This is a genomic window from Planococcus circulans (assembly GCF_020023385.1).
GTDB lineage: Bacteria > Bacillota > Bacilli > Bacillales_A > Planococcaceae > Planococcus.
The window spans coordinates 115,343-173,013 of sequence record NZ_JAIQCL010000002.1 but is presented as its reverse complement, the minus strand read 5'-3'; the positions used below and the strand labels follow the sequence as shown (position 1 = coordinate 173,013).

Below are 57,671 nucleotides of genomic sequence, written 5' to 3'. Positions count from 1 at the left end.
CTCTGTTTCATTTAGTTCGTAATTAAAACTTACATTGATATCTTCCATATGATATTTCTCCTACCCTTCAACCTCGAATCTCTTTAGTATTTCGCCCCTGTCTACCACTCAATTATGAATAATTACCGAGCGTCATTTAAATGCAATAGGAATTCTTTCTACTATTGATTTTGTCTTTTTCTTATACAGTATTGTTGTATATCTTAAATTATGTCATATATAAGGTCGTAATTTATTACTCTACTTTGATATTTATAAATCTAATCAAAGATATCATCAATCTTATAATTGCTCAGGCTTATAAAATGGCACAAACCCTGTTTTATTAGTGGTCACTAGATTTTCAGAATAATCTACCTTTAACCCTAAATCCTCATGTTCTTTATCATCGAAAATAAATACTTGCAAGTTACTTTTTCCGATATCTTCATAAGCCTTCGATATAATTTTACCAATTGCTTTACTATTTTCATTATCGAATGGTTTGGATATATGGTCTATTACGAGCAAAGGTATTAATGGATATCTACCTTCTGACAACATCATTTTCAAAAACGCTAAATACCCGCTCAGTTGTATTAAAGTATGTCTCGCCATACTCCCAACGTAGTAGTTGACAACTTCTTCTTCCGCTTTTTTATTTAAAACGGTTTTAACGGGTTGCATTACATTACCTTTTTTAGAATATGAAATTTTAAAACCATTTTGTTTTGAATCTTCTTTAACTACATTTGATATTCCTTCCGCAGACGTATATAGAATAGTAATATATTTCGATAAATCTTTAATTTTTTTTGGATCATCTGCATTTTGCAACGCTTTTAATTCGCTCTTTATTTCCTTAATACTTTTTTTCTTTTCCACTAATTCTGGTCCACTTGATTTGATATTAGCTGATAAATATTCCTCAATTAAAGTGATAGCTTTCACTTTTTCTTCTATAGTGAAGATTTTAAATCTATTATCGTTATCTTTTATATCATTTTTTAGTAGTTCCCTCTGCGCTTTAAGTTCTTGAATGGTATTATCATTAATTAAATACTTAGAAAAAGATATTGAAGAGTCTATATCATTAATTAACTTTTCAAGAGGCTCTATTAAATACATAAAATTTTCATTTCTCTCTAACAAATTATCTAGTTTCCCTAATAGCTCTTTTCTATTACGATTTTCTTTTTGAATTTGCCTAGTATCAATTATCCGGTTTTCATATACTTTTATTTGCTCATCTACCATATTAAACATTACTTCTAACTCCACAATATTCTTACCCTTATTCTTTTTATCAATATAGTTCAATTTTTTGTATTCGTTAATAAATTCGAATATCTCCTCGGTATTTTTGCCATTAAAATTTTTAGTGGTATCTAATTTCTTTAAATTTAGATTTATTTGTTCAATAATAAAATTATATTTAATTGAATCGGTTTCTAACTGATTTATTTGTTTTTGAAGTTTAGACAATTCCAATTGAAGTTCATTTATTTTTTCCAGATTATTGTTAAACAAGTAATTTAATATCGGCATTAATTTTGTATAATATTTCACGTCGCTACATTTGTCAAAAAAATTATAAGTTAACCCCTGCCTTTTTTCCCCGAGGAAATTAAACATCGTAAATGTTCTGAATGTTAGATTTTCATTTGTGAATTCTTTAATATTTTTTAGATATGTATAATCGCCGTTTGAAAAAACTGTATTTAAGCGTTCTTTGTACTCAACTAAATTTATATAATTATGTTCATCATGCGTTTCCGAGGCATAAGAGAAAAAATTCACTTGCGGGTCTCTTGTTCTAATTAAGCGATATTTTATACTGTTTATTTCGAAATCCATTATAGCCTTATTAAATACATCAGCATACCATGGTTTATTGATAAGATTCTCTGAAGATCCAAACATGTAATCTATAAAGTTATAGAATTCTGTCTTCCCAGAACTATTCACTCCTTTGAAATAATTTATTCCTGGTTCAAGATTGTAGGTGAATTCTTCTTCAGTTATAGAATATATTGTAAGTGTTGAGATATTAAACACTTGCTAAAACCTCCTTAAGAAATTGCTTATCCGTTAGTTTCTTACTTTCCCTTATAGCTCTGTTCAAAAAGATATTATCTCCAGTAATTTTTTTTGTATTCTCAACCTCAGGATTAATCTTTAAAATATTGTCTTCAATAAAAATCAAATTTTCATTATTTAATATATCTATAGATTTGATAATAAATTCTATACTATCGCAATATCCTTCGAAGTCACCTGATAATAATGACAAGCTTTTATATACGGTATCACTAGTATGACGACCATCGTATACTCGATGACTGTTTAATTTATATTTCTTTATCAAGTAGGCATAAACAGCAGTTTTTATTAAACTAAGTTCTTTATGGTCAGATAGAGTATTTAAGACAATCTCACAATATATACTTAGTTGTAGTGATTCTGCTTGTAACTTTAAATATTTCATTATTCTTCATCCTTCCACGAAATTTGTTTATCACCCATGCCTTCTTTTGTCAAATGTACTATAGCACCGTACTTTATTTGTTCATTACTTGCATATGAATTATCTCTTTTTTTAGTATTGTCCAACCTATTTTGAGGTGTATCATTTCCCTTTGTCATCAAATCTAGTAGTGCGTCTTCATAATTTTCATAAGCAGTTTCTTCTATATTTTCGATTTTTGTGATTTTATTCATTTCTGTATAGGTAATTTGAAAATGATTATAATAAAAAGAGTAAATTAAGTGTCTTTGAATTAACTTATTAGGCAATCCGCATAGATTTAATTGTTTGAATTCACGTAATTTATTTATAGCAGCATCTTTAGTATCAATTGCACAACTTTTTTTAAAACTTATATAATCCATTATTGGATCATCATCAGTTATTTCTATTGAAATACGCTCAGTTAACTTCATGAACTTATTATAATCCATAATGTATGGCTCTTTATTACCCATGCATACCATAATTTCATAAGTCACTCGTTCTAATAAGGCTTTAATTCTTTGATAATATACAATTTTGTCATTAACTCCATCTCTTTTAAATAAAATTTTGTATCCTTCTGCAATCTCTTCATCTATATCTTTTTTTTCCTCAAAAGAATATTTGCTTTTTATAGACTCATAAACTTTTTCAAAACACTCGTAATCACCATCATATAAATCTTTCACTTTTCTAATTATAGAGTTCTTAGACCCCTCAGTTTCTTCTACCTTATTAAACAAGTCTCTACAACTTAAACTGAAAATAATATCTTTATTGCCGTATGATTCCTCAGTAAACAAAATATACCTCGAAATTTTTGTAACTTTTCCCTCTAATAAAATCCAATTTAGAAGTATTTTTTGAGCTACATCTTTACTTATAGCAGTTCTTTTAACCTGTATTGCAGTTGTTCCATTCGAATTGTTTAGAATACTTTTAAATTTTTCTTCACTAGCGTCTAAGTCTTTCTCGTCTACTTTAGACAGACTAACATCTTCATAAATCTCAAATTCGAGTTGCATATTATTTTCTAACTTAATAAGGTGGTAAGCAAAGACTCTTATTTGGTAAGAGAATCCTCCTAAGCTATTAATACCGCTTTTATCTGGCTCAAATATTGAAGACATTTTTTCACCTCATTATTAATGTTTTTTTAAGCTCTCATAAAATTAATTATTCTATGAAAATTTAAACCTTCTAAAAAATTTATAATTCATCTTTTTGAACTTCCTGGTATTATTGCTGTTCTTAGTATGTGTTTTTCTAAAAAAATTTTACCTCTTTTACCTATATTTTGTTGAATAGTTTTACTTCCTCCTAATTTTGTTTTAATGGTACTAGCACGTCCTTCTATAAGAGGTTCGCCACTTGCTTCTTTTTAGTTAAACCCTAATAAATTGTATTGTTTCCAAAGTACTTTTACTCAATTAAATGAACTATCGTTTTATTGTCAAAACTTTCTTCTTCACAAGCTTAACTAAACCCTAACACCAGCACAGGTTATTAAGTGGTTCACAATATAATAATATATTTCTAGATACTCTCTTAAATTTTTTTGATTTTGATAATACATTAAACGTCTTGTTTAATTCTCATTTTTATAACGAATAATTTTTAATTCGATTATCCACACAATAAACATAACAACCCTTCATCCCTCGAGTCATCAATGTCTTATGCGTATTCCTCATCAACTGATTAAGCGGATCAAGCTCTAGAAGGACGATTTCTGTCCCTTTCCCTTCTGAGACCGCATCATTGATTCGCTTCCGCAACAGCAAGTCATCAAATTGGAAAAAAACCGGCGACTGTTCGACATAGCTTGTATAACGTTCATTGAGCAAAAGCTCTGCCAGTTTGTTCGGGATGTAATTATGCAGATAGGCACAGGAGCTCAAGCTGATGGATGTATCTTCATATAGGGCTTCGTTGAAATTCTCCAGATAGCGTTTATAGGACAACGATTGATAGGATGGATGAACGGTTTCGCGTTCCCGGCCTCCCAGGTATGTTCTGACAATGCCATCCCTTCAGCCAGTTGCGATTTCTGCCATTGTTTCAGTTCGATGATGACCGCGTTTTGCCGGCCAGCTTTGAGTTCACCGGTAATCAGGAAATCAATGCGCTTTTCAGTTGAAGGCAGCTTGTATTCCAGCAGCACATGGGTACCTTCCTTCAAATCGGCGTCGCGCAAGATCTTGGCCATTTGCGGCAAGGAATTGGTTCATGAACGGATTTCGCTTGGCGACACGGAGTGGTTCATCTTTTCCTGCACCTTCTCAAGAAGCACAGATTCGATGCGCTGTTCCAGCACATGGTTGATGAATTTTGAAGAGCTTTCGTTGTAGATGATCATGAGGGCGCTCCTCTCCATATATGGATATTCAATACAAATATATTAACATTATTTAACTGTTTTAGGTTGAATATACGAAATATTTTTACAATTTTATCATTTTTCTCTTTTAATTCTACTTTTTATTGATTCAAAATTTCTATGTAACCTTATTTCCCCTATGCCCGTCTACCTAACAAGAGGTGAACGACATGAAAAAAACTAGTATTGGCATCTTCCTTACCTTCCTTCTCCTCTTCAGCGGCTGCTCCAACGCCGAGCCGGAGATTACAGAATCAGAGGCAGAAGCGATTGTCGAGCAACGCCATACGAATTCGTTTGGAACAGTAGAAATCATTTCGATCAGCTATGAGCGCGGCCGGTATGTGGTTGAGTGGGAAAACGAAGGGAATTGCGAATGGGGCGTTGATTACTTGGATGGGCAGAGTGGCGAGATTGAAATGGGCGAGAGGACGATTTGCTGAGGCTGAATCATAGATTTTTGCCTTCAAGCTAAAGAAACCTCCAAGCATGAATACTGCTTGGAGGTTTCTTTAGCGTAAGACCTTATCCAGATTTAGAATAGCTTAGAGTGGGAATGTTTTTGATTTTTTTATAGCAGCGGCTGGATTTCAAAATCACTAATTCAAAGTATCGAAAAGACCGCTGACAACAATGTTAGCGGTCCCTTAAACTTATTTAAAATTAATTTTTAGCTGCTGATTTAAACGGAGTAGCTGAAAAACAGCAGCTCCTTACTCCAAAGTTTTGCTCCTTTTTATCAAAGCCCTATCGTATCCACTGCATGAGTAGCATCCGCATTACTGTATCCTTCAAACTCCAATTGTTCAATCAATCCAGATCTTGAAAAGGAAGTATACTCGATATAATCTTCGGCTGCCAATACGGCTTGTTCGCTCCAGTCCACAGTTATTTCTCCTACCGCGTTAGTTGCATCCGCGTTACTATGACCTTCAAATTCCAATTGTTCGACTAATCCACTTTGTGAAAACGGCGTATACGAGATATAATCTTCAGCCGATTTCACTGCCTGTGCGCTCCAGTTTACATCGATTTGTTCTACAGCGTAAGATGCATCCGCGTTACTAAAACCTTCGAATTCCAATTGCTCGACGAGTCCGCTTTTCGAAAACGCAGTATACGCGATATAATCTTGGGCCATTCCGACCGCTTGTTGCTGTGAAGCTGACCCAGCATTTTCCGCTGCTTGACGCTCTGCTTCTTCAGCTTCGGCTTTCGCTTGTTCTTCTGCTTTTGCCTCTGCTTCTGCAAGTGCCTTCGCTTCTGCTTCCGCTTTTTCTACTGCTTCCGCTTCAGCCTTTGCGTCAGCTTCAGCTTTTGCTTGTGCTTCTTTCTCAGCTTTTGCTTCTGCCTCAGCTTTTTCTTTCTCTTCTACTTCAGCCTCTGCCTTTTCTTCTGTTGCAGCTTTTTCTGTCTCTGCAGCGTCGACTTCTGCCACTTCAAGCACAGGTTCGTCTGTCTCAAGCGTCTCCTGACTGCAACCGCTTAAAAGAATCATTAGTCCAGCAGCCGATAAAATCTTTTTGTTTTTCCACATAAGTACCCGCTCCTTTCAGATAGTGAAGATATGATAATGATGATTGTATGAACCGTAAGTTAAACAAACCACTTACAGATGCAGATAGGTCTTTTTATTCATATCAAATAATCAATTAGAACTACTTAATTGCTAATATACCACAATACTCGGGAGGTTTATATAGCACGTGGGTAGTTAATTTCCACCAAATTTGGTCGCCTTTATTTCTTCTCGTTCTCTCTACACAGATTTATGTTATTTCCAGAACACAAAAACGGCCTTGCCCCAAAACAGGTAAAGCCGAAATCATCGGTTTCATTTACAAGAACAGCAATCCAAGCCCTATCACAACCCCACTGACAAACAGCACAATGAGGCAAAAGCCCATGATGTCTTTGGATTTGAGGCCAGCAATTGCCAGTGCCGGCAATGCCCAGAAAGGCTGGATCATGTTTGTCCAAGCGTCTCCCTAGGCAACAGCCATGGTTACTTTCGTGGTATCGGTGCCGAGCATAGTTAGAGCTTGATTTTTTCTTTATTCGTTCCGTAAGGATTCAGATGCCTGGTCACCTCCCATATAATTTTCTCCAAGACAAAAAAGCTTTTGAAGAGCCAGCCTGCTCTTCAGAAGCTTCCCGCTATTCATATGTAGGATAGGACTCAATCAGCTCGCATCTTGCTGCTTCCTGCGCTTTCTCCAGACGGTGCTGATGACTTTGAGAAGAAACACGGCCAGAAAGGCGAATGGAACAATCCGCACGATGTATTCCCAATAAGACATATCGCTATTTTGATAGATGGCCGTCCCGATGGTCGCACCCAAAAAAGCCAAGAAAAAATTCAAGATTGGATCGGCTTTCTTTGAAATGATCGGCTCTTTCAGCCAGGATGCCAGCTTACTTTTCTTCTTTTCCATATAAACCTCCTTTGTTGTGCTTATTTCTTTTTTCCATGGCGGGCAATATTAAGGCGTACAGCAGGAATCCAGCAATGGCTTGGCCGATAATGTGAGTCCATACCGGTGAACCATTTAATAAAGAGGTCACGACAAATCCAATGATGCCAAAGACCAAAGTTCCTAAAATCGTGTTTTTAACGCGCTTATTCATCAAATCCCACTTTCATCTGGTTGTCTGAAAAAAGCTCTCTTTACTGATACCCTTCTATAATTACTGGAAACCAATGGGTAATAAAAGCTGAATTCTCTTTGTTTTACTGATTGATTTCTTTGCGGAATTACTTCTAAAAGTAATGCCTACCTTTCCTCTACTTCCAATTTACGCCATATTAAAAACAGATTAGAGAAGAAGGCATTTTTTATGGCAGAGTTAAATGCAATGTTGGCATGGACGTTTACACAAGAAATCGATGTGCCGACGTCGGCTAATGAGTTGTTAGTTCCAGGTGAAGTGGCGCAAATCGCCTATAAGATGGTCCACGATACAGCAGTCGTGACGGACAAGCGCTTCATCATTTCCGACAAGCAGGGATTGACGGGCAAGAAAGTCGAGGTCTACAGCATTCCTTTCAAATCGATCATCATGTACTCATCAGAAAACGCTGGCACGTTTGATTTTAATACGGAGCTGGAACTATGGACGAGTATCGGCAAGTTTAAATTGAATTTAGCGAAGAAAGTGGATATCCGTAAACTTGATAAGGTGATTGCGGAAGCGATTTTGTAAGAATGGACAAATGGCCATTTCCTTGAGGGAAATGGCTTTTTTAAATACCTTTTTAACTTCGACAGAAATTTTACCTTCCGGCGAAAGACACGTTTTCTTTAAGACTTATAAAAATGAATAAAATGGAAAAACGCACCCGGCATGCTGAAACATCGGGTGCGTCAACCTATGGAAAATAAATTGTCACATACTATCCAGAAATTTCTATAACCGTTTTTTACTTAAGGATGCGTTTTTTCACTTTCTGCACTTCATACTGTTCATTTACTAGTTGCAGAAGAACGCTTGAGCCAAGCACTAATCATTTGACGGTAATAGGGAGTCGAAACAGCTAAAGCCGGCAGCACCTCAAGTTCCAGAGCCGGAATAAACGATGGATTAATTTCCGAGATGTCATCTTTTTTTTCTGCAATCCACTGCTTGATCAATTGTTCGTTGACTTCGGGATGAAATTGAATGGCGTATATATTGTCTTTGATCCGGAACGCCTGATTCGGATAGAGCACACTGGATGCCAACAATGTGGCTGAATCTGGTAAATCGAAGCGGTCTTCATGCCATTCCATGAAACGGAAATGCAGAGGCAACACATTGAAAACCGGATCATTCTCTGCTTCAGCGGTTTGGGTTAGTTCTGTGATTCCAAATTCAGTAGTCCCCATTTTTTCTACTTTTCCACCGAAGGCGGAGGCGATCAATTGAGCACCGAGACAGATTCCAAAAATCGGTTTATTTTGCTCATGAAATAGTCGAATTGTCTCTTTGATAGCTTTCAAAAAAGGAAATGCATCCTCATCATTTGCTCCCATTACCCCGCCCAAGATCACCATGGCCTCGAATTGTGGCGCCCTTTGCAAAAGGTCTGTCTCACTCTCCATTTCCATAAGCTCATAACCAATCCCTTGTTGTTCTAATGCTGCAATGGTTTCTCCAGGAGAAGCCACTTGGTCGGGCTGAACGATAAGTATTTTCATCAGCTTTCACTCTTTCCAACATTTAAATGCCTATTCTCTTTTTTAATAAATAGTAGAATACAATTTGCGTTCCCATTCTTCTACTCGGTAAAAATGCAAATTCCATTCTTCTTGTTTAACTTTAATGAATTCCTGCCAGATATCACGTCCAATGGTTTCGGCCAAAATTGTATCTTCCTTCAAATGATCTAATGCCTCTTTAAGGTCACGGGGCACCCATTCGATGCCGAGCGCTTCCAGTTCTTGACCGGATAAGCTTCCCGCATCTTTTTCGAGCGGCATTCCCGGATTCATTTTTTGACGGACACCATGAAGGCCCGCAGCGATTAGGGAAGCAGACAGTAAATACGGGTTGCATGTTCCATCTGCGCCGCGATATTCAAAACGTCTTTCACGCCGAGGCTCGAGTACACGCACCAGGCTCGACCGGTTACCGGCACCGTAACAGATATGTGCAGGTGCCCATGAACCAGGCACCATCCGTTTATAGGAATTGACCGTCGGAGCTCCGATGGCCGACAAAGCTTTTCCGTGATGAAGAATACCGCCGATAAAGTGATAGGCGGTTTCAGACAGGTCCAACCCCCGGCTGTCATTGCTGTCTTTAAACAAGTTTTTTCCCTCATCAAACAAGCTGATATGAACATGCAGACCGCTGCCCGCCAAATCGTTGAACGGCTTCGGTGCCAAGGTCCCCACCATTCCCATTTCTCTCGCCAAATGTTTGAACAATTGCTTGAACGTCACCTGATCGTCGGTGGCCTTCAGGCAGTTATCGTATTTCAAATTGATTTCTACTTGTCCCGGGCCATATTCACTGGAGACCTGTTCGGTTTCCACGCCCATTTCCGACATGGTTTCGATGAATCTTTGGATGAATTCATCCTGGATATCCAGTCCGTCAGTCGAAAAACAAGGACTACTGTCCGCCGGCACCAATCGACCTTCTTCTTCTTTCAATAAATACGCTTCCTGTTCATAGACCATCTTGATTTGTCCGCCTAAAACGTCTTCTGCCTCTTTCAATAACTTTTTCAAGGCGCTGCGGGGACACCCTGCCCATGGATTGCCATTTTCATCAACCAGGTCACAAAACATCCGGGCAGTCTTCCGTCGATGTGGTAAGACGACGAATGTCCAAGGGTCCGGCATAGCGAAAAAGTCTCCAGCATCTGAGCCGTATAAGGGGTTTGGAATATACGTATCGAACATTGTGAAATCCATGATTGCTGCACTGAAGTTGACTCCTTTTTCCATGGCGTCTACAATCTGCTCACGTCGGATCGTCCGAGCCCGCGTGGATCCAGTGTAATCTAGGAATTCGATCCGGATGTAATCAATGTCCTCTTTTTCGATTCTACCGAGGATGTTGTTGATTTCCATCTGCTTTTCTGAAGTTTGTTGAGTCATTTTCAGGACCTCGCCTTCTGCAATAATTTCATTGCGTAATTTACGTATAAACTGACTCCTGTCAAAAGGACCGAGTCATCAAAATTGAATTTCGGATGATGCAAGTCATAAGTAATCGGGTCTTCTTTTTTAATCCCCAGCCGGAAATAGATGCTGGGTACCCTTTCAGAAAAATAACCGAAATCGTCCGCACCAAGAGAAGGCTCTGCCAATTCGTATACATGGCTAGACCCCAGCAAATCGCGAGCTGTTTCAATGAACAGCTCCGTCATGGCCGAATCGTTATCGATAGGAGGAGCGCCGAGCGTAAATTCCGCTTCCACTTTCGCGTTCCATTGAATTTCTGCAACTTGGCAAACGCGTTCAATCTCTTTTTGTATTTGTTGCCGGATCCCTGCGTTCATAGAACGGTAAGTTCCTTCCATCACCAAGCTGGAAGCGATGATATTGCTCGCTTCTCCCCCATTGATCTTTCCGACATGAATGACCTTCGGATGAACGGGATCGATTTTTTTAGCGGCTACAAGCTGCAGGGAATGAAGAATTTGTGAAGACACGGTAATGGCGTCGACTGCTTGATGCGGTCTGGCGCTATGGCCGCCTTTTCCCATAACAGTTATTTTGAAGTCATCACAAGAAGCTGTCATGCTTCCTTTTTTGATGCCCACGGTTTCGTGCGGCAAGTATGGCCAGACATGCAAAGCGGTCACCGATTCAATTTTCGGGTTTTCCAGAATCCCTTGGTCGATCAATGCCAGTGCAGCGCCGTCGGCTTCTTCGCCAGGTTGAAAAATACAGCGGACAGTTCCTGTTAGTGTATCTTTGTTGCGATTTAATTCGTAAACAGTGCCCAGTAAAATTGCAGTATGGCCATCATGGCCGCATGCATGCATGACGTTCTCTTTTTTTGAACGGAAATCGACTTCCGCTTCTTCTTGGATTGGCAGCGCATCGATATCCGCCCGCAGGCCGATTGCTGGACCTTCGATGTCACCCGTGATGTCTACATAGACACCCGTCTCTCCGATGGTTTGATAAGGAATTTCCCATTCATTCAATACGGAGCAGATATAATTGACCGTTTCGTATTCCTGAAAGGATAACTCCGGATATTGATGCAAATGCCTTCTAATTCCAATGACACGGTCAGCCATCTCTGAAGAGATTCTGTAAAGGGTATCAGTCATTTGTCATTTTCTCCACTTCCACTGGTCCTTCCGTCTGCCGGGAACCGGGTTTATTGAAAATCATAAATAAAATAAGTAGTACGGCAAGCCAAATTCCCCCGCGAACCAATGTCATGATGGAACTGACGAATGACCCGTATAAAATCACGGCGATGCCGATAAAGCTCAAAATTGGAAATAGCGGAAACAACGGCTGTCTCCAAGACAATTGCGCCACTTCTTCTTTATGCTTAATACGGAACAAAACACCAGCGATTAATGCAAGGCTCCAGGAGAACAACCACGCAATTACCAATTGGTTTGATAGTTCAACATAAAGGAAGTCAGGGTTTATCTGACCCACAAGGATCAATACAATGGTGATTGCCCAAATGACGATAATAGCGTTGACAGGTGTATACGTCTTCGTATGAATCGATCCTAAAAATTTTGGCAGCATGCCATCACGTGCCTGTTGATAAAAAATACGGGAAGCGGCGTACATAGTACCCATCAAAATACATGTAGCTGCAGCAATCCAAGCGGCGATGTTCATAATGAATGCACCTGCCACTCCAAACACTTGACCGGCAGCCACTGTGAATGGTGAACTGTCCATCGTGACTTCGTTCCATGGAATAATACCTTGCAGCACAAAATGTGCGAATGAATACAACACAATGAATGTCACACTTGCCCAGATTAACGCCCGGGGCATATCACGCTGTGGATTGATGGCTTCCGCTCCAGCTGTTACCAATGTCAATGCGCCAAGATATGCGTAAGTTCCAAGCGGGATGGCACCGAAAAATCCTTCAAGACCATAAGGCATCATCGGTGAGAAGTTTGCTAAATCAACATCCTTCAACCCAATCACCGCAAACACCACCATCACTCCAACAAGCGCCACTACCATATATAATTGGAAGCGGGCGGTGAAAACCGTCCCTAGAATATTGACCAGTGCAAAAAGCGTAATGAAGAATATCGCGAAAAACGCTGGCCACCAGCTGCCTGTCAAGCCAGGGAAGAACCACATTGTGATGGTTCCGAGTGCTAAACCGACACTTCCTCCTGCAATGATCCAACCGATCGCAAAGGTGAAACCTGCTAAAAAGCCCCAGGATTTCCCCATCATTCTTTCCACCCATAGCGACATCCCACCGGCATTCGGCATGGCAATCGCCAATTCGATCAAAGCCATAATCAAAAACAATTGGGACAATCCAGCAACCAGATAGGAGATGATTGAGCTCGGGCCGGCTGTAGCAATTCCTTGCCCCATTAAAAGGAAAATACCATCTCCGACCACCGCACCTACTCCCAATGCCCAGATATGCCAAAACTTTAACGTTCTTTTTGGCTCTAAATCAAGACTTAAATGATGACTCATATCGCTTCCCCATTTCGTTTAAATTTTTGTCTGATAGATTTCTTCAAAATTGCGATATAAAATCATTTCCCCTATATAACGTGCTTTTTCCGCATTCATATAATCTTTTTCCACCCAGTCATTCAAGACCCGTTCAAAACAGTCAATGAAAATCTTCACCCCCATCCAATTCATTTCAGGTATAGTAAAAGCATCTGAGCCATACATCACTTTATTGAAAGGCGCTAATTCGAGTACTTGTGAAATGATGCGCTCGACGCCGTGGCCAGCAAATGGATTCTGCAAGGAGATATCCATGTAGACATTCGGCAAGATGCTGACAATGAACGCCGCCTCTTCCATCCATGGATAACCGCCGTGCACTAAATGGACTTTGGTGTCCTGGTACTTTTCTTTCCTCAAGGTATCTAGAAGAAAACTTGGACTTGCTTTGGTCATGACTACATCTCCGTCACCGATGCCGGTATGGATATGCATGAATTTGCCGCTCGCTGTGCATGCCTCCATCGCCAAATGGAAGCAATAATCACGGAATGCTTTCGCGGGCAGCCGGTCATTCCGGGTAAATTCGGCGTAAGCTTGGACCGCTGCATCCTCATCCATTTCCAAGACTTCCAAACCGCTTCGGTAAGCGATGATGGTCTTCAGTCCTACGATTCCTTCCTTAGACAAATCTTCTTCGAGCTGTTTTTTATAACGGGACACGAATTCATCGAAATTCAGTCCCTGTTTGCCCAGTTCAACCATAATCGGTTCGATGCGGCTGATTTCCCAGACGCGGGCTCCGCTCAACTCTTCAAATTCGCTTCGATCAAGCGGCGGCTGCGGATAGCCAAAATCCATTATCAACCCTTTCAGTTGTACATCTTGGAACAATTCCTTTGTATATTCCCCATAATCTGCTGCTTTTTTATTGCGGGCTTTCACGATCTCTTCCAAGCTTTCCTCACATGAATAATATTGCGCCATGTTTCTCAGCAAAATCTGGATCCACATATTTGAATTGGGCACTGGCCGGTGTTTTTCAGTACTTTCTTCTTTGCTGAACATATTCGGATTGACGGACAACGATAACTTTTTCAAAAAACTGATAGCGTCTTCTTCCCCTTTTGCTGCTACAAAAGGATGTGCGTGGACATCCACGACCTTCACACCGTTTAAATTCACTTTTTGCATCTTCTGACATCCCCTTTAACATTTTTCATACGCAAAATTCTTTACGCAAAAATTCTTTCTTCCACTTAAAACCGATTAAAAAGATAAAAAATCCATCATAAAAATTCTAATCACTGTGTTAATATGTATTATATGTTTTTTAAAAATATTCTTACAATTAACCGAAAAATATTTTTACGGGGGTGATGTATTTTGAAACATAAACAAGAAGTGTCTTTGTTGGGAGAGATAGCGGATTATTTATTTGAGGGTCTTGTGTTAACTGATGAAGAAGGATATATCCGGTCGTTGAACCAGTCATTCAGCAACTTTTTTCCAAAACTTTTACGAAGCGATCTCCTCAACAAACGAATAGGTGACACGATTCTTTCGAAAGATTTGAATCATTTTTACCGACACAAACAAGACATGCGCAACATCCACTTGTCCATTGGTCTTTTTCAGTTATTGGCCAATTTCCATGTATTAAACAATGGATTATTTCTGTTGAATTTCAAGAACATCACTAAAATCCAGCAGTTGGGCGATGAGTTAAAGAGTACCCAACAACATATCCGTTCTTTTCAATACATACTCAATACGTTGGATGAAGGAATTTGTGCTATCGACAATAACCAGAAAATTATCTTCTATAATCGAAAGATGGGCGAATTGGATTCAAGAGAGCCTGCCGGCGTCATTGGGAAACTATATTCTTCCATTTTTGAAGACAGCAGTTACGCGGAAACACCGATACTGCATTCCTTGAGCGCCGAAAGGAAACTGACTCAGAACGAAGCTTTTTTCTCCAACACGGGAAAACGATATATTGTAAAGAGAAGCAGCGAGCCCCTTTATTTGGGAAGCTTGAAGACAGGTGCCCTGTCAACTGTCAAAGACTTTTCCGATACCGCCGCCATGGCGGAAACCATCTTCCAGTTTAAAAACAAGAAGCATACAACCGGCGCTCCAATCAAAAAAGCCGACATTCCACCACCAATCGTGCACGTGAGTAAAACCATGCAAAAAGTGCTGCAGCAAGCTCGGCTTGCAGCTGATTCTACTTCCAACCTGCTGATTTGCGGAGCTCATGGAGTCGGTAAACGGTTGATTTACAAACATATCGTTAATCAGTCCCAGCAACGCTTGGATGATGTACACGAAATTAATTGTGCGGCGGTTTCTGAGCTATTGTTGGAAGAAATATTATTTGGCAGTAACGGATCTGCCGGTTTGTTGGAGCAGCACAGTAAAGGCATTATTCTGCTCGGCAATATCGACCACATGTCCATTTCTTTGCAGAAAAAAGTCTTGGAGGTCATCAAGGAACAGAAACTCCGTGTTACAGCGAAGGGCAAAGAAGTCCCGGTGACTGTGCAATTTATCACCTTATTGTCTGACAAGCCACATCTGGCGCTGCAAAAAGGGGCACTCCTGGAAGACCTTTTTTATGCACTGAGTTCCATCACGCTGAATATACCGGCGCTCCATGAGAGAAAAGAAGATATTGCGCCTTTAATCGAACATTTGCTGAAGAATGAGGACGAATCCCAAAAGATGAAGAATTATACTGTTTCATCTGAAGCCATGAAAATTTTAACGAACTACCACTATCCAGGGAATGTGCTGCAATTGAAATACATTATCGAAGGAGCCCGAGCGTTGGTTAAAGAGGACAATGGCCTTATCACGCCTGATCATTTACCTACTTATCTTGTCCAGCACATCGAGCTCGAAAGTAATTTGCCATTTCTGAGTAGTTGCAACTCCCTAACTGAACAAGTAGAAACGTTTGAGAAAGAATTGATTTTAAGAATGTTGAATAAAACCAATATGCATATTACCCATACTGCTGAAAATCTGAGCATCTCCAGACAAAGCCTAAACTACAAAATTCGCAAATACGCCATTAAAATTACTAGAGAAGTTGATTGAATACGAAGTAAATACAGAGCCGGAGCTATGGACGAGTATCGGCAAGTTTAAATTGAATTTGGTGAAGAAAGTGGATATCCGTAAACTTGATAAGGTGATTGCGGAAGCGATTTTATAAGTATCAGTTAACAACCCTATTACTACGAATAAGCCATTCAGGTTTGATTTATAAAATCGCAGTCAAAACAATAGATAGACCCCTAATCAGCAATACAATTAGAGGTCTATTTTTATTGATATATAAGTATTGGAACTCCCATACTTTTACCATATGGTAAGGTATAGTAAGAAGTAAATTCAATACGGAGACAGTACAAGTTGAGGAGTGGAGACAATGAGAAAAGGGTGGATTTCAATCATCGGCGGATTCGTTTTAGGGATAGTCATTTCCTTCTTTACACTTGAATACAACGGTTGGCAAATTATAAGACACGGTAGAGATGGGATGGCTTACCAAAAAATTAACGACCTTGATATTGATCTTCTGCATAATTCTTTCTTAATTATCGTTGTATCTTGTATTGGAATTTATTTCGTTTTAACTTTGCTTGAAAAACGAAGAAATAGAGTCGATTAGAAAAACAAGGTGATACGACCCTATAAGAACCAGTCACCTTTTCTATCAATTTAAAAATCCTAAGATTTTTACAAAAAGAAATCTCCTCCACCTTAGTAGTTTAATATTGTCGTTATAGAATTCCTCGCCCTTCTGTCTCTTCCAGCATTCCTAATTTCATTGTCCCCTCCCGTAAAATTGATATAATGGCAAAAGAGAGTTTGAAATGAGGAGGCTGCCGGAATGAGAAAGATTCACATCGGGGTGATTTCACCATATGAGGCGATGTTGCCGCTTATCGATGAATTAAAGGAAGAGCAGTCTGATTTACTGATTGTTGCGGAAGTTGGCGATTTGGAACGAGGCGTAGAGCTGGCGCGCAGGATGGAACAGAATGGAGCCGATATTCTGATCAGCCGCGGCGGAACTTCCAAGATGATCAGAGAAGCTGTATCGTTGCCGGTTGTCGATATCCATATCTCCGGTTATGACCTGCTGCGCTCCATCATGTTGGCGACTGGCCATTCGGACGAGAAGAAAGCATTGGTCGGTTTTCCGAATATCACGTTAGGAGCCGCTTCCATTATCAGTCTGCTGGAGATTGACATGAAAGTCGTAACGATCTCTGGTGCATCTGAAGTGGAATCGATTTTACTTGAATTGAAGAACGAGGGATATTCGACAGTCCTGGGGGACGTTGTCACAAGCAACTCCGCAGCACAGCTCGGGATGAACGGCTTACTGATCCAGTCGGGCCAGGAATCCATATTGGAATCTTTGGAGGAGTCACGCCAATCGTTCAAATCCCAGCAAAAAAGCCAGCAAGTTCTCCGGGTTCTGCGGGAATTGCTGAATGACTCAAAACAGGATTTGCTTCTGTTAACTGACGATGGACAGATCCTATTTGAGAATTGGACTGCCTTTAAAAAGCTGCCTGTTACGGAAGAAGAGCTGGCAACCATAAAACAGCAGGTACTCGAAACAAACGAACAGACCATTAAGATCATCGAAGACGCGAAAATTCCGTTCCGGATAAACGCAAAAATCATAGAGGACAGGGATGGCAAGATTGTTTCATTCAATTTCAAGCGCCTTTCAAAGGCATCGGCCAAATCAACTGTTGTGAGGATTGAACACCTCAATCAGCTGCATTCTCTTGTGGCAGCAAGCGCGGAAATGACAGGGATTAAGAATTTGATCGAAGAACCTGCCGTTGCCGGTGACACGCTTGTGTTAATCGGGCAACCTGGGACAGGCAAAACATCGGTGGCGCGCTATCTGCATACCTTCCACCAAAAGAACGGGTTGTTTGTCCACGTGAAAATGGATGCTTCCCCTCTGTCTTTGGAAGACATTGAATTTTTACCGAACTCCACTTTGCTGCTGGAGTTCAGCAAATCACCGAACTTAACTCATACCCATAAAATCCAGGACTTGATGGAGCATCTTGGGAAAAATACGGTACAGCTTATTTATTCGCTGCCGGCTTTTCCGAGTTCCTTTGAAGAAGAACTGGAGTTGCAGGAGGCACTTAAAATCCAGCTCCCTTCTTTGGTTAACCGGCAGGAAGATATCGAATACCTGGTGCGCCAATTCCTGACTGAGTTTCACCAGACGCTTGGGACACGTCCGATCAAAGTCCGGGATGATGCGATGCAGGAATTGAAACGTTATAACTGGCCAGGAAATCTTAACGAATTGAAAGCGTATGTTAAGAAGTTGGCGATTTTGGAAAAAGACTACGTGATTGAAAAAGAGACCTTGGATCAAGTGCCGTTTACAGCTGATTTCCAACAAGGAAATCCGTTATCTCTGGACAAAAATGATACATTAAAAGAAATCGAGAAAAAGATTATCGAACAGGTGCTGAGAGAAGAAGATTTCAACCAAACAAAAGCAGCAAACCGATTAGGGATTAATAGAGCTACTCTTTGGCGCAAACTCAAAAACTGAGTTTGCGTTTTTATTTAGCTAAAATCGTTGCATTTTTAAACTACTTTTCATTTTTCAGATAAAAAAAAACTCTTATAAGTGTTGCATTTTATTCAATAAGTTTTATAGTGGGTAATGAAAGCGTTTACTGATGTCAGATTCTTGCAACTACAAAAAATAGAAAAGAGGGTTCAAAATGAAAATTAAAGCTACATTAGATCGTATTCCTGGAGGTATGATGGTTGTTCCGTTGTTATTGGCAGCTGTCATCAACACGGTGGCACCAGACTTATTGCGGATTGGCGGATTTACAGAAGCACTTTTCGTAGACAGTGCCAGTGCATTGATCGCTTTGTTCCTCCTCTGTACCGGAGCTCAGATTAACGTTCGAAATGTCGGTGTGTCTCTTGCCAAAGGCGCTACCTTACTGACGACCAAATGGATTGTCGGTGCTTTGTTCGGCTTGATTGCTTATATGTTTGCTGGTGACAACGGATTGTGGCTGGGGCTTGCACCGATTGCCATTATCGCTGCGATGACGAACAGCAACGGCGGACTTTTTGTCGCACTTGTTGGACAGTATGGCAATAAAGAAGACCGCGCTGCCTATTCATTATTGGCATTGAATGACGGACCCTTTTTAACGATGGTGGCACTGGCAATTTTCGGAGCCATGGGCTTTGTTGATGGTCTCTTCTCTCCTATTTCGTTTATCGCCGTCTTGTTGCCGATCGTCATCGGGATGATTCTTGGGAATTTGGATGAAGATATGCGTTCATTCCTGGATAACGGCAGTTCGATGCTGATTCCATTCTTCGCCTTCGCACTTGGGATGGGGATTGACTTCAATGCCATCATCCAAGGTGGACTTGGCGGAATCATACTTGGCCTCATGACCGTATTCATCACAGGTACTGCTGGATACTTCATCTTTAAAGCATTGAAATGGAACCCGATTGTCGGAGCTGCCGAAGGTTCAACGGCCGGTAATGCCGTCGCTACCCCAGCTGCCATCGCAGCGGCCAGTGCCAGCTTTGCTTCCGTCGTTGATATTGCCACGGTGCAGGTGGCTGCTTCCACTGTGACAACGGCGATTTTGCTGCCATTGTATATCGGCTTCCTGGTGAAGCGTCTTGAACGTAAAGGATTTATATTCGAAAATGGAGAAATGCTGAAAAAACAAGCTTAGAGGAGTGACAGATAGTGGGAACTCGAATTGGCATCATTGCCGATGATTTTACAGGAGCAAATGATTCCGGAGTCAGGCTAGCTCAAAAAGGCTTGAAATCCCGAGTGATTTTAACCGATTCATATAAACAGACCGACCAGGACGACACAGCTATTGATGTTTGGATCGTCGATACCAACAGCCGTTCCATGAATGGCGAAGATGCTTACCGGGCCGTTTTCAAGGAAATTGAAGCCCTGAAAAAAAGAGGTGTCGATGCCTTCTATAAAAAAATCGACTCCACTTTGCGCGGCAGTGTTGCCGCCGAATTGAAAGCGATGCAAGATGCAACGGCTTTAGACGCTATTCTTGTGGCACCTGCCTTTCCAAGCATGGGCCGAACCGTTGAAGGCGGAAAACTTTACATCAACGGACTGCCTGTTACGGAAACGGAATTTTCACGTGATCCCAAGACACCGGTTTTGCACGATTTCCTTCCTGATTTATTGGCAATGGAAGGTGTTAAGATTACGGTTCTGGACCGCACTATTCTATACGGCGAGACGCCCGAAAAATGGGTAGCGGAACAAATCCAGGCCGGCGTCAACTGGATCGTCTGTGACGTCACGGAAGAAGCCGATTTTCCATTGCTTGCCGCTCTTGAAGCAAAATTGGACTTCAGCATCGGCTGGGCTGGCTCTGCTGGCATGATCAACCATTTGTATGCGCCGAAGCAAAACACAGACCCAAAGAGATCTTTTGACGGTCCGATCGGGAAAATCCTGATTGTCTCCGGCAGTTTGTCCGGAAAAACACAGGATCAATTAGCCGCTTTGGAGAAGCGCTCCGCAACCCGGATGATTGAAATCGATCCACTGGAGTTATTGACGGCCCCGGCACGTACCTTGAGCAAAGTCGAAGAACTCGGGCAGCCGGCAGACTGGGACAGCGCAGCCCTTTATGTGGGCGGTTCACAGGAAAACCGTGATAAAGTTAGTGAATGGGCCGCTGCCAATGCGTTGACGGCTCATCAGACCAGCAAAGGCATATCGGAAGGATTGGGGCACCTTGTAGAGAAGGCTCTCGCGGTCTCAGACTTCGATGCCATTATCATGACTGGCGGAGATACGGCTAAAGACATTTGCGCCGTGCTCGGCATCCACGACATGGAGCTGTTGTTTGAAGTTGAAGCCGGCCTTCCGCTCGGTATCGCCAAATGGAATAAAAAAGACATTGTTGTCATCACGAAAGCTGGCGGATTTGGAACACCCGAATCCATCAGCCATTCAGTAGATTATTTGAAGGGAGCAGGATTACATGGAAACGACTAGACCAATTATCGGAATCACCATGGGTGACGCAGCTGGAGTTGGACCGGAAATCATCTTAAAGAGCTTTGAACATGACGTGGTTCATGAAACCAGCCGCTCGTTTGTTATTGGAGATGCTTCGATTTTAGAACGCGCCAAGAAATTTACAAACAGCACAAAAACGATTCACCGCATTGAAAATCCTTCCCAGGCAAAGTTTGAAAAAGACACGATTGATTGTCTGGATTTGGGCTTGTTGACGGATGACTTGCCAATCGGTGAAGTGTCGCCGGAAGCCGGAAATGCAGCTTTTCAATATTTAGCGAAAGCCATCGAATTAGCGAACGAAAACGAAATCGATGCTATCTGCACCGCTCCTTTAAACAAAGAAGCCCTGCAAAAAGGCGGCCATATGTATCCAGGCCACACAGAAATTCTAGCGGAATTGACAGGAACCAAGGACTATTCCATGATGCTGTCAGCGCCGAACCTGAAAGTCATTCATGTAACGACGCACGTAGGGATCATTGATGCCATTAACATGATTACGCCGGAACGTGTTTTGCACGTCATCCAGCTGGCTCACAATACGCTGACAAAAGCAGGCATTCAGAATCCAAAGATTGCTGTTTGCGGAATCAACCCGCATGCCGGCGAAAACGGCTTGTTCGGGTATGGCGAAGAAGAGGAAAAAGTGATACCTGCTATTGAAAAAGCCGTGGCAGAAGGAATCGATGTGCAAGGACCACTCCCTGCCGATACGCTGTTCTTCAGAACCGTTCGAGGAGATTTTGATATTGTTGTTGCGATGTATCATGACCAGGGCCACGCACCGGTCAAAGTGCTCGGTCTTGAAGCAGGCGTCAACATTACCGTCGGTTTGCCGATCATCCGCACGAGCGTAGACCACGGAACGGCTTTCGACATTGCCGGTACAGGTATTGCGGATGAAAACAGTTTAATTGAAGCCTTGCGGCAAGCGGTGGAACTGGCTCCAAAAAGATAAGTATTAATTTCCACCTAAGTAAATTTAAGAAGAAGATTTCTATTGAAAGAGTCAGGACCCTATAAATCGGTCCTGACTCTTTTAGTTTGGATTTTCATTGTTGAAATAACAATTTTATCTCCTACATCATATCTCAACCATCTGCAATCTTTTCATTTGTTAGATGGCTGAATACAATTCCATTCCTTCACATTGCACTGCCCTTCCTCATTCCGGCCTGTTGCCATCATCGTGCCATCCGCTTTCAATCCAATCGTATGCGCACAGCCTGCTGCAATGGCTACAATATTAGAGCAGCCGACTACTTCGCATTGCCCTTCTGTATTACGACCCATTGCCACTACACTTCCATCCCTTTTAAGCCCGACGGTATGGTTGCTGCCTGCTGTTACCTCGACAATTCCTCGCCAGTTTTCTACATCGCATTGTCCATCTTTGTTCAACCCAGTAGATTTGACTGTTCCATCCGATTGAAGTCCGACACTGTGAAGATACCCCGCTCCTGCCTCAACGATGTCATACCAGTCGTTCACTTTGCATTGTCCATAACGGTTGTTTCCAGTAGCGACCACTGTACCATCGCTTTGGAGACCAAGCGTATGCCAGTCGCCTGCTGAAACTGAGACAATATCGCGCCAACTGCTGACATTGCACTGACCTTCATTGTTCCGACCAACTGCAATTACGTTGCCGTCTGCCTTTAAACCAACCGTTCGACGCCATCCAGCCGTTATTGCCGCAATGCCTTTCCAGTCGTTTACCTCGCATTGATTGTACTTATTCCAGCCAACCGCGACTGCCTTACCGTCTCTTTGCAGTCCGACCGTATGAGAGCTTCCGGTATGAGAACTTCCCGCTGCCACTGCTACGATGTCCCGCCAATCGTTGACATCACATTGGCCATGTTTATTGTCCCCCACAGCTAAAACTTGGCCAGTTGATTGGAGTCCGACGGTATGGCGATATCCAGCTGCAATGGTCTTCTTCGGCCATCGTCTTATCTCTAAAGCCATATTGGCCCTCCTTAAAACAAGCTTACTTAGGAAAGATTTTTCACGGCTAATCTTCAATCAGCTCAATCAGCCGAATCACTTCTTCATCCTCCCCTGGCTCTATCTCGACCACCTCCGTATTTTCAATCATGTCGTTATAAAACTCTTCACCCGCAGGATACTCGCCATCCCAACGCAGCGGCACATTGTACACATTGATCGTCCCATCTCCATTGCTGCTGTAGGTCACGGAACCGTCCACCAAACGCGATCCGGCGAGCTGGATGACAGGTTCCGGATAAGCGGCGCTTGTGTCATCGTCCGGATTCAGCGGCGTGCCTTCCGGGATTTGCTGGACGTACAAGCCGTCTATCTCCTGGTTCGGCCCGAGCTGCCGCCACACTCTGGCGTACTCGATCTGCTCGCTGGAATACTCCGATAAGGCATCTTCGCCTGAACCGGAAGCAGCTTCATCTGTAATCGCTTCATCTGTTGCGTCTTCTTTTCCTCCCTCTTCCAATGGCATTTCCTCCGGTTCGCCCCGCGCTTTTGAAGCATCCATGATCGGTGCATCTTCTTCACCACAGCCAGCCAACAGCAATAAAGCAGCACTCACGTAAATGAGCTTCCCTACCTTCTTCATCTGTCCGCCTCTCCTTTCTTTTATTCCAAATAGATAAGTTAGCACTCTATTCGATAATTATGGTTGGTTTTCCTGCTCCAAACTTATGAATTCCTCGAAATCTATTCGTTAAAAAACCCATATGGACCGCTCCTCCAACGTCAGATTAATCTCCAACGATTTCAGTGCAGTCCACATGGGCTCTTCATCTATTCACTTATCTTACTTACACTTTTGCCAAAATCAACACGCCTTTTTCTTTCAGGACCAGATTTCCGCTCACTTGTTCATCCGTCAGCACTTCCTTATAAGCGCTGTCCTGCAGCTCGATCGTGACTTCTTCGTTGTTGTGGTTCAACACGAATAGGTAGCTCTGGTCGTCTTTCACACGTTCGGTTGTTTCGACGCCGTCCGGTACAGCAAGCAATGGCTCGACGCCTGCTTCTTCGCAGACTGTCTGCAGGAAGTCGACGAGGAATTCCGCGTCCGGGCTTGACGCGACATACCACGCTTTCCCTTTTCCGTATTTGTTGACGGTCAGCACTGGCATGCCTTTATAGAAGTCGGAACCGTATTCCGCGACCGCTTCTGCGCCTTCTGTGTGGATCAAATCAAACAGCAGGTTGCATGAATACTTGCCGCTCATTTTCCCGCGGACTTCATTCATGACGATTTGGTTGGTTTCGTCCGGGTGAAGCGCATCGATTTCTTCCGCCCAAATGCCAAGGACGTTGCGCAGTTCACCAGGGTATCCGCCAAGTGTGACGATATCGGTTTCATTGACGATGCCGCTGAAGAAAGTCGTCAGGAAGGTTCCGCCGTTTTCGACGAACTTCTCGACTTTCGCTGCGTAGCCTTCTTTGACCATATACAGAACCGGTGCGATGACGACATCGTATTTGGTCAAATCTTCTTCAACACCGATCATGTCGACTTGGACATTCAATTTATAGAGCGCGTCGTAGTATTTATGGACTTCATTGACATAATCGAGCGACACGGAAGGCCCGCTCGACAGTTCGGTCGCCCAGCGGTTTTCCCAGTCGAAGACGATCGCCACTTTGGCGTTGACCCGTGCATCAAGCAAGGTATCGGATAGTTGATTTAGTTCTTTCCCCAGTTGCGCAACTTCGTTGAAGACGCGCGTGTTTTCGTGTCCAACGTGTTCAATGACCGCTCCGTGGTATTTCTCGCAGGCACCGACTGAACGGCGCAGCTGGAAGTAGAGAATCGTATCTGCCCCGCGGCCGATTGCCTGGTAGCTCCATAAACGCATGACGCCTGGACGCTTCAAGGAGTTGTACGGCTGCCAGTTTTGCTGGCTCGGCGTCTGCTCCATCAGCATGAACGGTTGACCGCCTTTTAAGCCGCGCATTAAATCATGTGTCATGGCCGTGTAGCTGTATGGCGTATCGATCGCCGGGTAGTTATCCCACGACACGACATCCATTTCTTTCGCCCATTTGAAGTAATCCAGCATTGGGTAAGTGCCCATTAAGTTGGTGGTGATCGGAATATTGGTCGGCACGTGCTTGCGGATGGCCTTGTATTCCAGCTTGTAGCAATCCAACAGACTGTCAGACTGGAACCGGCGGTAATCGAGTGAGATGCCTTGGAAATCGGAGACATTGTCTTCACGTTCTTCGCTCAGCATATTCGGTGCGACGATTTCGTCCCATTCGTAGAACGTATGCCCCCAAAATCCGGTATTCCAGGCTTTGTTGAGCTTTTCGATTGTGCCGTATTTGTCGCTCAGCCAGCCGCGGAAAGCATCCTGGCAGTTGTCACAATAGCAGTAGCCGCCGTATTCGTTGGATACGTGCCAAATCAAAACGGCCGGATGGTCTTTGTAGCGCTCCGCTAATTTCTCAGCAATTTTCTCTGAATACTCGCGGTAGGTCGGGCTGTTCGGGCATGAGTTATGCCGGCTGCCGAATTTGCGTTTTCTGCCGTAGAAGTCCACACGTAAAACGTCCGGATATTTCTTGGCCATCCATGCCGGATGGGCTGCCGTGCTTGTTGCCAGGCATGTGTAGATGCCGTTTTCGTATAGGCGGTTGATTTTGTCATCGAGCCAGTCAAAATTGTACGTGTCTTCATTCGGCTGATTCAATGCCCATGAAAAGACATTTAACGTGGCCACATCAATCCCTGCCAGTTTGAACATCCGGACATCTTCGTCCCAGATTTCTTTCGAATCCCATTGTTCGGGGTTATAATCCCCACCGTGCCAAATCTTCGGCAATTTATCGTTAATCATTCCATTCCATCCCTTCTATTTTAAGCTCGGTCAGCTCAGTTTCGGCTGATCCAATAATTGGATTTGGTCGGTCGTGGAGTTCTCCAGTTCCAGCACGACGATTTCATTGTTTTCCTTTTTCAGCAACGGGCCTGGCAAGTAAAGCCGTTGCTGCGGTCCCGCTGTGTTCCAGTAGCGCCCCAGATTAAAGCCGTTGATGAAGACATTGCCTTTCGTAAAACCGTGCGTATCGATATAAGTATCCAGTCCTTCCGCCGCATCGAAGAAACCACGGAAGAATTTCGGGAATCGCTCTTCCCCGCTCAGTTCATAAGCCTCAGGCAGCCGGTCCATCTCGATTTTGAACATTTCCCAGTGGAAGAAATACTGTTCGCCGAGCCAGAGGTTTTTGATCAAGCCTTTCGGGTCGGTCAAATGTTCCCCGTAATTGGCCCGTCCCATGTTCTCCACCAGAATCTCCAGTGTGTTTACGGTGTCCGGGAAATCCACTGTCACCATTTTTTCGGTATCGTTGATATAGGTGGTGGTGATGTAACGGCCGTTGACGTAAATAAACCCACGGTCCCGGATATTGCTTGAATCGAACTTCATTTCGCCTTGGCGATTGACGGTCGTGCGGTAAAGGGTGTAGCCGTATGCCTGGTCAATGTCTTCCATCGCCAGCGGCACAATGTGCTCGACTTTTCCGCTGATATCATCCAGGACATCGAACAAACTGACCACCTCTGAAAGTTCGACGTTTCCGTAAGTTTTCGCCGATGGGCTCTCTTCAAAATCCGCAGGCACTTCCCTAAACTCGCTCAAGACTTTCTTGACCGCCTTGTATTTCCCGGTGATTGCGCCGCCCTCCGTCAGCAAGCTGTCGTAATCATAGCTGGTGATCGTCGGGTAATAGATGTCGTAATGGTTGGCGCCGTTCATGAAGCCGAAGTTCGTGCCGCCGTGGAACATGTAGAAATTCACGGAAATGTTCTTGTCCATGATTTCCTTAAAGACCGCAGCCACATCGTCCCCGCTCCGCACCGTATGTTCTCCGGTCCAATAATCAAACCAGCCAATCCAGAACTCCGCCACCATTTTCGGTGAGCCCGGCTTGAAGGCTTCCAGCGCATCAAACGACTCGTCCACACGCGAACCAAAGTTCAGCGTCGTCGTGACATCCGGCAACGAGCCTTGCTTGATGAAGTCCGGACCGTCTGAAGTGAACAGGAAAGTATCGAGTTCGTGCATTTTGTATTGTTCTCGATAGAAGTCAAGGTAAGCCAAATCGTTGCCATACGCACCATATTCATTTTCGATCTGCATGGCGATGACCGGACCGCCGTTTTGATACAGGTGCTTTTTGAACTTCGGCAGCAACTCCGCAAAATAATCTTCCACGTGCTTCAGGAAAGACCGGTGGCTGCTTCGCATGACCAGGCTTTTGTGTTTCAACAGCCAGGACGGCAATCCGCCCATTTCCCATTCCGCACATATATACGGCGATGGACGCAGGATCACATAGAGTCCTACAGCATGCGCCAGCTCGATAAAGCGTTCGATATCCGCCATTCCGGAAAAGTGGAACTGGCCTTTTTTCGGCTCATGGAAATTCCATGGGATGTAGGTTTCGACCGTATTCAGCCCCAAAGCCTTCAATTTCAGCAAGCGGTCTTCCCAATGCTCCGGCACTGTACGGAAGTAATGCATCCCACCCGACAAGATCTGGAAAGGCTCGCCCTCAAAATAAAACGAATCGTTTTTAGCAGTCAGCACGTCGACGCCTCCTATGTAAGTTGAGATGATGGATTTTCGCTACTGATATTCCGTAAACAGTTCCGCTTTCCTGCGGGCTTGCGCCGAACTAACTCGTGCTTGCGCCCGAGTGGATTTCGGCACTTCGCTATCCCGCTGGAGTCTCCACTGTTTACTCCATATCTTTAGGTAGAATCAACAGAAACAAAGTTGCTACTTATTTTTTACAGTTATCCAGCGCCGGCGCGTCCACGGGCTAAGCGAAGCACGAAGACAGATGGTTTTCCTGGCTTCTTGCGGAAGCTATGCCCAAAGCGTCCGGCGCGGCATTAGAACTCAACACCACTACACTCGCTTTAATTTATAAACAACAGAAGAAAAGTCTGCCGGATGTTCATTCCTGCGGTAACGGTTCAGCTGCAGGCCTGCGCCCATCAGTTCGTCGCCGTAGAAGGTGGCGTCGATTCCATCGATTCCGTATTCGAATTCCGGATTCAAGCCTTTGAAGAATATCCGGGTAAACCCTGGATTTGGCTTCGCCAGCACTTGGTAATGACCAAGTATCGCCTCGTTCTGGTCTTCTGAAACCACCATCCAACTGGTTTGATTGCCATCTTCCGCGAACGGGCTTTCGATTCGGTAAAATTGCCCTTGCTGAATCAGGGAGCGGTTTTCTTTGTAAAAAGCGATTTGCTCCTTCACGTCTTCTTTTTCTTCATTCGTCATCATCGTCACATCGAGTTCGTAGCCAAAAGCGCCAAAGTACGCGACGTTTGCCCGTGTTTCGAGGCTCGTGATCCGTCCCACTTGGTGGTTTGGTACGGCGGATACGTGCGCGCCCATCGAGCTGATGGGATACACCAGCGAAGTGCCGTATTGGATCTTCAGGCGTTCAACCGCATCGGTGTCATCGCTCGTCCACCCTTGCGGCGCATAATGCAGCAAGCCCGGATCGAACCGGCTGCCGCCTCCCGCACAGGACTCGAACAAGACATGTGGAAATTCCGCCGTCAGCCGTTCATATAAGGAATAAACGCCCAGGATGTAACGGTGCGCCACTTCCCGCTGGCGGTTTGCCGGCAATTCCAAAGAACCGATTTCCGTCATGTAGCGGTTCATGTCCCATTTCACATATGAAATCGGTGCATCCCGCAACACGTCTGCCATTAAGCTGTGAATAAAATCCACAACTTCCTGTCTCGAGAAATCGAGAACGAACTGGTTTCGGCCATGCGACATCTTGCGGTTTGGAACGTGGATCACCCAATCGGGATGGGTTTTGTACAGCTCACTTGCTTTTGAAACCATCTCCGGTTCAAACCATAAACCGAACTCCATCCCCAAACCGGTAATATCTTTTGCCAATTGGGTGATGCCGTTCGGAAGTTTGCGCTTGTCTTCAAACCAATCGCCTAAGGATGTGGTGTCATCATCGCGTTTGCCGAACCAGCCATCGTCCAGAACAAAAAGCTCTACACCGAGCTCTTTGGATGATTTGGCGAGCTCAAAAATTTTCGTCTCATCAAAATCGAAATACGTCGCTTCCCAGTTGTTGATCAGCACCGGACGTTCCTGATCGCGCCATTTTCCACGCGCCAAGCGGGTCCGATACAATTTATGGAAAGTCTGGCTCATGTCATTCAGGCCATCCGCTGAATACACCATGACCACTTCCGGCGTTTGGAACGCCTCGCCGCTTTCCAATAGCCAATTAAAATCAAACGGGTTGATGCCGATCATCATGCGCGTTACGTCAAAATGATCCACTTCCACCTGCGCCAGGAAATTGCCGCTGTAGACCAAACTTACGCCGTACACTTCGCCTTGGTGTTCTGTCGTCGCTGGACGTTTCAGCGCAAGAAACGGATTGTGCTGGGCACTGCTCGTTCCTCTTGTACTGGCGATACTTTGGATGCCGGGAACCAGTTTGCGGTTTTTAACATGCCGCTCCCTTGCCCACGATCCCGACAGCTGCACCATCTCAAAATCCGAATCCGGCAAATCGATGCTGACGCTCATCACCCGCGTCAAATTCACATCCGCCTGCCCGTGATTGATAAACTGGACAGATCGGGCAATCGCATTCAATTCTTCAAAAATCGTATATGAAAGCCGGACTTCCACATCAATTTCTCGATCGTATAAAAAAATCTCCAAAGTGGTTGCCTCATTTTCATCCTCCACATAAGTGGCCGGCAACCCTTTCAGCTTCTTTTTCCCTTTAAAGATCTGGTGGTCCTGGTACACAAAATTGGTGATGCGGCTGCCGCCTTGCTGCAGCACCTGATACGCCGGCTCCCGGAAATCCGACGTACCATACGCCGGGTATTCCTGTTTGATCACATCCAGCGAAAAAACCAGATCGCCTTCATTGACGCAAGCGGTATTCGGGGTAGCCTCGATATGAAACAAGCGCTGGAACGACTCACGATGACGCAGCTTCTTTCCATAATAAAGCTGGCCCAACTGACTGTTTTCCAAAACGCTGAAGATATAACTCGTTTTCTCGGTTTGCAGATGAAACTCACGTGTGGACTCGTTATATAAAATCGGCACAATTTACCTCCTACTTAAAGTTATAGAAGTTGATGTTTGCAATTTTGCATGACGATATTCCGCAAAACAGCTGCGCTTGCCGCGGGCGAGCGCCAAGCCTCCTCAGGCGCTTCGCTCCTTGCGGGGTCTCGGCTGTCTCGCTACCCCGCAGGCGTCTCCGCTGTTTTGCTCCATATCTAAATATTTAGTAGTAGAAAAGTATTGTTGCTTTTATTACATAAACTAATTAGCGCCGGCGCGTCCCAGGGCTGAGCGAAGCAAGAAGACAGGTGCTCTTCCTGGCTTCTTGCGGGAGCTGTGCCCAAAGCGACCGAAGCGGCGTATAAAAGCAATACCCAGCTACTAATTGGAGACAACTGACTACTATTTAACCCTTAACCGACCCCATCATTCCCGCAACAAAATGCTTCTGCATGAGGAAGAATACGAGAGCAGTCGGCAATGTTGCGATGACGATCGCTGACATGATCACGCCGTAATCTGGTGAATAGCTCGACCCTAAATTTGAAATCAGCAACGGAATCGTTCTTTTTTCAGGTGATTGCAGAATGACCAACGGCCACAAATAGTTGTTCCAGCTGTTCATGAACGAAATGATCGCCGCTGCTGCATATGTCGTTTTCATCGTCGGCATATAAATGCGGAAGAAAACGCCGATCTCACTCAAACCATCAATCCGGCCCGCTTCCACCAGATCTTTCGGGAACATCTTCGTGTTCTGCCGGAAGAAAAAGATAAAGAACGCGGTGGTCGCGGTCGGCAAAATGACGGCACCGAGTGAGTCAATTCCAATGAACGGTGCGGTGTCGCTGATGCTGCCGAACATGCGGTACAAGGGAACCATGATCGCCGCAAACGGAATCATCATCGACAACAGCAAGATGGTGAAGACGATGTCTTTTCCTCGGCTGCGGTGAATCTCAAAACCGTAGCCCGCAAGCGATGCCAACAACAGCGTCAAAATTGTCGTGATGATCGCAATGATGGCTGAGTTGATTAAAGCCGGAACAATATCCACGGTCGCAAATAAAGTCTTCATGTTTTCGATCAAATGCGTCCCCGGCAACAAGCGTCCTTGCGTCACATCGACCGATTTATTGGTGATGCTGACAAGCATCCAAAGGAAAGGGAAAATGGAAACAATGGCTGCGAGGCTTAGAAACGTGTAAATGAAGATTCGTTGTAGTTTTTTCATTTTTTCTCACCCGCCACTCTGAATTGAATAATCGAAAGGATTACCACTAAAATTACGATGACGTAGGAAACGGTTGACGCATAACCGAAGTCAGGCGTGTATTCGAAAGAAAGGTTGTAGATGTATTGCGAAATCGAAATCGTTGCATTTCCGGGTCCGCCGTTGGTGATGTTGACGATTTCATCAAAGATCTGCAAGGTACCGATCGTGGATGTGATCGACGTGAACAAAATAATCGGCTTCAGCATCGGAACGGTGATTTGGAAAAACTGCTGGATGGAGTTGGCTCCGTCGATTCTTGCCGCTTCGTAAATCGACTTATCGACGTTCTGCAAAGCCGCCAGATAGAAAATCATGTTATAGCCCGTCCATCTCCATGTAATCGCCAGGATGATGACGACTTTCGCCCAAAACGGATCGGCTAAAAAGTTAATCGTCTGCGAGATGAAACCGAAATTGAGCAGGAATTGGTTGATGATGCCATCGATGCCGAACAAGTATTTAAAGACGACCGAATAGGCAACCAATGAAGTGACACAAGGCAAGAAAATCGCGATTCTGAAAAACCCTTTGAATTTCAATTTCGGGTCATTCAGCAATACGGAGAAGAATAATGCCAATACAATCATCAATGGCACTTGGATAAGCAGGTAAATGGATGTATTGGTCAGTGCTGCGATAAATGTCGGATCGCCGAACAACCGCTGCCAGTTATCAAAGCCCACATATTCCAGGTTCGCGCCCATCCCCGATTGAAAAGATAGGAGAAAGGCTTGAACCATCGGATAGAAGTTAAAGATGCTGATGGCGATGATTGAGATAATGACAAATAGCCAACCAACTTTCCTTCTGAAAAAGACACCGGTTTTCTGGCGTTTGGTCTCTTTATAGCGCAAGCTCACTGGAAGATCCAATTCACCTTTTTTCGTTGATTGCTCCCTCATGTTTCTCATTCCTCCTATAAAAAAGCCTTGAGTTGTGCCGGGCTGGTGAGCGATAAAGCACTTCTACCAGTTATTCGGCGGCAACTCAAGGCTTCATTAATTTCCACTCAATTATTTGAGTTGTGCTTCAGCTTGTCCCTGGACATTTTCAAGTACTGTCGTAAGCTCTGCGCCGTTCAAATAATCTTGCATTCCCGTTACCAGGATGTCTTCAATTGCATAGGTGTGCAGGCCATAGTTAACGCCTGGAATTTCGTCTGTCCATGTAGAAAGGTCGGTGATGAGCTGCTGTCCACCGAAGAATTCATCTTCTACTGCATAGGCATCCCCTTCAGCTGCTGGTGAGTATGTCCCAAGAGCACCGATGTCTTTTACAAGTGTTTGGTACAGGTCAGGATTTGAACCGAATGTGTTAAGCAAGAAGTCTGCCGCTTGTTCTTTGCCGTCCACGTTCAAGACGTACCATGAGCTGCCGCCCAAGTTGGAAGCATTGACTGCTCCGTCCATATCCAATCGTGGCATTGGCACTACTGCCCAGTTGCCGGATTGGTCTGCTGCCTGCTTGACGCTTGGCGTGATCCAGTTTCCTGTTGGGACACTGGCAACATCTCCGCTGTTGAATGCGCCGACAAACTGGCTCCAGTCAGAAACGATTTTTGCGATGTCCGCATCCATCATCTCTTTGTACGTTTCAAATGCTTTCTCCAGTGTTTCGTTGCCTGCCAGGTTCGGTGTTGAACCGTCTTCATCCACATACCACGAACCGTTTGTTTGGATCATCATGCGGACCTGCGCCAAATCGTTCGGGTCCAATGTCAGCATGTTCTTGCCTGTTGCTTCTTTTACGTCTTTACCGATTTCAATATATTCCTGCCATGTGATGTTCGTTACGTCTTCTACTGTGTAGCCCGCTTCTTCAAGGTAATCCGTACGCACATACAATGCCGCTACACCTGAATCGAACGGCAATCCGTATTGTTCACCGTCATAGCTTGTCGTCGCAATTTTGTAATCTGCAAAGTCATCTGAACTGATGACATCCGTCAGTGGATGGAATGCATCCGGGTAAGCTTGCAGGAAGCTTTGTGCACGGTAATCCTCGATCAGCACAATATTCGGCATTCCGTTTGTCGTACCAGAGCTAAGCCCCGTGTTCAGTTTTTGAATGATATCATCCTGTGCATTTTCAATGACATTCACTTCGTACTCACCGTCACCGTCGTAAGCTTCTTTTGCTTTTTCAAGAGCTGCAATGTTGAATGCCGGGTCCCAAGCCCAAGCCGTTATCGTGTCCAAGTCTGATGAACCTTCTGAACCGCTGCCTCCACTTGCTTCTTCATCCCCGGAAGAACAAGCTGCTAAAACGACCATGCCGACTACCAGCAATAACATAAGATAAAACTTCTTCATCAAAAATCCCCCTTTTTGTAAGCGCTTAACTTTTCGCCTTACATACAGTATAGCGACACAAAAAAAAAGATTGTTAGCACAATCTTTAGGTATTTTATTTGAAAATTATTAGATATTTCAAATTTCTCCGTCATTCAATTGGACTATTCTTAGATGCTGGTAATTTTATTGGAATTCGCCGGAATATCCGTCTTTTGAAAAGGCAATTCCACTTTTACTTTGGTGCCTTTGCCTATTTCGCTGGTGATTTCCACACCGTATTGTTCCCCGTACAGCAATTGGATGCGTTCATGGACATTGCGGATGCCGATTCCGCTGAACAGATGGCGTTTCTCTTTGATATCTTCTTTCGTATGGTCGCCTTTCATCTCCATGCCATCGCCCGTATCCACGATTTCACACAAGAGGTTATCCCCTTTTTGGGACACCAGGATTTGGACAAAGCCTTCTTTTTTCTCATTGAACGCATGGAAAAAGGCGTTTTCGATAAACGGCTGAAGAATCAGCTTCGGCAGCTGGCAGTCCAGACAGTCCGGTGAAATGAAGAAATTCACTTTGATTCCATCGCCATACCGTGATTGGTTGATGAGGACATAGTTTTTCAAATCCGTAATTTCCTGTTCCACGGTGATGGTTTGCTCGACATTGCTGAGAGCATTTTGCAAAAGCGAAATGAGCGCGTGGATCATATCGGTCGCTTTTTCTTTCTTGCCTTGCTGGATCATGAACTTGATTGAAGCCAGTGTATTATAGATGAAATGCGGATTGATTTGATGCTGCAGCGCCATCAGTTCCGCACTGCGCTGCTTTTGCTGGGCCAGCACGACAAGGTCGACGTATTCCTGCAATTCGCTGAGCATGGAATTGAAGGCGTTGGCGATTTTCTTGGCTTCGTAGCCTCCGGTTTCGGCCACGGGCATGTTGAAATCGTGTTTAGCCATTGTTGAGATCTGCTTGACCAAGCGGCTGATGGAGTTGGTCATGCGGCGGGAAATGATGAACACCACGATGACGGCGAGCAAGACAATGCCGAGACTGATCAGCAGAATTTCTTTCGTATTGATCAAGTTATCCAGAACCGCGTCTTTATCCACCAGATTCACCAAATACATATTATAGGTCGGAAGGTATTGCGACATCAGCAAATAATCGGTATCAAAGACGTGCGCATCTTTGAATTCCAATTGCTCTTCGTCCACTTCTTTTGCCATTGCCAGGATATCAGTCGCTTCCTCGCCGATCAGTTCCTGTTTATTGCTGGAAACGATTTTTCCTGTTGCATCGACCAGCAGCACTTCGTTTTCCGCGCTCGTGTAGCCTTCGTAAAATTGTTTCAGCTGCGCTTCCCGGATCGGGAAATACAGGACACCGTAGATTTCGCCGGTCGACCTTTCCATAAGCGCTTTCGTTGCGACAATCATCGGTTCATCTGTAAACGAAGTGGATGGCAAATATTGATAAAGCAGCGTGTTCGGGCGATTGACCGTGTATTCGGTAATCGGGTGGTTCCGCAGCACTTCCCACGAGACGGGCCAATTCGAATAATTCACATTGTACAACCGTTCGTTGTTCCCGAGCACAATCATATTGGCATCATACGACTCGACTGTCCGGTAAATGCGTTCAATCTGCTGGCTGATGTCGTGATAGGATCTGTACGTTTCCAAGGTGCTGGCATTGGTTTGGGTCAACACCCGTTTAACGGTGCCGTTGTTTTGCACCTCATGTGTTGCACCGACGATGGCATAGCTATAGTCTTCGAATTGGGTTTCGATCTGTTCCAAAGCTTTCGTGTTCGAAATGCTGAAGGTATCCATAAACAAGTTCGAGGACATCCGGATCGAGCTGAAGGTGATCAATAAAGAGACCGCCACGATGCTGATCACCATGATCAGGAACATTTTGATGAACAGACTGTTATTTCTTAAGATGAGAAACGCCTTTTTCTTCATTTTCATGGCGGGCTTGGAGCTCCTTTCGGTAATTGCCTGGAGACATCCCGGTTATGCGTTTGAACACTTTGCAGAAATAGCTGTGCTCCGAATAGCCGACCATTCCGCTGATGTTCGAAATGGAGACATTGCTGCTTTCCAGCAGGTCCATCGACTTTTTGATCCGCACACGGTTCAAGTATTCGCTGAACCCTTCTTTATGGTGCGTACTGAAATAAGAAGACAGGTAAGAAGCGTTAAAATGGAAGTGGTCGGCGATTTCAGACAAGCGCAGCGGTTCCGTGTAATGCTGCTCGATATACGCAAGAATCTTGTCGAGATTGTTGTACGGATCGCTTGCCTTGTCTCCTGAGAGAATGATTGCCTCCACTTCTGTGAGGAATCCGTTGAACAAATCCCGCGCTTCGTTGATATGGACAGCCTCATTGATACTCGAGAAATAGCTGTATTTTTTTTGCTCAAGTTCTTCGGTTTCGTATTTCATGGCATCCACCAACACGATGATATTGAAGACGATATTGCCTAAAAACGATTTGAATTCGAAGCTGTCGTTATTGTATCGCCCCGCCAAATAGTCGATGTGGTTTTCCAGATAGTCAAACGCCTTCTTGAACAGGCGGTCTTTGAATAACTCGATAAACCGGTTCAAATCGAAACTGTCTTGCTTTTCATTTTCCTCCGGCAGCTTGTCGTAGATGAACGAGCTCGTTTCCGGCAAATAAAACATATATTTTTTCATCTGGAGGCGGCCTTCATCGTGAACCTTTTTCAAGCCATCGATGGCATCAAACGGTTTAGACATCATCCAGCTTGTGTCCGGAGTGTCGCCTGCCAGGTGTTCGACGGTCTTTTTGATCGCTTCCAGCTGAGCCGGATTGAAATTGAGCAAAAGCATGGCTTCAGCTTCCCCGGAACCCAGGGAGAAAACCGGCAGCTCTTCAAGAATGGACTGTTTCAGCCTTACTTTCAGTTGAACCGGATCCAGCTGGTTTCCGTTTATGTCCACCAACGCAAAATGGCTGTTGGGAAACGCATCGGCTGAGACCGCTTGATCCATCGAAAGGTCAAAACCCGAAATCATATTTTCCAGCAGTTCTTCCGTGGAGCGTTCCGGTTTGACGGCCGAGACACAATGCTGCAAATCCGGGATTCGGCTGACGACCCGGTTTAAGATTTTCAACAATTCGGGCCCATTCAACTTGGGCTTCAGTATATAATCGGCCACGCCGTTCTGGAACGTCGACCGCACATAGTCGAAGTTTTCAAAACTGCTGAGTACGATGAATTCAATATCCGGGAATGCGTTCTTCCCTTCTCTGACCAGATCGATGCCGTCCATGATCGGCATGACGATATCCGTAATGACGATATGCGGAGAAAATTCCGCAATCATCCCCATCGCTTCTTTGCCGTTTGCAGCTTCCCCGACGATTTGAAATCCTTGCTGCTCCCAATCGATATAATTAATGATCCCTTGCCGAATCAACATTTCATCATCGACAATAAGGACTCTGCACACTTCTCCCATGAACTTCCCCCCTTAAAATACAACTCATAAGAAAAATTCCATTGCTTTCAGAAACAGGATTTCCATCGGAACCTTTTGTTCCGACTGTAGAGTTGGCAGCTCTCTAAAGTCTCTATCGTGCCATTCTACAGATATAGTACCATCTTTTTATTGGACCATGTCGATTAATCGGAACAATTGGACTTTCAGCTTTCTTAATTAATCCAGGATTTATGGCGATCAATTGCTGATTGGAAAGGGTGCAGACAAAAGAAAAACCCATCACCCACTCGCTGGTTGCAGCAAGGAGATGACGGGTTTTCTTTCGCTTTAGCGGTCTTCTTCGGTTTCAGTTGCATTAGTGAATTCTTCTTCTGTTGAAGAATCCTGCTCTTTTAGAACGGCTGGCAAGGTCGCGACAGCTGCTTGCTCGGCTGGCCGATTGTTGCGGTCCACATAGGATTTCAGCAATTCGCCGATGTCGATGCCGGTCATTTCCTTGAGCGGCTCCTGCATGTCGACCATCGTTTTGGTGACGCTTTTGCCGAAGGACGGAATGCCTTGGCCGTTGCCGGAATCAATGATTTTCACAGATTCGATATTGCTGAGCGGCAAGGCGACTTTCTCTGCGAAGACAGGCAGCATCTCAATCAGTTTCTCGGTGATGATGACGTCGCCATGTTCTTCCATCGCTTCCGCCAACAGTTTGCGGGATTCAGCTTCCGCTTTTCCTCGCTCGCGGATGACTTCGGCTTCTGCAGCCCCTTCGTCCCGTTTGATCTTGGCTTTCGCTTCCCCGTCGATTACGGCACGGCGGGCATCGGCTTCAGCTGAACGGGTGGTTTCGTAATAGGTCGCATCGGCTTTGGTCTTACGCACTTTGCTTTCCTCTTCCTCGAGCTTCACGGCGCGTTCCCGCGCTGCAAACTGCATGCTTAACTCTTCTTCCTGGATTTCCATCGCCAGCTTGGCTTTTTCCAGTTCATAGGATTGCTCGGACTTGGCACGCGCACGCTCTGTTTCTTCTTTGAAGGCGGCGTCTTTCAAGTCTTTTTGTTTTTTTGATTCCGCTGTCGAAATTTGGCGCAGGTATTCTTCTTCTTTCGCTTCCTGGTCAGTCTGCGCGCGGTGAATCCGTGTTTCGCGCTCGGTGTTGGCTTCCGCGATTTCAGCCAGCTTGCGGACTTCCGCAATCCGCGGCCGCCCGAGGTTTTCCAGATAGCCATTGTCTTCGTCGGCATCGCGCAAATCGGTCAAGCCCAGTGACGTGATCTTGAAGCCCATCAAATCGAGCTGCTTCTGGGCCACTTCCTGGACGTCCGTGTTAAATTTTTCGCGGTCGCTGTTGATGTCTTCGACCGTCATTTTCGACAAAATGGCGCGCAGGTTACTGCCCAGCACCTCGATGATTTCCGTCTCGATTTCTTCCTGTTCCTTGCCCAGAAACTGCTCGGCGTAATTGGCGATGCCGTTCAGCGTGTCGGCGACTTTGACCATCGCTACGGCGTCGGCGACAATCGGCACACCGGCGTTCGTGTAGACGCGCGGGGTCGCCAGTTTCAATTGGAATGACGTCAGGCTGACAGGCGTCGAAGTCTGAAAGCGTCTCAACAAATACCCGCCGCCCCGGATGATTTTCATCGAACGCCCTTCGTCGTCCGTGAAGATGTTCGTATCTTTTGCCGGGTCCCCGAGTTTCGGTCCGGTGATGATCAGCGCCTCATTGGATTTGGCGGTGCGGTAACGGATCTTCATCCAGAAAAAATACGCGACCCCTGCGATTGCGGCGATGATCAGCAACGCAATAATAACTGTAATGATGCCTAATGATTCCATTTTGCTTCCACTCCTTCTGTTTAGATGATGGCCTATAGTAATAATACGGACGATTAATCAAAATGTTTCAAATAAAGGAAATTTATTTACAGACAAATAAAAATTGGCATCCCTTTCACGGCCGGTAGCCATAGCCGAAGTTGAAGATGAAATAAAAGAAAAACACCAGCAGCGCTGCAGGCAGCATGCTCAACGTGATCAGGATTCTTGCGGTTATGGTGGGGGCATTCAGAAGCCAATTGATATAGATATATACCAGAATGCCGATGAACGGCAGGAGCAACAGGTTCGATGCGGTCAATGCCCATTGCGAATTTTCATCCCAGTAGGCATCCGGAACCGGAATGACGCCGCTGTATTTTTCATTGATGCGGCGGGTCATGCCGATAAACACAAACGACATGGCCCCGTAATAGAGGACGACCAGGCTTTTCCCCCACCAGTTGAAATAGGAGTTTGCCATGACGATAATGATGATGATTCCCACGACAATGAAAAACCAGGTGAAGGTATCCATGAAAGCCCTCCTTTATTGGTAAGTATGTTCTTCCCCATCCATACGTTTCGGCAGGTAATAAGTTCCAAGTCGGATGAAGGATTTAGGGTGCTTTTGAGGGAGGAATTCATCGATTTGCTGGCTGCTGCATCTTTTTGAAACATTTCCCAGCTTGTGCCGTATTACAGGTACGAGGAGGTGTTCGTATGATGGGTGACTTTTTCTTCTTTATTCCCTTACTGACGATTCTGTTTTACTTGGTGGTGCTTGGCTTTGCAATTTATGCCGTTGTCACTGGCTTGAAGCTGGCGAAGGAACGCAATGCCCAGCTCAAGGCGATTGCCGAAGAGCTGCGCCGCAGACCGTAAGTTCAGAGAGGGGTTCGATGGTATGGGACTGATCCGTTGGCTATTTTTTGAAAAGAAGCATTTGGCTTACACCGCTTTTGGCGACGATATGTATTACAACGCCGCCGGCAAGTTCAGCGCGCATGGCGTCGCCTATGACGCGGTGCTGAAAATGAACGCCAATGTACACGGCACCGAGGGGCATACCGGCGCTCCTCAAATGCGTAACGCGATGGCGAACACGGCGCAATATGATTTCTATGTGGCGAAAAAAGATGCGCACCGCGCGCAGCAGGCGCTTCATGGGTAGGTGTATTGGGGAGTGAGTTCCCTTTTTTGCGTCCGACGGAAATATATTCTATTTTTATTTTATAAGGAGGGATATCTTTGGAGATTGGATTCTTCTTATTGATGGGCATTCTCGGCACCGGCTTCCTCCTGCTGATTGCTTTTGAGATGTACCGAAAATCACAGATCAAATTGGCTGAAATTCAATTGCAACGCGACAAAATTGCGTTGGAACAAAAACAATTGAAGCTGCGCGGAAAAAGTCTGTAGCAGCTCCCCTTCATTGAAAGGACCGACAAAAAAGCTTCAGGCATGGTGTTTGCCTGAAGCTTTTTTTCATCCATTCATATGGGCTTTCGGGCTTGCCGCAAACAAATAGCTTTATACTGCAAACAAAGCTAACTATTCCGCAAACAACGTACGGGATTCCGCAAACAAACCCCCGTATTCCGCAAACAACCCGATTATGCCGGCAGCTTTCTCGCTTTTATTAACCAAAAGATGCTGAAAATCACGAGAAGGATGCCGGTTCCGAAGAAAATCATCGAAAACAGCGCGAGTCCGGCGGTTGGTGAGGCCATTAATGCCGTGGCGAGGGCGAACAACGCGATTGCGCCTAGTAGGAGAACCACGCTCAATGCGATTTTCTTCCTTCTGAGTATCCAGAAAGACAGCTGGAGAAACAGGGTCATTCCGGCTATGAACATGATAAGCGGGAACAAGGGCGCGAATTTTGCTGCGTAAACGAGATAGTCGATGGTCAGGATATCATCCGCTGATGTCACTTCTCCGCTCAGCCAATTGGTGAAGACGGCGGAATAAGGCCATTCCCATGAGATGTCGTCGAGTCGGCTGCCTTCGTACAGACTGAAGAATGTGGCGATGGCGAAAAAGGTCAAGGCACCTAAGAAGAGGATGGGTTGCTTTGATTTACTCGCTGTTTCATGATGCATTTTACCGCTCCTACCTATAGATTCTTTTCTACCTACTATATCAATAATTTTCCAAATAACGCAAAAAAAGAGACCCCTAAGGTCTCTCTTCTCTCTTATTCCAATCAGCTTGGTTTCACTTCATATGAATCGTCGCTGATTTCCCCGACGATTTCCTCGAGGATGTCTTCCATCGTCACTAGTCCGGAAACGGTGCCGTCTTTTGTTGTGACAACCGCCATATGCGTCCGGCTTTGCTGCATTTTTGTCAGGACTTTTTGTATCGGTGTGGTTTCAGTGAAGCTGGTCATTTCATGGATAAAGGATTCGGGCTCTGGAGTCCGGCCCGCCGCCATGCTCGTCAATAATTCTTTCGTATTGATGAAGCCGATCAATTTGTCTTTATTGCCGGCCTCGGTGACTGGGTAGCGAGTGTATTCGTGCGCGTCAATGACTTTGAACAGTTCATCACGGTTCAGGTTGTTATCGACGGTGACTATTTTTTCCCGTGGAATCATGATGTTCCGGACAATGCGATCGTCGAAAGCGAAAATATTTTTCAAGTAAGTCAATTCGGTTTGATTGATCTCACCGCTCTGGTAGCTTTCCGCCATAATCAGTTTTAGTTCTTCCTCCGAATGGGCTTCTTCGTGGCCAGATGGCTCTACTTTGAATAAACGCAGCAACAGGCGAGCCGAACCATTCATTAGCCAAATGAACGGGTTCATCAGTTTGCCGAACCAGTAAAGCGGCGGTGCCAGCAGCAGGGTCATTTTTTCTGCATATTGGATCGCCAATGTTTTCGGCGCCAATTCTCCAATGACCACGTGCAGGAACGTTACGATGCTCAAGGCAATCGCATAGGAAAGAACTGTCGATAAGGCTGCCGGAACTTCAAAGGCTACGAACAACGGGTGCAGCATACGTTCCACTGTCGGCTCTCCTAACGCACCAAGGGCCAAAGCGGTTACCGTAATTCCCAGCTGGCAGGCGGACAGGTAGTAGTCCAAATGATTGGCTACTTCTTTTGCCCGTGCAGCTTTCTTATTGCCTTCTGCTATCAATTGGTCGATCCGCGACATCCGCACTTTCAAAATGGCGAATTCGGCACCGACGAAAAATGCGGTTGCGATAATCAGCAACGCTACAAGTATTAAGTTAATCACTATTTGTCCATCCAAGTTGTATCCCTCAACTGAGGGATTCACCTCCATATATTTTTAGGGTGCACTGGATATTTTCCAATCCAGCTTATTGCATTAATTTTTTGGCTGTTTATGGAACATGACTTGCTTAACCTGCTGATTATCCATTTCTATTACGGTCCACAAAGTCTGGCCTTCCATGACTGTTTCGCCTGGCTTAACTTCCCCCACGCTCTTGAAATGAATCCAACCGCCGATGGTATCGATTTCTTCACTGTCATCAAATGACAAGCCAAAGCGATCCTCGAGATCCTTCAGCAGGACACGGCCATTGATCATGTATTGGTCTTCATTGATTTTGCTGATTTCCGGGACTTCATCGGCGTCAAATTCGTCTCGGATTTCGCCGACGATTTCTTCCAAAATATCTTCCATCGTAATCATCCCGGCGGTACCGCCATATTCGTCCGCCACCAAAGCGATGTGGACGCGGGCATTCTGCATATGGAGCAGTGCATTTTGCAGCCCGGTCGCTTCAAAGACGGTCGGCAGTTCGATGATGAATTCTTCCAGTTGCCAGTCCCGCCCTGCGACGATATGCGGCAGCATTTTCTTCGCACTGACAAAACCGAGAACGCGGTCTTTGTCGCCGTCTTCCGTTACCGGATAGCGTGTATAATTGTTCTCATCCAAAATCTCGATAATTTCTTTCAACGGCATGTCTTTATCCAGCGTCACCAATTCGGTACGCGGCACCATGATGTCTTTGGCCACGCGTTCATCGAATGAAAAGACGTTTTCCATGTAGGAAAGCTCGGTTTCATTGATAGCTCCGCCTTGATAGCTTTGAGCCATGACGATTTTCAGCTCTTCTTCCGAATAAGCCTGTTCATGTCCTGCCGGCTGAACGCCGAAAAGCCTCAACAGAACGCGGGCCGCTCCGTTCAATGCCCAGATAAATGGCTTCATGATTTGTCCGAACCAATAAAGCGGCGGTGCCAAAAGCAAGGACATCTTTTCAGCGAATTGAATTGCCAAGGTCTTGGGCGCCATTTCGCCGATCACTACGTGAAGGTAGGTCACAAGCAGAAACGCAATCGCGTAGGAAGCAGCAGATGCTACAGCATCGGAAACTGCAAAAAATTCAAAGATCGGGTACATCAACCGTTCGACAGTCGGTTTCCCAAGTGCCCCGAGCCCGAGTGCCGTTACGGTGATGCCAAGCTGGCAGGCGGACAGGTAATAGTCCAAATCGCTGGCCACTTTTTTTGCCATCACTGCTTTTTTATTGCCTTCTGCAATCAATTGATCGAGCCGCGACATCCGGATTTTAACGACCGCAAATTCCGATCCGACGAAAAAGGCCGTCAAGGCAATCAATATCACTAATAACGCTAAATTCAATAAGGTAACTATATCCACGTGTTCTCCCTGTAAAAGGGATTCACCTCCAAAGTTGGTTAAAGCAAAGCGACCAAGGCGGCAATGGCTGCCACTTGATGCTCAAGCGCTTTGCTGATGTGCAGCTTCACGGAGCTTGGCGCATCTTTCAATTGCTCTTCCAAGCGCGTGATTTTTTGTTGCAGGTATTCGAATTCTTCGGTGACTTCATCCACCAGCTCACTTGTTTTCGGACTTTCCGGCGCGTCGAGGATTTCTTTGATTTCCAAAATCGACAACCGCTGTTTCTTCAGGAGCTGGATCCGTTCCAGCGTCTGCAGGACAGAAGCCGGATAAAGCCGGTAGTTGGCGTCAGACCGTTCACTCTGAAGCAATCCTGAGACCGTGTAGTAATCGATGGTTCTTGTTGAGACCCCACTCATTTTTGCAACTTCCCCAATTTTCATTAAGTCCTTCCCAATGCAGACGCCTCCTTTTTTTAATCCTTTCAGCCCCATCAACACCTCGGTGGCTGAAACCCGGTTTGATCCACTGCGGTAAAACAGTTTCTCTATGTAATAAAAAATAATAGCATAAGTCATCAAAAAGCATACAGTATCACGTGCTGCTTTTCGGTAAAAATAATGAGTCGCCCAACCTAATTGACAATATTTAGACATTTATTGTTTGGAAATGGTTTTGGCGAAAGAGTGCTGCGGGCACTCTTCCTTCTTTTTCCAATCAGGGTTTTGGATAGCGCCTTCCTGCAAACAAAGTGTGGGATTCCGCAAATAAACCCGGTTATTGCGCAAACAACGCGAGTTATTCCGCAAACAAACCTCCTGTCCCTCCGTTTTGATTGGCCCGACCCGCTATTCCCTGATCAAACTTCAAGCTGTTTTTTTGATTTCCCAGGACTGTCGGCCGGACAATCGGGTATAAGCCTAATACAGCAATTTTTCTGCTGGTTGACTGCTTTTAGCCACGGGGTTTATTTGCAAAATCGATTTTCATGTTCGGCAACTAGCTTGGAAAAGGAGATGGCGTTTTTGGAATATCAACTGACTTTGCGCTTAGCTAATGAAAATGAGGGATATGCCTGGCTGTTTGAAAGCCCGGAGGACACGATGCCGCTGTTTGATGAGGTAGTGGACACGTTTCAGCATTATGAGGCGGATGATATGGAGACGTTCATCCAGGAGAAGAAAAAGGAAATCGAGGAGACAGGATCCAGCCACACGGCACAAATCGACGTGACGAAAGTGGACAAGAAAGCGATTATCCGCTCGGCATCGTATAAAGAAATGTGGTACGAAGGAAAGTATTTTGATGACATTTTGGAGGTGCTGACCGATAAATTGGGGCCGCCGGAGAATCAGCGGTTTGAATAACGGGTGTTATATAGAAGCGAGTTGTCTTTGAGGCAGCTTGCTTTTTTTATGGGAGATTGTTGGAATACTCGGGTATAGATTGCGAACACCCGGGTTGCGCCGCTGAACACCCGGGTAGACTCCCCAAACGCCCGGGTTAAAACAACAAACACCCGAGTAGAGACACACCCCACGACACAAAAAAGCCAAGCGCTCCCATCCGCCTGGCTGCTTGTTTACTCCTGCGCCTTGATCACCTGCTCCACCAACTCACCCACCTCTTCTTCCCCTTCGATCATCATCGCGACAATCATCTTGGGATTCACGAGGCTGTAGCCGACGAACCAGCCGTTCTGCTCACTTCTTTCGCGCGCGTTTCCGCTTTTGCCGGCAATTTCTACTCCGAGCTCTTTGCCGGCATTGGCCAATCTCGCCTGCAGCACCTCCGCATTCGGAGCGTCCAGCAGGTTTTCATTCCATAATTGCTCGTCCTGGTCATCCAGGAACAGGGTCGGCTTGTAAAGCTTGCCGCCGGTCAAAATCGGGCTGTACAGAGTCGCCATATGCAGAATGTTGACCTGCATCTGCCCCTGCCCGGAAGCTGTGCCGGCAAGCTGGCCTTCGGAACCGAATGTGCCATTTTGTGAAATCCGAGACGGCGTCAACTCAATCGGAAAGGCGATTTCTTCGCCGAAACCGAAGTTTTCGAGGCCTGTCCGGAAATCATCGTTTTGCATGTTGAGTGCCTGCTGGGCAAAGTAGATATTGTCGGAATGGGCAAGCGCTTTGTCCAAATCGATCGGGTTCGGCACGTCATCGCGCGGCCGCGTAACCCGGTAATCGCCCCACGAACGGTAGCGCTGCCACGACTTGCCGGTGATTTCGAGGCCTTCCTCGGGATCTAACGTACCGCTTTCCAATCCGATGGCCGCAGTGACCGGCTGCATCACCGGACCTGGCGTATAAATGGCCGCAAAGCGGTTGAAGAACGGCTGCAGCGGATCATTGGCAAGCTCTTGGAAGCGGCTATTGGTGATGTTCGGAATAAATTCATTCGGGTCAAAACCCGGTGAACTGACCAGCGCCAGCGTTTCTCCCGTATACGGATCGATGGCGGCACTGGTTCCCGCCCGTTCTCTCATTGCACCATAAATTGCCTGCTGCAGCTCAGCGTCAATGGTCAGCGACACGGTTTCGCCTGGCACCGGTTCATTGTCAACTGACGTGATGACGGCGTTTTCCCGCTGTTTCTCCAGAATGATGCGGCCGCCCGCTTCCCCGCGGAGCCGCTCCTGCAAAATTTCCTCCAAGCCCTGCCGGCCGACCAAAGCTTCGGTCGAATAGCCCTGGCCACTCCAGGCGTCCAGCTGCTCGGCAGTGATCGGCCCCATATAACCGCTGATATGCGACAGCGCCCGGCCATACGGGTAATTGCGCATCGCCACTTCGACGCGGGTCGTACCCGGAATCGTGAACAGCTCATCCAGCGTAGATTGATCTGCCTTGATCTGGGCAATCGGCACAACGTAATGCGGCCGCACCCACGGCTGGTTGAGCTTGTCGTCGACGGCCTGCTCGCTCATCCCCAACAACTGCGCGAGCTGCGGCTTTTTGGAAGTGTCGAAGTTTTCCGGAATGACACTGACTTCATAGCCGCTGCTGTTGGAAGCGATCGCTTCGCCGTTGCGGTCGACGATTTCCCCGCGCGGCCCTTCGGTAATTTGCGTTGACACCTGATCGCCAGCTTCAAGATTCGGCAAAATAAAAGACGGATCCCATTCAACAAACCAGTCTTCCGCTTCCCCATGCGTCTCATACAGCAGCGTCAGCGTTTTTTCGAATTCCACCGGCCCGATGACCGTATCGAACGCAATTTGAATCGGGAAATCCGCCGGTTGTTCTTTCATCCATACGGCGCCTTCTACTGGCGTATAGGACACCTCCAAATTGTCGATGCCCAGCTGCTCATGAAGCTCCTGTTGCCAAGTTACAAAATTCGCCTCACCGTAAACCGTCTGCGTACCTTGGTTCAAATAATTTGTATGCATGCTTGGAAAGTCTCCGCTTTTCCATAGCTCAATAAACTCTGCAACCCGCGCTTCGGGCGAATCAACCGTTTCGACCGGCTCTTCCGGCGGCTGTTCGGGTGCCGGCTGCGCCTCTTCCTCCTGGCACGCCGTCAATAGTAGTATGAATAAAAAGAAGATGGCTGGTAAGATGGTCTTTCTCATCACATGACCTCCGCTCTTTTCCTTTCTTCTATTATCGCTTGAATCATGGAGAATATAAAGACTGAATTTTCTGTGTTAATGGGATGTCGCATAGGGAGTGCGGAATGTCATGTAGAAAGTCGAAGCGTTCAGGTAGGAATGCACCTAATGCGTGTAGAAACAGCGATTCTTCATGTAGCCCCGTACTATTCCGGTAGCACCGCGAAAACTTCATGTAGCAACCTCAATACTTCATGTAGAGATCCACCTAATGCTTGTAGAAACATCGATTCTCCATGTAGCCCCGTACTATTCCGGTAGCACCGCGAAAACTTCATGTAGCAACCTCAATACTTCATGTAGAGATCCACCTAATGCTTGTAGAAACATCGATTCTCCATGTAGCCCCGTACTATTCCGGTAGCACCGCGAAAACTTCATGTAGCAACCTCAATACTTCATGTAGAGATCCACCTAATGCTTGTAGAAACATCGATTCTCCATGTAGCCCCGTACTATTCCGGTAGCACCGCGAAAACTTCATGTAGCAACCTCAATACTTCATGTAGAGATCCACCTAATGCTTGTAGAAACATCGATTCTCCATGTAGCCCCGTACTATTCCGGTAGCACCGCGAAAACTTCATGTAGCAACCTCAATACTTCATGTAGAGATCCACCTAATGCTTGTAGAAACATCGATTCTCCATGTAGCCCCATACTATTCCGGTAGCACCGCGAAAACTTCATGTAGCAACCTCAATACTTCATGTAGAGATCCACCTAATGCTTGTAGAAACATCGATTCTCCATGTAGCCCCATACTATTCCGGTAGCACCGCGAAAACTTCATGTAGCAACCTCAATACTTCATGTAGAGATCCACCTAATGCTTGTAGAAACAGCGATTCTTCATGTAGCCCCTTACTATTCCGGTAGCATCGTGTAAACTTCATGTAGCAACCTCAATACTTCACTTAGAAACCCAAACTGTGCGTGTAGAAACAGCAATTGTTCATGTAGCCCCACACTATTCCCGGCAGCCCACCTAAATTTCCGCAAAAAAATAGCCAGGCGACGTTCGCCTAACTAATCCATCGATTATTTCTTTGTTTTCTCTTTGATTTTATTGGCAACGTCGTCTTTCATGACCATCGCTTTGTCTTTGTAGGTGGTGGCTTTTTCTTTGTAGTCATCTTTGTTTTCTTCCCAATGCGCTTTGCCTTTTTCGATCGACTTGTCTTTCAATTGGTTCAGTTTGTCTAGAAATGCCATTCAGCTCATCCTTCCGTTCTGCCCGTTCCTGAAATGGTCGGGTAAACTGCTTTAAGCATAACTTGCCCCGCCCCCTTTTGTCTAAAGATAGGCGCAAATAAAATGAAACTTGCGGTGGGAATTGGCGTATACTCTATATACATTATTTGAACGGGTTCTCTTATGAACATAAAAGAAAGGCGGTGCTCCATGTTCGAGCAGATGAAGGCGCGTTATCTGATTTTGTTTTCCGGGTTGGGGATGATTGCCACCATGATTATCCTGATTGCCCTCGATGTCAGCGACACTGCTTTTGATGTGATCAGCCAATTGGTGCTGTACGTTTTGGTCCCCGGCATCTATTTCGGTTATTATTTCCGGAAGCACAATACCTCCGTCTGGAATGTGCTGTCTTTAAACGGCGTCAAGAAATGGCTGCCGGCTTTGATTGCCTTGGTGCTCGTATCAATCGCCTTTTCGATCAGCATGTTCTGGTTTCAGCTATTTATGCTGGCGCCGATTGCGCCGTGGCTGGTCAACTTTATGCTGGAGACGCTGCCGATCCCGGATACGCCGTGGTATATCGTCTTCACGATTTTCAGCATCGCTATTTTGGCGCCGGTCGTCGAGGAGTTCATGTTCCGCGGCGTGCTGCTGAAGCGGCTCATCGGCAAAACCTCGGTATGGGGCGGAGTGTTGATCTCCAGCCTGCTGTTCGGCATTTTGCATCTCGATGTCATCGGCGCGTTCTTGTTCGGCGTCGTTGCTTCTCTTTTGTACCTGCTGACCAACAACCTGCTGCTCCCGATCCTGTTGCATATCATCAATAATTCGTTGGCGGCGGCTGCGATGTTCCTGGCGCCGACCTGGCCGGAGTCGATCGCCATTTTCGATTTGGCGGATATCTACACGAAAGCCACACCCAACGCGGTCATTCTTGGCATCAGTGCCGTATTGATGCTCGGTGCCATTTTCTGGCTGGCACACGCTTTGGAATCTCGCAAAAGGCCGGAAGAAAAATTCAACCATGAATAGCAAAAGGTCCACCGCGCAGTTTTTGCACGGTGGACCTTTTTCAGTTTATACAGCCACTTCCACTGAAAACTGGCTGTGGTACAGATCGGCATAAAAGCCGTCTTTGTCGAGAAGCTGTTGGTGCGTGCCCTGCTCGATGACTTTTCCTTTGTCCATGACCAGGATCAGGTCGGCGTCTTTGATGGTCGACAGGCGATGCGCGATGACAAAGCTTGTGCGCCCTTCCATCAACTGTTTCATGGCCTGTTGGATGAAGATTTCCGTCCGTGTATCGACGCTCGAAGTCGCTTCATCCAAAATCATGATCGGCGGATCAGCAAGAATCGCACGGGCGATGGTCAGCAATTGCTTCTGTCCTTGCGAAATATTCGAAACTTCCTGGTTCAGGATGGTATCGTAGCCGTCCGGCAATGTGCGGATGAAGTGATCGGCGTGTGCCGCTTCTGCCGCAGCAAGGATTTCCTCTTCACTGGCACCGGTTTTGCCGTAGGCGATGTTGTCACGGATCGTGCCATTGAAAAGCCACGTATCCTGCAGCACCATGCCGAAGTTCTGGCGCAGTTCGTTTCTGGACATCTCACGCGAATCAAAACCGTCGACGGTGATGCGCCCGCCATTCAATTCGTAGAAGCGCATCAACAGATTGATCAAGGTCGTTTTGCCGGCACCGGTCGGCCCGACAATCGCCACCGTCTGACCCGGCTGGACGTCGATATTCATTTTCTCGATCAACAGATTGTCCCCGTAGCCGAAGTCGACGTCTTCAAAAGCAACGGCGCCTTTCGCACGTGCCAGGACAGAAGTCGTCACTTCCTTGACTTCCTCTTCTTCGTCCAGCAGTTCAAAGACCCGTTCAGCGGCGGCAACCGTCGACTGGATGATGTTGGCGATGTTCGCGGTTTGGGTGATCGGCTGCGTGAACTGTTTGGAATAGGTGATGAACGCCTGGATATCCCCGATGGAGATGGCGCGCTGCGTCACCAGGATCCCGCCGACAACACTGATCACCACATAACTCAAGTTGCCGATCAACGTCATCATCGGCATGATGATTCCGGAGATGAACTGGGCTTTGCGCCCGGCATCGTACAGCTCTTCATTGACCGCATCGAATTGTTCGTTGGATTTGGCTTCATGGCCGAACGCTTTGACGACCTGATGGCCCGTGTACATTTCCTCCACATGGCCGTTCAGGCGGCCCAGACTTTTTTGTTGGCTGCTGAAGTATTTCTGGGATTTCTTCAGAATCGGTCCGATGACGGACAAGGACAGCGGCAAAGAGACGACCGCGATCAAAGTCAGCAACGGACTGATTGTCAGCATCATGACAAGAATCCCGACGATGGTGACGATGGAAGTGATGAATTGCGTCAAACTTTGCTGCAGCGTGCTGCCGATAGTATCAATGTCGTTGGTAATACGGCTCAAAGTTTCGCCGTTTGGCCGGCCATCAAAATACTTCAGCGGCAGTTTCTCCAGTTTTTTATTGACGTCCTGGCGCAGGTCATAGACCGTATCCTGCGCCACCGTTGACATCATGTATTGCTGAATATAGCTGAACAAACTGCTGAACAGGTACAGTCCGGCAAGAATGGCGAGAATCTGGCCGATGACACCAAAGTCGATGCCGCCGCCCGGGACTCCCTGCAGTTGTCCATAAGCGCCTTCAAACAGTTCGGTGATTGCCATTCCCATGATTTTCGGTCCGACGATGGCAAACACCGTACTTAGAATTGCGACCAGGAACACCGCCGCCAACTTTTTGCGGCGCGGTTTTAAATAAGAGACAAGGCGACGGAATGTACCTTTAAAATCCTTGGCTTTTTCTGCTGGCATATTTGCTCCGCCGTGAGGAGGTCCCATCTTGCTCATGCGATTTCCTCCTCTGACAGCTGGGATAGGGCAATTTCACGGTAGACCTCATTGGATTTCAAGAGTTCTTCGTGTGTGCCCATGCCCACTATTTTTCCTTTTTCCAACACGATGATGCGGTCCGCGTCCACAACGGTGCTGACGCGCTGTGCGACCAGCAGCACCGTGGCGTTTCTCGTTTCATCCTTCAAAGCTTTGCGTAGCTTAGCGTCTGTCTTGAAATCGAGCGCAGAAAAGCTGTCGTCGAATATATACAAATCCGGTTTGCGGATCAACGCGCGCGCAATCGACAGGCGCTGCTTCTGGCCGCCTGACAGATTGGAGCCGCCCTGCTCGATTTCAGCCGAGTAGCCGCCTTCGATTTGATCGATAAACTCTGTGGCCTGCGCAATGCTTGCCGCGTGATCCATTTCCGCTTGCGTCGCATCCTGTTTGCCGAAACGGATATTGTCTGCAATTGTTCCCGTGAACAAGATCGATTTCTGCGGCACAAAGCCGATTTTCGAACGGATTTCCTGTTGCGAAGCTTCGCGGATATCGACGCCGTTGACACGGATCGTCCCGCTCTTGACGTCGTAAAAGCGCGGCACCAAGTTGACCAGCGTCGACTTGCCGGAGCCCGTCCCGCCGATCAAAGCGGTGATTTCCCCCGGTTTGGCCGTAAAGCTGATGTTCGACAGCGCCGGTTCTTCCGCTCCCGGATAATAGAAGGAAACGCCTTCGAACTCCAGCGTACCGCGTGTACGGTCCGCTTGAGCCGTGCCGTCGTCCGTGAAGGCCGGTTTCATTTCCAAGACTTCGTTGATGCGTTTCGCTGATACCGCGGCGCGCGGAACCATGACGAACATGAAGGAAGCCATCACCAATGCGAACATGATCATCATGACGTATTGGATGAAAGCCATCAAATCCCCGATCTGCATCGCACCATTGTTGATGCGGATGCCGCCGAACCAAATGACGGCGACAACCGTCATGTTCATGACCAGCATCATCACCGGCATCATGAAGGCCATGACTTTATTGACCTTGATGGAGACATCTGCGAGTTCACGGTTAGCTTTTTGAAGGCGCGCTTTTTCTTCCGGCTCGCGGTTGAACGCGCGGATGACACGGATACCCGTCAGGTTTTCCCGCACCACCAGGTTGAGGCCATCGAGCCGCTTTTGGACTTCCTGGAATAAGGGCATGCCGTACTTCAGAATCAGCAGGATCGCAATGGCCAATACCGGCATAGCACCGATGATAACGAGAGACAACTGGGCGTCTTTTGAGACCGCCATGATAACGCCGCCAACCAGCATGATTGGTGCGCTGATGACCATGCGCAGCATCATGATGACGACTTGCTGCACCTGGGTGATGTCATTCGTCGTACGCGTAATCAGCGAGGCAGTTCCCACTTCATCGAATTCCTGAAGCGAAAACTGGCCGACATGCTTAAAGACCTTGTGCCGCAGGTCTCGGCCCATGCCCATTGCCGCTTTAGCCGAATAAAAGCTGGCAAAGACCGCTGCGATAGCACCGATTGCAGATACCAGCAGCATCCAGCCGCCGATTTCCCAGATATAGGGGATGTTGCCTTTGACGACACCGTTATCGATGATGTCCGCCATCAAGGTCGGCAGGAACAGCTCCGCCATCGACTGGCCGAATACCAATACGACAACCGCCACCACCACCCATTTATAGGGGTTGAGGTTTTTCAGGATTTTGATCATTTTGCAGCCACCTCTAATTCTACATCCGCTAAATAAGCCGAAATTTTCCGGTGGGCATCGAGCAGCTCTTCTACCTGGACATCCGTAAACTGTTCACTAGCCGCTTTGAAGACCTGATGCAGGCCATCTTCCTGGAGATGCAGTTCATTCACCAAAGCTTGTCCTTTTGGACTGAGTTCCAGCAGGGTTTCACGGCGGTTGTCTTCTACTTGCCGACGATCGAGAAAGCCTTCTTTGACCAGCCCATCCACAGCCTGGCTCAAGGTGCTTTTCGGCAGAAAGGTCTTCTCCCCTATATTTTTCTGCGTCATTTCCCTGCAGTTGATGATCGTCATCAAAATCGAGTATTGCGGAATGGACAGGTCTTTTTCCGCAGCCGACTTTTGAATGAAGCGCACCATGTTTTTCTGCACATGGGCAAATGACAGCATCAATTGCATGGAAGGATCCATTTCTTTCTTATCCTTCATCTACTTCACCATCTTTCATTTTCGAACCGTTCCAAATGGAACAATCTGTTACACTGCCTTTAAGCTACTCCGATTAGCGGGGTCCGTCAACTTTGGCGTACTGCAATTTTCCTTTCCATAAAAAAACACCTCCTGCCAGTGTGCCGGCTGAGATGTGGAGCATTTTCACAAGCATATTTTTATCTGGGCATCCGTGTGGTGCGAACGGCAGCAGTCAATCAGCAGCGCCACTAATTGGCGGTTCTGCATGAAGTTCTGCGGCTCGGTCCAGACCGTGCGGAACACGTGGGCGACAAGTTGCTCACAGACGGAAGGACCTGAACCGGTTTGGCGCGCTATATTCCAGATGATGCGGTGATATCGGTCGTATAAATCCGCCAGGGCTTGTTGGTCCCGGTTCAGTATGCCAGTCATCAATTTCTCGTCTATGGTCAATTTGCCACCCCCTTCCTTTGGCATTTCCTTAAGGCAATCGTCCTAAACCCAACTATCTCGAAATAAAGACAATTTAACGAAATAAAAGAAAAAACACCAGCAAAATTCGGCTTCCGCAGAATTTTCTGGTGCTATTGGTCTATTCGTTTTAGTCATGAAGGATGTTTTCCAACGCTTTGTCGAGCGTAGGATAAGTGAACTTGAATCCAGCCTGCTGCAGCCGCTCGGGCAAAATCCAGCGGCTTTTCAAAATCAGTTCCGGTTCTGTTCCGATAACTACCGCACCCATATTAAGCATCCACTTGGTTGCCGGCAAACCGATTTTCCGGTCCATCGTCAGGCGCAACTGCTTCATCAAGTCACGATTGGTGACCGGTTCAGGTGAAGTCGTATTGAGGACGCCGCTGATGGTTTCATGGTCGCGGATAAACAGGATGATGCGGTACACGTCTTCCAGATGGATCCAACTGAACATTTGGCGCCCATTCCCTTGTTTTCCACCTAGTCCAAAACGCACCATATTTTCATAAGGCGTCATGACACCGCCGTCTTTGCCGAGGACAATCGACAGGCGCAGCGCTGCCTGACGAGTGTTCGGTAGCTTAAACGAGAAAAACGCCTGCTCCCACGCCTTGCCGACCTCCACCGAAAAACCGCTGCCGAATTCCCCATTCGCTTCGGTCATCGGCCGGTCTTCCGCATGGCGATAGATCGTCGACGTACTGGAATTAATCCAAAGCGGAGGCGGATTGTCACAAGCCAGAATCGCGGTTCCCAATGCTTCCGTCGTCTCCATCCGCGAATCGAAAATTTCGCGTTTATTCGCTTCAGTATACCGGCAGTTTACCGATTTCCCCGCCAAATTGACCACCATCTCAGCGCCTTCCAACGCGTTGACGATTCCGGTATGGTTGCTCCAATTCAAATGGCCGGGCTGCCGTGAAATAATGACAACCTGATACCCCTGGTCTGTGAATTTCTGTTCCAAATACTGTCCGACAAATCCTGTGCCTCCAGCCAATACGATCTTCTTCATCCCATCACCCATTTTCTGTAAGTTGTTCTCAAGCTACTTGACGCTTTAGTGGAATAAAAGATGCAGCTCAGCCAAATTCTTTTTGATGTTTCTTTTTGCGCTTCAAGTAATCTTCATCTTCCCGTATTTCGTCCCAGCGCTTTTTGAAGATCGCTGCCGATTCCGCCTTCACCGGATCGATTTCCCTTTCCTTGATGCTGCCGTCTTCATTGTATTTGCGGCCTCCTTTGTAATTGGTGTAGCGGCGCGCCCGCGTGTAGCCCATCTGAATGAATTTGCGCGCCATGTCCATTCCCACAAAATCATCCTGCTTGCGGTACTCCTCGAACATCTCCGAAATCTTATCGCACGATTCCTGCGCAATTTCCGGCGTCTTGAAACGCCAATGCGGCAAAATTTCACTCTTATACGGCTCCACCAGCAACACCCCCTGCTCACCTTTTCCCACACGATACAGCTCAGGATGTTTCCGCAAATCCAAATTCTCGTAATCCAAATCATAATCAAACGCCACGTTGATCGACTCCTTTATACTGATTTCTTTGTTAGAGTTATACCCTTGAATGGGGTGGGTGAATCCACGGGAAGTGATTAATGGATAGGAAGCGTTGAGTCTTTGTGTGGAGAGTGGGGATTGCGGTAGAAATGGGGATTGTTCATGTAGAAAGCTCAACTTGTCATGTAGCAACGCGAGTTGTGCGGGTAGAAATCCAATTTCCTCCTGTAAAAAGTGGCGATCCCGGTAGAATTGAAGATTGTTTATGTAGAAAGCTCAACTTGTCATGTAGCGGCGCGAGTTATACGGGTAGAAATCCAATTTCCTCCTGTAAAGAGTGGCGACCCCGGTAGAAATGAAGATTGTTCATGTAGAAAGCTCCACTTGTCATGTAGCGACGCAAGTTGTGCGGGTAGAAAACCGGTATCCTCCTGTAGAGAGTGGCAATCACGGTAGAAATGAAGATTGTTCATGTAGAAAGCTCAAATTGTCATGTAGCGACGCGAGTTGTGCGGGTAGAAAACCGGTATCCTCCTGTAAAAAGTGGCGATTACGGTAGAAACCCCATCCCTCCTATAAAAAACAAAAAACCAGAGAAAACCTCCACGGTTTCCTCCGGTCTTTATCGTCGGGGGCGTTTTTCAGCCCCCTGGTCTTATCCATTCAGGTTTGTATCTTTTGGGATTTTGTAGACACGCGCTTCATATGGAAGCAATTGCGCGGGGTCGATGCTTTGGTGATTGGCCAGAAGCAGTGTGGAATCTTCTGGATCCACTGCGCATAAGACCGCATGCTGAGCAAGGTTCGTTACGACCAATACCTTGTCATCTTCATTTTCGCGTGTATAGGCAAACACGGAGTCGTGGTTCATGTCCACCAGCTGGTAGTCGCCGTAGACGAATACGTCCATATTTTTGCGCAGCCAAATCATCTGTTTGTAAAAAGACAGTACCGAATGCGGATCGTTTTCCTGTGCTTCGACGTTCAGCCATTCGTAATTCGGATTGACGCCCATCCACGGCAAAACATCTGAGAAGCCAGCGTGGTTGCTGCTGTTCCATTGCATCGGTGTCCGGGAATGGTCGCGGCTGGTTGCGCGCAGAACGGTCATGATGGCATCATGCTCCATTCCGCTTTCCTTCTTATGGAAATACAGATTATGCGTATGGACGTCATCGAAATGATCGAGTTCTTCAAACGGTGCATTCGTCATGCCGATTTCCTGGCCCTGGTAGATGAACGGCGTCCCTTGCATGAAGAAGTACATGCATCCGAGTGCCGTGGCACTTTCACGCCAGTACGATTGGTCATTTCCCCAAGTCGACACGATGCGCGGACGGTCATGGTTTTCGATGAATAAAGCATTCCAGCCATTGCCGTTCACTTTCTCCTGCCACTTGCTGAGGACCGCTTTTAGTTCCGGCACGTTGACGCCATTGCGCACTTCGGTGTTCCATAAGCCGATGTCTTCAAACTGGAAAATCATATTGAACTTGCCATTCTCAGGACTGACCCAATCGTGGATTTCATCCGCTGAAACGCCGTTCGCTTCACCGACTGTCATGATGTCGTGTTTGCTGAAGGTTTCATCGTATAATTCCTGAAGCAGCGGTTGGATGCCGTCGACATTCATCATCTTTTCCCATGAAGGTACAAAGAGATGGCCGTCCAGATCCGGAACGTTCGTGTACTCTTTTTTGATGTGGCTGATGGCATCTACGCGGAATCCGTCGATGCCCTTCGCTACCCACCAATTGACCATTTTAAAGAGTTCATTGCGGACTTCAGGGTTTTCCCAGTTCAAATCGGGCTGTTTTTTTGAAAAGACATGCAAGTAATATTGGTCGGTCTTTTCGTCGTATTCCCAAGCCGGTCCACCAAAGATGCTTTCCCAGTTGAGCGGCTCATCGCGCCAGACATACCAATCACGCTTCGGATTGTGGCGGGAGGAACGCGATTCCACAAACCAAGGATGTTCATCGCTCGTGTGGTTGATCACCAAGTCGATGATCAATTTCATGCCACGCGCGTGCACTTCTTCCAGCAGGCGGTCGAAATCCTCCATGGTTCCGAAATCTTCCAAAATGGCCTGGTAA

Annotated in this window: 54 protein-coding genes and 1 pseudogene (2 of these 55 running past the window's edge); 14 read left to right on the top strand and 41 right to left on the bottom strand. The window is 46.1% G+C overall.

Annotation, left to right across the window (positions count from 1 at the left end; genetic code table 11):
* The 7 genes from K8U60_RS05040 to K8U60_RS19015 all read right to left on the bottom strand — a co-directional run.
* Positions 1-48 carry the start of a hypothetical protein gene (locus tag K8U60_RS05040; RefSeq protein WP_223635291.1) on the bottom strand. 537 nt of this gene lie to the left of the window's left edge, so 48 of the gene's 585 nt are visible here — the first part of the coding sequence; the start codon lies at positions 46-48; its stop codon lies off the left edge, out of view.
* Between the two features lie 234 nt (positions 49-282).
* Positions 283-2,037 carry a coiled-coil domain-containing protein gene (locus K8U60_RS05035; protein ID WP_223635288.1) on the bottom strand — a complete coding sequence of 585 codons (1,755 nt, stop codon included), beginning with the start codon at positions 2,035-2,037 and terminating at the stop codon, positions 283-285.
* On the bottom strand, positions 2,030-2,467 hold the full coding sequence (locus K8U60_RS05030; RefSeq protein WP_223635286.1) for a hypothetical protein: 438 nt from the start codon (positions 2,465-2,467) through the stop codon (positions 2,030-2,032). Before K8U60_RS05030 ends, K8U60_RS05035 begins: the two co-directional genes overlap by 8 nt.
* Positions 2,467-3,621, bottom strand: a complete 1,155-nt coding sequence (locus K8U60_RS05025; RefSeq protein ID WP_223635284.1) for a hypothetical protein — start codon at positions 3,619-3,621, stop codon at positions 2,467-2,469. The genes K8U60_RS05030 and K8U60_RS05025 overlap by 1 nt, the downstream gene beginning before the upstream one ends.
* Before the next feature lie 471 nt (positions 3,622-4,092).
* The gene (locus tag K8U60_RS19145; protein ID WP_223636009.1) at positions 4,093-4,185 is read right to left on the bottom strand and encodes a DNA/RNA helicase domain-containing protein; all 93 of its coding nucleotides are present in this window, start codon (positions 4,183-4,185) and stop codon (positions 4,093-4,095) included.
* A gap of 203 nt (positions 4,186-4,388) precedes the next feature.
* Positions 4,389-4,709, bottom strand: coding sequence for a hypothetical protein (locus tag K8U60_RS05015; protein WP_223635282.1), 321 nt, complete (start codon positions 4,707-4,709; stop codon positions 4,389-4,391).
* A gap of 9 nt (positions 4,710-4,718) precedes the next feature.
* Positions 4,719-4,850 (bottom strand): hypothetical protein, encoded by a 132-nt coding sequence (locus K8U60_RS19015; protein ID WP_263298573.1) that lies wholly within the window; start codon positions 4,848-4,850, stop codon positions 4,719-4,721.
* A gap of 191 nt (positions 4,851-5,041) precedes the next feature.
* Between K8U60_RS19015 and K8U60_RS05010 the strand changes: the two genes are divergently transcribed.
* Complete coding sequence (locus tag K8U60_RS05010) at positions 5,042-5,314, top strand: hypothetical protein (protein WP_146558069.1); 273 nt, start codon at positions 5,042-5,044, stop codon at positions 5,312-5,314.
* Positions 5,315-5,610: 296 nt separating this feature from the next.
* On the opposite strand, the gene K8U60_RS05005 is transcribed toward K8U60_RS05010, so the two are convergent.
* The 4 genes and pseudogenes from K8U60_RS05005 to K8U60_RS04990 form a co-directional block, all read right to left on the bottom strand.
* Positions 5,611-6,408: an Ltp family lipoprotein gene (locus tag K8U60_RS05005; RefSeq protein ID WP_223635280.1), complete on the bottom strand. Its 798-nt coding sequence runs from the start codon at positions 6,406-6,408 to the stop codon at positions 5,611-5,613.
* 301 nt (positions 6,409-6,709) lie between these two features.
* A pseudogene (locus tag K8U60_RS05000) lies at positions 6,710-6,916 on the bottom strand (TIGR00366 family protein); the annotation flags it as partial.
* A gap of 138 nt (positions 6,917-7,054) precedes the next feature.
* Positions 7,055-7,306 carry a hypothetical protein gene (locus K8U60_RS04995; RefSeq protein WP_223635278.1) on the bottom strand — a complete coding sequence of 84 codons (252 nt, stop codon included), beginning with the start codon at positions 7,304-7,306 and terminating at the stop codon, positions 7,055-7,057.
* Positions 7,287-7,499 carry a hypothetical protein gene (locus K8U60_RS04990; RefSeq protein ID WP_223635276.1) on the bottom strand — a complete coding sequence of 71 codons (213 nt, stop codon included), beginning with the start codon at positions 7,497-7,499 and terminating at the stop codon, positions 7,287-7,289. Before K8U60_RS04990 ends, K8U60_RS04995 begins: the two co-directional genes overlap by 20 nt.
* A gap of 210 nt (positions 7,500-7,709) precedes the next feature.
* Between K8U60_RS04990 and K8U60_RS04985 the strand changes: the two genes are divergently transcribed.
* The gene (locus K8U60_RS04985; protein ID WP_223635274.1) at positions 7,710-8,075 is read left to right on the top strand and encodes a PH domain-containing protein; all 366 of its coding nucleotides are present in this window, start codon (positions 7,710-7,712) and stop codon (positions 8,073-8,075) included.
* Between the two features lie 260 nt (positions 8,076-8,335).
* Here K8U60_RS04985 and K8U60_RS04980 read toward each other — a convergent pair whose 3' ends face one another.
* Genes K8U60_RS04980 through K8U60_RS04960 form a run of 5 tightly spaced genes read right to left on the bottom strand, consistent with a single transcriptional unit; the run spans position 8,336 to position 14,194 of the window.
* Positions 8,336-9,049, bottom strand: a complete 714-nt coding sequence (locus K8U60_RS04980) for a type 1 glutamine amidotransferase (protein ID WP_223635273.1) — start codon at positions 9,047-9,049, stop codon at positions 8,336-8,338.
* Positions 9,050-9,091: 42 nt separating this feature from the next.
* Positions 9,092-10,459 carry a glutamine synthetase family protein gene (locus K8U60_RS04975; RefSeq protein WP_223635270.1) on the bottom strand — a complete coding sequence of 456 codons (1,368 nt, stop codon included), beginning with the start codon at positions 10,457-10,459 and terminating at the stop codon, positions 9,092-9,094.
* Positions 10,460-10,461: 2 nt separating this feature from the next.
* Positions 10,462-11,646, bottom strand: a complete 1,185-nt coding sequence (locus K8U60_RS04970) for a M20 metallopeptidase family protein (protein ID WP_223635267.1) — start codon at positions 11,644-11,646, stop codon at positions 10,462-10,464.
* On the bottom strand, positions 11,639-13,018 hold the full coding sequence (locus K8U60_RS04965; RefSeq protein WP_223635264.1) for an APC family permease: 1,380 nt from the start codon (positions 13,016-13,018) through the stop codon (positions 11,639-11,641). The genes K8U60_RS04970 and K8U60_RS04965 overlap by 8 nt, the downstream gene beginning before the upstream one ends.
* 18 nt (positions 13,019-13,036) lie before the next feature.
* Positions 13,037-14,194: an amidohydrolase family protein gene (locus K8U60_RS04960; protein WP_223635260.1), complete on the bottom strand. Its 1,158-nt coding sequence runs from the start codon at positions 14,192-14,194 to the stop codon at positions 13,037-13,039.
* 192 nt (positions 14,195-14,386) lie between these two features.
* On the opposite strand from K8U60_RS04960, the gene K8U60_RS04955 reads away from it, so the two are divergent.
* The 7 genes from K8U60_RS04955 (at position 14,387) to pdxA (ending at position 22,080) form a co-directional block, all read left to right on the top strand.
* Positions 14,387-16,108 (top strand): sigma 54-interacting transcriptional regulator, encoded by a 1,722-nt coding sequence (locus tag K8U60_RS04955; RefSeq protein WP_223635257.1) that lies wholly within the window; start codon positions 14,387-14,389, stop codon positions 16,106-16,108.
* A complete protein-coding gene (locus K8U60_RS04950; protein WP_317851906.1) occupies positions 16,101-16,226 on the top strand; it encodes a hypothetical protein in 126 nt (41 codons plus the stop codon). The genes K8U60_RS04955 and K8U60_RS04950 overlap by 8 nt, the downstream gene beginning before the upstream one ends.
* A gap of 216 nt (positions 16,227-16,442) precedes the next feature.
* Positions 16,443-16,685 (top strand): hypothetical protein, encoded by a 243-nt coding sequence (locus K8U60_RS04945; protein WP_223635255.1) that lies wholly within the window; start codon positions 16,443-16,445, stop codon positions 16,683-16,685.
* Positions 16,686-16,907: 222 nt separating this feature from the next.
* On the top strand, positions 16,908-18,617 hold the full coding sequence (locus K8U60_RS04940; RefSeq protein WP_223635252.1) for a sigma-54-dependent Fis family transcriptional regulator: 1,710 nt from the start codon (positions 16,908-16,910) through the stop codon (positions 18,615-18,617).
* A gap of 175 nt (positions 18,618-18,792) precedes the next feature.
* Positions 18,793-19,785: a 2-keto-3-deoxygluconate permease gene (locus K8U60_RS04935; protein ID WP_223635249.1), complete on the top strand. Its 993-nt coding sequence runs from the start codon at positions 18,793-18,795 to the stop codon at positions 19,783-19,785.
* 14 nt (positions 19,786-19,799) lie between these two features.
* Positions 19,800-21,095, top strand: coding sequence for a four-carbon acid sugar kinase family protein (locus K8U60_RS19100; protein WP_223635247.1), 1,296 nt, complete (start codon positions 19,800-19,802; stop codon positions 21,093-21,095).
* On the top strand, positions 21,082-22,080 hold the full coding sequence (gene pdxA / locus K8U60_RS04925) for a 4-hydroxythreonine-4-phosphate dehydrogenase PdxA (protein ID WP_223635244.1): 999 nt from the start codon (positions 21,082-21,084) through the stop codon (positions 22,078-22,080). Before K8U60_RS19100 ends, pdxA begins: the two co-directional genes overlap by 14 nt.
* A gap of 152 nt (positions 22,081-22,232) precedes the next feature.
* On the opposite strand, the gene K8U60_RS04920 is transcribed toward pdxA, so the two are convergent.
* The 12 genes from K8U60_RS04920 to K8U60_RS04865 all read right to left on the bottom strand — a co-directional run bounded on the left by K8U60_RS04920 (position 22,233) and on the right by K8U60_RS04865 (position 39,605).
* Positions 22,233-23,093, bottom strand: a complete 861-nt coding sequence (locus tag K8U60_RS04920; protein ID WP_223635241.1) for an RCC1 domain-containing protein — start codon at positions 23,091-23,093, stop codon at positions 22,233-22,235.
* Positions 23,094-23,139: 46 nt separating this feature from the next.
* A complete protein-coding gene (locus K8U60_RS04915; protein ID WP_223635238.1) occupies positions 23,140-23,715 on the bottom strand; it encodes a hypothetical protein in 576 nt (191 codons plus the stop codon).
* A 205-nt stretch (positions 23,716-23,920) separates the two neighbouring features.
* Positions 23,921-25,954 (bottom strand): beta-galactosidase, encoded by a 2,034-nt coding sequence (locus K8U60_RS04910; protein WP_223635236.1) that lies wholly within the window; start codon positions 25,952-25,954, stop codon positions 23,921-23,923.
* Positions 25,955-25,984: 30 nt separating this feature from the next.
* Entirely contained in the window at positions 25,985-27,709 is a 1,725-nt protein-coding gene (locus K8U60_RS04905) for a glycoside hydrolase family 35 protein (protein WP_223635234.1), read from the bottom strand.
* A 324-nt stretch (positions 27,710-28,033) separates the two neighbouring features.
* Entirely contained in the window at positions 28,034-30,244 is a 2,211-nt protein-coding gene (locus K8U60_RS04900; RefSeq protein ID WP_223635232.1) for an alpha-galactosidase, read from the bottom strand.
* 367 nt (positions 30,245-30,611) lie between these two features.
* Positions 30,612-31,439, bottom strand: a complete 828-nt coding sequence (locus K8U60_RS04895) for a carbohydrate ABC transporter permease (RefSeq protein ID WP_223635230.1) — start codon at positions 31,437-31,439, stop codon at positions 30,612-30,614.
* On the bottom strand, positions 31,436-32,383 hold the full coding sequence (locus K8U60_RS04890; protein WP_223635228.1) for a carbohydrate ABC transporter permease: 948 nt from the start codon (positions 32,381-32,383) through the stop codon (positions 31,436-31,438). Before K8U60_RS04890 ends, K8U60_RS04895 begins: the two co-directional genes overlap by 4 nt.
* Positions 32,384-32,494: 111 nt before the next feature.
* Positions 32,495-33,793 carry an ABC transporter substrate-binding protein gene (locus K8U60_RS04885; RefSeq protein WP_223635226.1) on the bottom strand — a complete coding sequence of 433 codons (1,299 nt, stop codon included), beginning with the start codon at positions 33,791-33,793 and terminating at the stop codon, positions 32,495-32,497.
* A 149-nt stretch (positions 33,794-33,942) separates the two neighbouring features.
* A complete protein-coding gene (locus tag K8U60_RS04880) occupies positions 33,943-35,751 on the bottom strand; it encodes a sensor histidine kinase (protein WP_223635224.1) in 1,809 nt (602 codons plus the stop codon).
* Positions 35,711-37,273 carry a response regulator transcription factor gene (locus tag K8U60_RS04875; protein ID WP_223635221.1) on the bottom strand — a complete coding sequence of 521 codons (1,563 nt, stop codon included), beginning with the start codon at positions 37,271-37,273 and terminating at the stop codon, positions 35,711-35,713. Before K8U60_RS04875 ends, K8U60_RS04880 begins: the two co-directional genes overlap by 41 nt.
* Positions 37,274-37,582: 309 nt before the next feature.
* Positions 37,583-39,088, bottom strand: a complete 1,506-nt coding sequence (locus tag K8U60_RS04870; RefSeq protein WP_223635218.1) for a flotillin family protein — start codon at positions 39,086-39,088, stop codon at positions 37,583-37,585.
* A gap of 115 nt (positions 39,089-39,203) precedes the next feature.
* On the bottom strand, positions 39,204-39,605 hold the full coding sequence (locus K8U60_RS04865; protein WP_223635215.1) for a hypothetical protein: 402 nt from the start codon (positions 39,603-39,605) through the stop codon (positions 39,204-39,206).
* A 185-nt stretch (positions 39,606-39,790) separates the two neighbouring features.
* Here K8U60_RS04865 and K8U60_RS04860 point away from each other — a divergent pair, with 185 nt between their 5' ends.
* From K8U60_RS04860 to K8U60_RS04850, 3 genes are all read left to right on the top strand, one after another.
* Positions 39,791-39,952 carry a hypothetical protein gene (locus tag K8U60_RS04860; protein WP_223635212.1) on the top strand — a complete coding sequence of 54 codons (162 nt, stop codon included), beginning with the start codon at positions 39,791-39,793 and terminating at the stop codon, positions 39,950-39,952.
* A 22-nt stretch (positions 39,953-39,974) separates the two neighbouring features.
* Complete coding sequence (locus K8U60_RS04855) at positions 39,975-40,241, top strand: hypothetical protein (RefSeq protein ID WP_223635208.1); 267 nt, start codon at positions 39,975-39,977, stop codon at positions 40,239-40,241.
* Between the two features lie 77 nt (positions 40,242-40,318).
* Entirely contained in the window at positions 40,319-40,489 is a 171-nt protein-coding gene (locus K8U60_RS04850) for a hypothetical protein (protein ID WP_223635205.1), read from the top strand.
* Positions 40,490-40,683: 194 nt separating this feature from the next.
* Here the strand turns inward: K8U60_RS04850 and K8U60_RS04845 are convergent, their stop codons facing one another.
* From K8U60_RS04845 to K8U60_RS04830, 4 genes are all read right to left on the bottom strand, one after another.
* Positions 40,684-41,172: a DUF4306 domain-containing protein gene (locus K8U60_RS04845; protein ID WP_223635201.1), complete on the bottom strand. Its 489-nt coding sequence runs from the start codon at positions 41,170-41,172 to the stop codon at positions 40,684-40,686.
* A gap of 104 nt (positions 41,173-41,276) precedes the next feature.
* On the bottom strand, positions 41,277-42,332 hold the full coding sequence (locus K8U60_RS04840; RefSeq protein WP_223635198.1) for a hemolysin family protein: 1,056 nt from the start codon (positions 42,330-42,332) through the stop codon (positions 41,277-41,279).
* A gap of 78 nt (positions 42,333-42,410) precedes the next feature.
* Positions 42,411-43,718: a hemolysin family protein gene (locus K8U60_RS04835; protein ID WP_223635195.1), complete on the bottom strand. Its 1,308-nt coding sequence runs from the start codon at positions 43,716-43,718 to the stop codon at positions 42,411-42,413.
* 38 nt (positions 43,719-43,756) lie between these two features.
* Positions 43,757-44,143, bottom strand: a complete 387-nt coding sequence (locus K8U60_RS04830) for a MerR family transcriptional regulator (protein WP_223635192.1) — start codon at positions 44,141-44,143, stop codon at positions 43,757-43,759.
* Between the two features lie 582 nt (positions 44,144-44,725).
* On the opposite strand from K8U60_RS04830, the gene K8U60_RS04825 reads away from it, so the two are divergent.
* Positions 44,726-45,067 (top strand): hypothetical protein, encoded by a 342-nt coding sequence (locus K8U60_RS04825; protein ID WP_223635189.1) that lies wholly within the window; start codon positions 44,726-44,728, stop codon positions 45,065-45,067.
* A gap of 215 nt (positions 45,068-45,282) precedes the next feature.
* On the opposite strand, the gene K8U60_RS04820 is transcribed toward K8U60_RS04825, so the two are convergent.
* Positions 45,283-47,277 carry a penicillin-binding transpeptidase domain-containing protein gene (locus K8U60_RS04820; RefSeq protein WP_223635186.1) on the bottom strand — a complete coding sequence of 665 codons (1,995 nt, stop codon included), beginning with the start codon at positions 47,275-47,277 and terminating at the stop codon, positions 45,283-45,285.
* A 1,080-nt stretch (positions 47,278-48,357) separates the two neighbouring features.
* Positions 48,358-48,531 (bottom strand): hypothetical protein, encoded by a 174-nt coding sequence (locus K8U60_RS04815; protein WP_185960097.1) that lies wholly within the window; start codon positions 48,529-48,531, stop codon positions 48,358-48,360.
* A gap of 189 nt (positions 48,532-48,720) precedes the next feature.
* Between K8U60_RS04815 and K8U60_RS04810 the strand changes: the two genes are divergently transcribed.
* Complete coding sequence (locus K8U60_RS04810) at positions 48,721-49,545, top strand: CPBP family intramembrane glutamic endopeptidase (RefSeq protein WP_223635183.1); 825 nt, start codon at positions 48,721-48,723, stop codon at positions 49,543-49,545.
* A 45-nt stretch (positions 49,546-49,590) separates the two neighbouring features.
* On the opposite strand, the gene K8U60_RS04805 is transcribed toward K8U60_RS04810, so the two are convergent.
* The 7 genes from K8U60_RS04805 to K8U60_RS04775 all read right to left on the bottom strand — a co-directional run.
* The gene (locus tag K8U60_RS04805; RefSeq protein WP_223635180.1) at positions 49,591-51,417 is read right to left on the bottom strand and encodes an ABC transporter ATP-binding protein; all 1,827 of its coding nucleotides are present in this window, start codon (positions 51,415-51,417) and stop codon (positions 49,591-49,593) included.
* On the bottom strand, positions 51,414-53,138 hold the full coding sequence (locus K8U60_RS04800; RefSeq protein ID WP_223635177.1) for an ABC transporter ATP-binding protein: 1,725 nt from the start codon (positions 53,136-53,138) through the stop codon (positions 51,414-51,416). The genes K8U60_RS04805 and K8U60_RS04800 overlap by 4 nt, the downstream gene beginning before the upstream one ends.
* On the bottom strand, positions 53,135-53,608 hold the full coding sequence (locus tag K8U60_RS04795; RefSeq protein WP_223635174.1) for a MarR family winged helix-turn-helix transcriptional regulator: 474 nt from the start codon (positions 53,606-53,608) through the stop codon (positions 53,135-53,137). The genes K8U60_RS04800 and K8U60_RS04795 overlap by 4 nt, the downstream gene beginning before the upstream one ends.
* Before the next feature lie 165 nt (positions 53,609-53,773).
* A complete protein-coding gene (locus tag K8U60_RS04790; protein ID WP_223635171.1) occupies positions 53,774-54,067 on the bottom strand; it encodes an RNA polymerase sigma factor in 294 nt (97 codons plus the stop codon).
* A gap of 124 nt (positions 54,068-54,191) precedes the next feature.
* On the bottom strand, positions 54,192-55,079 hold the full coding sequence (locus K8U60_RS04785; protein WP_223635167.1) for a TIGR01777 family oxidoreductase: 888 nt from the start codon (positions 55,077-55,079) through the stop codon (positions 54,192-54,194).
* Positions 55,080-55,146: 67 nt separating this feature from the next.
* The gene (locus K8U60_RS04780; protein WP_223635164.1) at positions 55,147-55,593 is read right to left on the bottom strand and encodes a DUF4385 domain-containing protein; all 447 of its coding nucleotides are present in this window, start codon (positions 55,591-55,593) and stop codon (positions 55,147-55,149) included.
* Between the two features lie 637 nt (positions 55,594-56,230).
* A protein-coding gene (locus K8U60_RS04775) for a glycoside hydrolase family 13 protein (RefSeq protein WP_223635161.1) crosses the window boundary here: on the bottom strand, positions 56,231-57,671 show its 3' portion. The gene runs 200 nt beyond the window's last position; only the last 1,441 of its 1,641 coding nucleotides appear in the window; its start codon lies beyond the right edge, outside the window; it ends in the stop codon at positions 56,231-56,233.

What these genes read in the sequence shown, in the direction of transcription:
- K8U60_RS05030 (WP_223635286.1), bottom strand. Translation starts at nt 2,467, where the DNA reads ATGAAATATTTAAAGTTACAAGCAGAATCACTACAACTAAGTATATAT.
- K8U60_RS05025 (WP_223635284.1), bottom strand. Translation starts at nt 3,621, where the DNA reads ATGTCTTCAATATTTGAGCCAGATAAAAGCGGTATTAATAGCTTAGGA.
- K8U60_RS19145 (WP_223636009.1), bottom strand. Translation starts at nt 4,185, where the DNA reads ATGAGGAATACGCATAAGACATTGATGACTCGAGGGATGAAGGGTTGT.
- K8U60_RS19015 (WP_263298573.1), bottom strand. Translation starts at nt 4,850, where the DNA reads ATGATCATCTACAACGAAAGCTCTTCAAAATTCATCAACCATGTGCTG.
- K8U60_RS05010 (WP_146558069.1), top strand. Translation starts at nt 5,042, where the DNA reads ATGAAAAAAACTAGTATTGGCATCTTCCTTACCTTCCTTCTCCTCTTC.
- K8U60_RS05005 (WP_223635280.1), bottom strand. Translation starts at nt 6,408, where the DNA reads ATGTGGAAAAACAAAAAGATTTTATCGGCTGCTGGACTAATGATTCTT.
- K8U60_RS04995 (WP_223635278.1), bottom strand. Translation starts at nt 7,306, where the DNA reads ATGGAAAAGAAGAAAAGTAAGCTGGCATCCTGGCTGAAAGAGCCGATC.
- K8U60_RS04990 (WP_223635276.1), bottom strand. Translation starts at nt 7,499, where the DNA reads ATGAATAAGCGCGTTAAAAACACGATTTTAGGAACTTTGGTCTTTGGC.
- K8U60_RS04985 (WP_223635274.1), top strand. Translation starts at nt 7,710, where the DNA reads ATGGCAGAGTTAAATGCAATGTTGGCATGGACGTTTACACAAGAAATC.
- K8U60_RS04980 (WP_223635273.1), bottom strand. Translation starts at nt 9,049, where the DNA reads ATGAAAATACTTATCGTTCAGCCCGACCAAGTGGCTTCTCCTGGAGAA.
- K8U60_RS04975 (WP_223635270.1), bottom strand. Translation starts at nt 10,459, where the DNA reads ATGACTCAACAAACTTCAGAAAAGCAGATGGAAATCAACAACATCCTC.
- K8U60_RS04970 (WP_223635267.1), bottom strand. Translation starts at nt 11,646, where the DNA reads ATGACTGATACCCTTTACAGAATCTCTTCAGAGATGGCTGACCGTGTC.
- K8U60_RS04965 (WP_223635264.1), bottom strand. Translation starts at nt 13,018, where the DNA reads ATGAGTCATCATTTAAGTCTTGATTTAGAGCCAAAAAGAACGTTAAAG.
- K8U60_RS04960 (WP_223635260.1), bottom strand. Translation starts at nt 14,194, where the DNA reads ATGCAAAAAGTGAATTTAAACGGTGTGAAGGTCGTGGATGTCCACGCA.
- K8U60_RS04945 (WP_223635255.1), top strand. Translation starts at nt 16,443, where the DNA reads ATGAGAAAAGGGTGGATTTCAATCATCGGCGGATTCGTTTTAGGGATA.
- K8U60_RS04940 (WP_223635252.1), top strand. Translation starts at nt 16,908, where the DNA reads ATGAGAAAGATTCACATCGGGGTGATTTCACCATATGAGGCGATGTTG.
- K8U60_RS04935 (WP_223635249.1), top strand. Translation starts at nt 18,793, where the DNA reads ATGAAAATTAAAGCTACATTAGATCGTATTCCTGGAGGTATGATGGTT.
- pdxA (WP_223635244.1), top strand. Translation starts at nt 21,082, where the DNA reads ATGGAAACGACTAGACCAATTATCGGAATCACCATGGGTGACGCAGCT.
- K8U60_RS04920 (WP_223635241.1), bottom strand. Translation starts at nt 23,093, where the DNA reads ATGGCTTTAGAGATAAGACGATGGCCGAAGAAGACCATTGCAGCTGGA.
- K8U60_RS04915 (WP_223635238.1), bottom strand. Translation starts at nt 23,715, where the DNA reads ATGAAGAAGGTAGGGAAGCTCATTTACGTGAGTGCTGCTTTATTGCTG.
- K8U60_RS04910 (WP_223635236.1), bottom strand. Translation starts at nt 25,954, where the DNA reads ATGATTAACGATAAATTGCCGAAGATTTGGCACGGTGGGGATTATAAC.
- K8U60_RS04895 (WP_223635230.1), bottom strand. Translation starts at nt 31,439, where the DNA reads ATGAAAAAACTACAACGAATCTTCATTTACACGTTTCTAAGCCTCGCA.
- K8U60_RS04890 (WP_223635228.1), bottom strand. Translation starts at nt 32,383, where the DNA reads ATGAGGGAGCAATCAACGAAAAAAGGTGAATTGGATCTTCCAGTGAGC.
- K8U60_RS04885 (WP_223635226.1), bottom strand. Translation starts at nt 33,793, where the DNA reads ATGAAGAAGTTTTATCTTATGTTATTGCTGGTAGTCGGCATGGTCGTT.
- K8U60_RS04880 (WP_223635224.1), bottom strand. Translation starts at nt 35,751, where the DNA reads ATGAAAATGAAGAAAAAGGCGTTTCTCATCTTAAGAAATAACAGTCTG.
- K8U60_RS04875 (WP_223635221.1), bottom strand. Translation starts at nt 37,273, where the DNA reads ATGGGAGAAGTGTGCAGAGTCCTTATTGTCGATGATGAAATGTTGATT.
- K8U60_RS04870 (WP_223635218.1), bottom strand. Translation starts at nt 39,088, where the DNA reads ATGGAATCATTAGGCATCATTACAGTTATTATTGCGTTGCTGATCATC.
- K8U60_RS04865 (WP_223635215.1), bottom strand. Translation starts at nt 39,605, where the DNA reads ATGGATACCTTCACCTGGTTTTTCATTGTCGTGGGAATCATCATCATT.
- K8U60_RS04860 (WP_223635212.1), top strand. Translation starts at nt 39,791, where the DNA reads ATGATGGGTGACTTTTTCTTCTTTATTCCCTTACTGACGATTCTGTTT.
- K8U60_RS04855 (WP_223635208.1), top strand. Translation starts at nt 39,975, where the DNA reads ATGGGACTGATCCGTTGGCTATTTTTTGAAAAGAAGCATTTGGCTTAC.
- K8U60_RS04845 (WP_223635201.1), bottom strand. Translation starts at nt 41,172, where the DNA reads ATGCATCATGAAACAGCGAGTAAATCAAAGCAACCCATCCTCTTCTTA.
- K8U60_RS04830 (WP_223635192.1), bottom strand. Translation starts at nt 44,143, where the DNA reads ATGAAAATTGGGGAAGTTGCAAAAATGAGTGGGGTCTCAACAAGAACC.
- K8U60_RS04820 (WP_223635186.1), bottom strand. Translation starts at nt 47,277, where the DNA reads ATGAGAAAGACCATCTTACCAGCCATCTTCTTTTTATTCATACTACTA.
- K8U60_RS04815 (WP_185960097.1), bottom strand. Translation starts at nt 48,531, where the DNA reads ATGGCATTTCTAGACAAACTGAACCAATTGAAAGACAAGTCGATCGAA.
- K8U60_RS04810 (WP_223635183.1), top strand. Translation starts at nt 48,721, where the DNA reads ATGTTCGAGCAGATGAAGGCGCGTTATCTGATTTTGTTTTCCGGGTTG.
- K8U60_RS04805 (WP_223635180.1), bottom strand. Translation starts at nt 51,417, where the DNA reads ATGAGCAAGATGGGACCTCCTCACGGCGGAGCAAATATGCCAGCAGAA.
- K8U60_RS04800 (WP_223635177.1), bottom strand. Translation starts at nt 53,138, where the DNA reads ATGATCAAAATCCTGAAAAACCTCAACCCCTATAAATGGGTGGTGGTG.
- K8U60_RS04795 (WP_223635174.1), bottom strand. Translation starts at nt 53,608, where the DNA reads ATGAAGGATAAGAAAGAAATGGATCCTTCCATGCAATTGATGCTGTCA.
- K8U60_RS04790 (WP_223635171.1), bottom strand. Translation starts at nt 54,067, where the DNA reads ATGCCAAAGGAAGGGGGTGGCAAATTGACCATAGACGAGAAATTGATG.
- K8U60_RS04785 (WP_223635167.1), bottom strand. Translation starts at nt 55,079, where the DNA reads ATGAAGAAGATCGTATTGGCTGGAGGCACAGGATTTGTCGGACAGTAT.